Origin of the sequence: Hymenobacter bucti (genome assembly GCF_042681145.1) — a bacterium.
Lineage (GTDB): Bacteria > Bacteroidota > Bacteroidia > Cytophagales > Hymenobacteraceae > Hymenobacter > Hymenobacter bucti.
On record NZ_JBHUFD010000005.1, the window covers coordinates 913,236 to 966,653 of the forward strand.

The 53,418-nt window shown below is 62.3% G+C and carries 44 protein-coding genes and 1 tRNA gene; 23 read left to right on the forward strand and 22 right to left on the reverse strand.

Going from position 1 to position 53,418, the window contains the following annotated elements:
- Nucleotides 1–129 precede the first annotated feature (129 nt).
- Nucleotides 130–3,108: a response regulator gene (locus ACFSDX_RS15970; protein ID WP_382315278.1), complete on the forward strand. Its 2,979-nt coding sequence runs from the start codon at nucleotides 130–132 to the stop codon at nucleotides 3,106–3,108.
- Nucleotides 3,109–3,219: 111 nt separating this feature from the next.
- Nucleotides 3,220–3,651 carry a hypothetical protein gene (locus ACFSDX_RS15975; protein WP_382315280.1) on the forward strand — a complete coding sequence of 144 codons (432 nt, stop codon included), beginning with the start codon at nucleotides 3,220–3,222 and terminating at the stop codon, nucleotides 3,649–3,651.
- Between the two features lie 89 nt (nucleotides 3,652–3,740).
- On the opposite strand, the gene ACFSDX_RS15980 is transcribed toward ACFSDX_RS15975, so the two are convergent.
- Both ACFSDX_RS15980 and ACFSDX_RS15985 read right to left on the reverse strand, forming a co-directional pair.
- Nucleotides 3,741–4,337 carry a Uma2 family endonuclease gene (locus ACFSDX_RS15980; protein ID WP_382315282.1) on the reverse strand — a complete coding sequence of 199 codons (597 nt, stop codon included), beginning with the start codon at nucleotides 4,335–4,337 and terminating at the stop codon, nucleotides 3,741–3,743.
- Between the two features lie 48 nt (nucleotides 4,338–4,385).
- Complete coding sequence (locus ACFSDX_RS15985; protein WP_382315284.1) at nucleotides 4,386–5,831, reverse strand: aldehyde dehydrogenase family protein; 1,446 nt, start codon at nucleotides 5,829–5,831, stop codon at nucleotides 4,386–4,388.
- Between the two features lie 197 nt (nucleotides 5,832–6,028).
- On the opposite strand from ACFSDX_RS15985, the gene ACFSDX_RS15990 reads away from it, so the two are divergent.
- Nucleotides 6,029–7,204, forward strand: a complete 1,176-nt coding sequence (locus ACFSDX_RS15990; protein ID WP_382315285.1) for a phosphatase PAP2 family protein — start codon at nucleotides 6,029–6,031, stop codon at nucleotides 7,202–7,204.
- 80 nt (nucleotides 7,205–7,284) lie between these two features.
- Here ACFSDX_RS15990 and ACFSDX_RS15995 read toward each other — a convergent pair whose 3' ends face one another.
- Complete coding sequence (locus ACFSDX_RS15995) at nucleotides 7,285–7,935, reverse strand: hypothetical protein (protein WP_382315287.1); 651 nt, start codon at nucleotides 7,933–7,935, stop codon at nucleotides 7,285–7,287.
- Between the two features lie 140 nt (nucleotides 7,936–8,075).
- Nucleotides 8,076–8,945, reverse strand: a complete 870-nt coding sequence (locus ACFSDX_RS16000) for an SDR family oxidoreductase (protein ID WP_382315289.1) — start codon at nucleotides 8,943–8,945, stop codon at nucleotides 8,076–8,078.
- A gap of 171 nt (nucleotides 8,946–9,116) precedes the next feature.
- Between ACFSDX_RS16000 and ACFSDX_RS16005 the strand changes: the two genes are divergently transcribed.
- Together ACFSDX_RS16005 and ACFSDX_RS16010 are read left to right on the forward strand one after the other, a co-directional pair.
- The gene (locus tag ACFSDX_RS16005) at nucleotides 9,117–10,295 is read left to right on the forward strand and encodes an MFS transporter (RefSeq protein WP_382315291.1); all 1,179 of its coding nucleotides are present in this window, start codon (nucleotides 9,117–9,119) and stop codon (nucleotides 10,293–10,295) included.
- 24 nt (nucleotides 10,296–10,319) lie between these two features.
- On the forward strand, nucleotides 10,320–11,054 hold the full coding sequence (locus tag ACFSDX_RS16010) for a hypothetical protein (protein ID WP_382315293.1): 735 nt from the start codon (nucleotides 10,320–10,322) through the stop codon (nucleotides 11,052–11,054).
- Here the strand turns inward: ACFSDX_RS16010 and ACFSDX_RS16015 are convergent.
- Complete coding sequence (locus ACFSDX_RS16015) at nucleotides 11,051–12,166, reverse strand: toxin-antitoxin system YwqK family antitoxin (RefSeq protein ID WP_382315295.1); 1,116 nt, start codon at nucleotides 12,164–12,166, stop codon at nucleotides 11,051–11,053. The two genes, ACFSDX_RS16010 and ACFSDX_RS16015, sit on opposite strands and share 4 nt — an antisense overlap.
- A gap of 118 nt (nucleotides 12,167–12,284) precedes the next feature.
- Entirely contained in the window at nucleotides 12,285–13,097 is an 813-nt protein-coding gene (locus tag ACFSDX_RS16020; RefSeq protein WP_382315297.1) for a cyanophycinase, read from the reverse strand.
- A 201-nt stretch (nucleotides 13,098–13,298) separates the two neighbouring features.
- Here ACFSDX_RS16020 and mgtE point away from each other — a divergent pair, with 201 nt between their 5' ends.
- Nucleotides 13,299–14,681 carry a magnesium transporter gene (gene mgtE / locus ACFSDX_RS16025; protein WP_382315298.1) on the forward strand — a complete coding sequence of 461 codons (1,383 nt, stop codon included), beginning with the start codon at nucleotides 13,299–13,301 and terminating at the stop codon, nucleotides 14,679–14,681.
- A 126-nt stretch (nucleotides 14,682–14,807) separates the two neighbouring features.
- Nucleotides 14,808–15,905 (forward strand): exosortase X, encoded by a 1,098-nt coding sequence (gene xrtX / locus ACFSDX_RS16030; RefSeq protein WP_382315299.1) that lies wholly within the window; start codon nucleotides 14,808–14,810, stop codon nucleotides 15,903–15,905.
- Nucleotides 15,906–16,076: 171 nt separating this feature from the next.
- Here the strand turns inward: xrtX and arfB are convergent, their stop codons facing one another.
- Nucleotides 16,077–16,481, reverse strand: a complete 405-nt coding sequence (arfB, locus tag ACFSDX_RS16035; RefSeq protein WP_382315301.1) for an alternative ribosome rescue aminoacyl-tRNA hydrolase ArfB — start codon at nucleotides 16,479–16,481, stop codon at nucleotides 16,077–16,079.
- Between the two features lie 98 nt (nucleotides 16,482–16,579).
- Entirely contained in the window at nucleotides 16,580–17,527 is a 948-nt protein-coding gene (locus tag ACFSDX_RS16040) for a 3-oxoacyl-ACP synthase III family protein (protein WP_382315303.1), read from the reverse strand.
- A 198-nt stretch (nucleotides 17,528–17,725) separates the two neighbouring features.
- Between ACFSDX_RS16040 and ACFSDX_RS16045 the strand changes: the two genes are divergently transcribed.
- Together ACFSDX_RS16045 and ACFSDX_RS16050 are read left to right on the forward strand one after the other, a co-directional pair.
- Nucleotides 17,726–18,211 (forward strand): hypothetical protein, encoded by a 486-nt coding sequence (locus ACFSDX_RS16045; RefSeq protein WP_382315305.1) that lies wholly within the window; start codon nucleotides 17,726–17,728, stop codon nucleotides 18,209–18,211.
- A gap of 268 nt (nucleotides 18,212–18,479) precedes the next feature.
- The gene (locus ACFSDX_RS16050; RefSeq protein ID WP_382315307.1) at nucleotides 18,480–23,372 is read left to right on the forward strand and encodes a reprolysin-like metallopeptidase; all 4,893 of its coding nucleotides are present in this window, start codon (nucleotides 18,480–18,482) and stop codon (nucleotides 23,370–23,372) included.
- A 1,027-nt stretch (nucleotides 23,373–24,399) separates the two neighbouring features.
- Here the strand turns inward: ACFSDX_RS16050 and ACFSDX_RS16055 are convergent.
- Nucleotides 24,400–24,472, reverse strand: a tRNA-Phe gene (locus ACFSDX_RS16055).
- Nucleotides 24,473–24,646: 174 nt separating this feature from the next.
- On the opposite strand from ACFSDX_RS16055, the gene ACFSDX_RS16060 reads away from it, so the two are divergent.
- The 5 genes from ACFSDX_RS16060 to ACFSDX_RS16080 all read left to right on the forward strand — a co-directional run bounded on the left by ACFSDX_RS16060 (nucleotide 24,647) and on the right by ACFSDX_RS16080 (nucleotide 30,874).
- On the forward strand, nucleotides 24,647–26,035 hold the full coding sequence (locus tag ACFSDX_RS16060) for a 4Fe-4S dicluster domain-containing protein (protein WP_382315309.1): 1,389 nt from the start codon (nucleotides 24,647–24,649) through the stop codon (nucleotides 26,033–26,035).
- A gap of 29 nt (nucleotides 26,036–26,064) precedes the next feature.
- A complete protein-coding gene (locus ACFSDX_RS16065; RefSeq protein ID WP_382315311.1) occupies nucleotides 26,065–26,973 on the forward strand; it encodes a (Fe-S)-binding protein in 909 nt (302 codons plus the stop codon).
- A gap of 265 nt (nucleotides 26,974–27,238) precedes the next feature.
- Nucleotides 27,239–27,727: a hypothetical protein gene (locus ACFSDX_RS16070; protein WP_382315313.1), complete on the forward strand. Its 489-nt coding sequence runs from the start codon at nucleotides 27,239–27,241 to the stop codon at nucleotides 27,725–27,727.
- Between the two features lie 108 nt (nucleotides 27,728–27,835).
- Entirely contained in the window at nucleotides 27,836–29,755 is a 1,920-nt protein-coding gene (locus ACFSDX_RS16075) for a CHU_0125 family OmpA-like outer membrane integrity protein (protein ID WP_382315315.1), read from the forward strand.
- A gap of 120 nt (nucleotides 29,756–29,875) precedes the next feature.
- Complete coding sequence (locus ACFSDX_RS16080) at nucleotides 29,876–30,874, forward strand: DUF4476 domain-containing protein (protein ID WP_382315317.1); 999 nt, start codon at nucleotides 29,876–29,878, stop codon at nucleotides 30,872–30,874.
- Nucleotides 30,875–31,023: 149 nt separating this feature from the next.
- Here the strand turns inward: ACFSDX_RS16080 and ACFSDX_RS16085 are convergent, their stop codons facing one another.
- The gene (locus ACFSDX_RS16085) at nucleotides 31,024–31,497 is read right to left on the reverse strand and encodes a DUF4293 domain-containing protein (RefSeq protein ID WP_382315319.1); all 474 of its coding nucleotides are present in this window, start codon (nucleotides 31,495–31,497) and stop codon (nucleotides 31,024–31,026) included.
- Nucleotides 31,498–31,595: 98 nt separating this feature from the next.
- Between ACFSDX_RS16085 and ACFSDX_RS16090 the strand changes: the two genes are divergently transcribed.
- From ACFSDX_RS16090 to ACFSDX_RS16100, 3 genes are all read left to right on the forward strand, one after another.
- Nucleotides 31,596–32,798 carry a thiolase family protein gene (locus ACFSDX_RS16090; RefSeq protein WP_382315321.1) on the forward strand — a complete coding sequence of 401 codons (1,203 nt, stop codon included), beginning with the start codon at nucleotides 31,596–31,598 and terminating at the stop codon, nucleotides 32,796–32,798.
- 73 nt (nucleotides 32,799–32,871) lie between these two features.
- Nucleotides 32,872–34,152 carry a kynureninase gene (gene kynU / locus ACFSDX_RS16095; protein WP_382315323.1) on the forward strand — a complete coding sequence of 427 codons (1,281 nt, stop codon included), beginning with the start codon at nucleotides 32,872–32,874 and terminating at the stop codon, nucleotides 34,150–34,152.
- A 77-nt stretch (nucleotides 34,153–34,229) separates the two neighbouring features.
- Nucleotides 34,230–34,904 carry a hypothetical protein gene (locus ACFSDX_RS16100; RefSeq protein ID WP_382315325.1) on the forward strand — a complete coding sequence of 225 codons (675 nt, stop codon included), beginning with the start codon at nucleotides 34,230–34,232 and terminating at the stop codon, nucleotides 34,902–34,904.
- Nucleotides 34,905–35,003: 99 nt separating this feature from the next.
- On the opposite strand, the gene ACFSDX_RS16105 is transcribed toward ACFSDX_RS16100, so the two are convergent.
- From ACFSDX_RS16105 to ACFSDX_RS16120, 4 genes are all read right to left on the reverse strand, one after another.
- Nucleotides 35,004–35,666 carry a phosphatidylserine decarboxylase family protein gene (locus tag ACFSDX_RS16105; RefSeq protein WP_382315475.1) on the reverse strand — a complete coding sequence of 221 codons (663 nt, stop codon included), beginning with the start codon at nucleotides 35,664–35,666 and terminating at the stop codon, nucleotides 35,004–35,006.
- A 283-nt stretch (nucleotides 35,667–35,949) separates the two neighbouring features.
- Nucleotides 35,950–37,239: a Glu/Leu/Phe/Val family dehydrogenase gene (locus ACFSDX_RS16110; RefSeq protein WP_382315326.1), complete on the reverse strand. Its 1,290-nt coding sequence runs from the start codon at nucleotides 37,237–37,239 to the stop codon at nucleotides 35,950–35,952.
- Between the two features lie 333 nt (nucleotides 37,240–37,572).
- Entirely contained in the window at nucleotides 37,573–38,547 is a 975-nt protein-coding gene (locus ACFSDX_RS16115) for a phosphatidate cytidylyltransferase (protein ID WP_382315328.1), read from the reverse strand.
- A 16-nt stretch (nucleotides 38,548–38,563) separates the two neighbouring features.
- Nucleotides 38,564–39,535 (reverse strand): CPBP family intramembrane glutamic endopeptidase, encoded by a 972-nt coding sequence (locus ACFSDX_RS16120; protein WP_382315330.1) that lies wholly within the window; start codon nucleotides 39,533–39,535, stop codon nucleotides 38,564–38,566.
- Between the two features lie 184 nt (nucleotides 39,536–39,719).
- Here ACFSDX_RS16120 and dusB point away from each other — a divergent pair, with 184 nt between their 5' ends.
- Nucleotides 39,720–40,709 carry a tRNA dihydrouridine synthase DusB gene (gene dusB / locus ACFSDX_RS16125; protein WP_382315332.1) on the forward strand — a complete coding sequence of 330 codons (990 nt, stop codon included), beginning with the start codon at nucleotides 39,720–39,722 and terminating at the stop codon, nucleotides 40,707–40,709.
- 46 nt (nucleotides 40,710–40,755) lie between these two features.
- On the opposite strand, the gene ACFSDX_RS16130 is transcribed toward dusB, so the two are convergent.
- Nucleotides 40,756–41,187 (reverse strand): DUF4174 domain-containing protein, encoded by a 432-nt coding sequence (locus tag ACFSDX_RS16130; protein ID WP_382315334.1) that lies wholly within the window; start codon nucleotides 41,185–41,187, stop codon nucleotides 40,756–40,758.
- A 98-nt stretch (nucleotides 41,188–41,285) separates the two neighbouring features.
- Between ACFSDX_RS16130 and ACFSDX_RS16135 the strand changes: the two genes are divergently transcribed.
- Complete coding sequence (locus ACFSDX_RS16135) at nucleotides 41,286–42,296, forward strand: DMT family transporter (RefSeq protein WP_382315336.1); 1,011 nt, start codon at nucleotides 41,286–41,288, stop codon at nucleotides 42,294–42,296.
- A gap of 49 nt (nucleotides 42,297–42,345) precedes the next feature.
- Here the strand turns inward: ACFSDX_RS16135 and ACFSDX_RS16140 are convergent, their stop codons facing one another.
- Genes ACFSDX_RS16140 through ACFSDX_RS16155 form a run of 4 tightly spaced genes read right to left on the reverse strand, consistent with a single transcriptional unit; the run spans nucleotide 42,346 to nucleotide 45,260 of the window.
- Nucleotides 42,346–42,939 carry a hypothetical protein gene (locus tag ACFSDX_RS16140; protein WP_382315338.1) on the reverse strand — a complete coding sequence of 198 codons (594 nt, stop codon included), beginning with the start codon at nucleotides 42,937–42,939 and terminating at the stop codon, nucleotides 42,346–42,348.
- Between the two features lie 4 nt (nucleotides 42,940–42,943).
- Nucleotides 42,944–43,144: a hypothetical protein gene (locus tag ACFSDX_RS16145; RefSeq protein ID WP_382315340.1), complete on the reverse strand. Its 201-nt coding sequence runs from the start codon at nucleotides 43,142–43,144 to the stop codon at nucleotides 42,944–42,946.
- Nucleotides 43,141–43,491 carry a hypothetical protein gene (locus ACFSDX_RS16150; protein ID WP_382315342.1) on the reverse strand — a complete coding sequence of 117 codons (351 nt, stop codon included), beginning with the start codon at nucleotides 43,489–43,491 and terminating at the stop codon, nucleotides 43,141–43,143. The genes ACFSDX_RS16145 and ACFSDX_RS16150 overlap by 4 nt, the downstream gene beginning before the upstream one ends.
- Nucleotides 43,491–45,260: an amino acid permease gene (locus ACFSDX_RS16155; RefSeq protein ID WP_382315344.1), complete on the reverse strand. Its 1,770-nt coding sequence runs from the start codon at nucleotides 45,258–45,260 to the stop codon at nucleotides 43,491–43,493. The genes ACFSDX_RS16150 and ACFSDX_RS16155 overlap by 1 nt, the downstream gene beginning before the upstream one ends.
- A gap of 115 nt (nucleotides 45,261–45,375) precedes the next feature.
- Between ACFSDX_RS16155 and ACFSDX_RS16160 the strand changes: the two genes are divergently transcribed.
- The 3 genes from ACFSDX_RS16160 to ACFSDX_RS16170 all read left to right on the forward strand — a co-directional run bounded on the left by ACFSDX_RS16160 (nucleotide 45,376) and on the right by ACFSDX_RS16170 (nucleotide 48,071).
- Entirely contained in the window at nucleotides 45,376–46,089 is a 714-nt protein-coding gene (locus ACFSDX_RS16160; RefSeq protein ID WP_382315346.1) for a peptidase associated/transthyretin-like domain-containing protein, read from the forward strand.
- Nucleotides 46,090–46,127: 38 nt separating this feature from the next.
- On the forward strand, nucleotides 46,128–47,201 hold the full coding sequence (locus ACFSDX_RS16165; RefSeq protein ID WP_382315348.1) for a lipocalin family protein: 1,074 nt from the start codon (nucleotides 46,128–46,130) through the stop codon (nucleotides 47,199–47,201).
- 243 nt (nucleotides 47,202–47,444) lie between these two features.
- Nucleotides 47,445–48,071, forward strand: coding sequence for a superoxide dismutase (locus ACFSDX_RS16170; RefSeq protein WP_382315477.1), 627 nt, complete (start codon nucleotides 47,445–47,447; stop codon nucleotides 48,069–48,071).
- 92 nt (nucleotides 48,072–48,163) lie between these two features.
- Here the strand turns inward: ACFSDX_RS16170 and chrA are convergent, their stop codons facing one another.
- The 3 genes from chrA to ACFSDX_RS16185 form a co-directional block, all read right to left on the reverse strand.
- Nucleotides 48,164–49,384 (reverse strand): chromate efflux transporter, encoded by a 1,221-nt coding sequence (gene chrA / locus ACFSDX_RS16175; protein ID WP_382315479.1) that lies wholly within the window; start codon nucleotides 49,382–49,384, stop codon nucleotides 48,164–48,166.
- 253 nt (nucleotides 49,385–49,637) lie between these two features.
- The gene (gene aspA / locus ACFSDX_RS16180; protein WP_382315350.1) at nucleotides 49,638–51,041 is read right to left on the reverse strand and encodes an aspartate ammonia-lyase; all 1,404 of its coding nucleotides are present in this window, start codon (nucleotides 51,039–51,041) and stop codon (nucleotides 49,638–49,640) included.
- 179 nt (nucleotides 51,042–51,220) lie between these two features.
- The gene (locus ACFSDX_RS16185) at nucleotides 51,221–52,195 is read right to left on the reverse strand and encodes an isopenicillin N synthase family dioxygenase (RefSeq protein WP_382315352.1); all 975 of its coding nucleotides are present in this window, start codon (nucleotides 52,193–52,195) and stop codon (nucleotides 51,221–51,223) included.
- A 218-nt stretch (nucleotides 52,196–52,413) separates the two neighbouring features.
- Here ACFSDX_RS16185 and ACFSDX_RS16190 point away from each other — a divergent pair, with 218 nt between their 5' ends.
- Entirely contained in the window at nucleotides 52,414–53,277 is an 864-nt protein-coding gene (locus tag ACFSDX_RS16190; protein ID WP_382315354.1) for a hypothetical protein, read from the forward strand.
- Nucleotides 53,278–53,418: the final 141 nt, after the last annotated feature.

Below are 53,418 nucleotides of genomic sequence, written 5' to 3' on the forward strand. Positions count from 1 at the left end.
CAAACTATTTTATTTAAAATTTTATCGCCAAAGTACAAATTGCATTATTTTTAAACGCTGCATAACCAGTACGTTAACTTTCTAGCTGCTACTTATATTTGCTATTCGTCCGCCTATCCTATTATTTATATGCCGCTTGATTCTAGTCCCGTTACGTCTGCTGCCTCCCTACCCCCACCCGATGAGGAGCACGCCCGGCAAGTGTACGCCGAGCTGCAGCTAGCGGAACTTCAGCAGGCCCTGGCGGCCACGCAGGCGCAGGTCGCCATTCAGCACAATCGCTACCTGGCCCTACTCGAAAAGCTGCCGCCCGGCGCTAGTCTGCCGGGCCCCGCCGGCCAGGTGCGGCACTACCCCGTGTACAGCGCCGAGGCCGAGGCGCTGCCCGCCACGCCAGCGGCCCCGGCCAGCAACGCGCCGCAAATGCCACTGCTCACCCGCCTGCTCGAGCACAACCCCAACCCGGTGCTGCTGCTGACGGCCACCGGCGAAACCCGCTACGCCAACGCCGCGGCCCTGGCTCTGGGGCCAGCCCTGCGGCACGAGTCGCAGCCCAACGGCTACCTGCTGCCGCTGGTGCGCAAGGCCCTGCGCACCGGCGCCACCCAGCAGCAGGAAATAGCCCTGGCCGACCGCTGGTATTTGCTGCAAGCCGTGCCCGGCCCCGGCGAAACCTGCGCTACGCTGTACCTCACTGACTGCACTTCGGTGCACTCGGCCGAGCAGCGGCTAGCCGAGCAGCGCGAGTTCTACGAAACCATTCTGCACGAGCTGCCCATCGAGGTGGCGGCCTTCGATACCGAGCACCGCTATCGCTTCGTGAATGCTAGCGAAGTGCCCGACGCGGTAGTGCGCGACTGGGTGGCCGGCAAAACCAACGAGGCAGCCTGCGCCCACCGCCAACTACCGCCCGAGCTGGCCGCCGAGCGCGACCGCCATTTTGCCCTGGCCGTGCAGCAGCGCACCGAGGTGCAGTGGGAAGAAGTGCTGATGACCCCGGCCGGCCCCCAGCGCATTTTGCGCCAGCTGCGGCCCGTGCACGGCCCCGGCGGCGAGCTGCGCCTGCTGGTGGGCATGGGCCTCAACGTGACCGAGCGCTACCAGGCCGAAAAGCAGCTCGTGGAGCAGCGCGCTTTCTACGAGTTCATCTTCAACCAGCTGCCCTGCGACATCGACATCTTCGACGCGCAGTTCCGCTACCTATTTGTGAATGAGTACGGTATCACCGACCCCGCCCTGCGCGAGTGGGTTATCGGGCGCGATAACTTCGAGTATCTGGCGCGCACCGGCTGGCCCCGCGCCATGGCCGAGGAGCACCACGCCCGCCTCGAGCAGGCCGTGCGCGAGCGCCAGCTCGTGACCTACGCCGAGAGCTTTGCGCGCCCCGAGGGCACGCGCCACTTGCTGCGGTTTTTGCAGCCGGTTTTCCACGCCGATGGCTCGCTCTACCTCGTCCTAGGGTATGGGCACGACATTACGGAGCAGGTGCTGGCCGAGCAGGCACTGACCCAGGCCAAGCTGGTGGCCGAAGAATCGGTGCGGGTGAAGGAAACGTTTTTGGCCAACATGAGCCACGAAATCCGCACGCCCATGAACGCCATCTCGGGCATGAGCCAGCTGCTGGCCAAGACGCCGCTCAGCCCCATGCAGCTCAACTACCAGCAGGCCATCGCTACCTCGGCCGATAACCTGCTGGTTATCATCAACGACGTGCTCGACTTGTCGAAGCTCGAAATGGGTAAGCTGACGCTCGAAACCATTGGCTTTGCGCCCACCGAGCTGCTCTCGCAAGTCGAGCAGACGCTGCACTTCAAGGCCGCTGAGAAGGGTCTGAGCTTGGTGATGGAGCTAGGGGCGCAGGTACCGCCCGTGCTCCTCGGTGACCCCTCCCGCATCCGGCAGGTGCTGCTCAACCTGGCCGGCAACGCGCTCAAATTCACCGAGAAAGGCCACGTCACCATTGCCTGCACGCTGCAAGCGGCCGACTTCGACGGACCGCACGGTACCGTGGCGGTCGAGTTTCGGGTGACGGATACGGGCATCGGCATCGAGCCCGAGTACCTCGATACTATTTTCCACGAGTTCAGCCAGGCCGACTCGTCGGTATCGCGCAAGTTTGGCGGCACGGGCCTGGGCCTAAGCATCTGCCGCAACCTGGTGCAACTGATGGGCAGCGAGGTAAAAGTGGCCAGCCGCAAGCACAAGGGCACCACCACACGCTTTGGGCTGCGCCTGCCCGTGGGCGCCGCCCACGACCTGCCGCAGCCCAAGCACCCCACCGCCGAAGCCACGGTACTGCGCGAGCACCTGCGCAACAAGCAGGTGCTGCTGGTCGAAGACAATTTATTTAACCGGCAGATTGCCAGGTCCTTCCTGGCTCAGGCCGAGGTGCAGGTGACCGAGGCTGAACACGGCGCCCGCGCCGTGGAGCTGGCCCGCCGCCAGGACTTCGACCTAATTCTGATGGACGTGCAGATGCCCGTGATGGATGGCTACGCCGCCACCGCCGTGCTGCGCAAGCAGTTGGGCATTACCACGCCCATTATCGCCCTCACGGCCAACGCCATCAATGGCGAGCGTGAAAAGTGCCTGGCCGCCGGCATGAACGGCTACCTCGCCAAGCCCTTCCAGGAGGCGCAGCTGCTACACGTGCTCAGCGACTGGCTACTGCCCGCCGAGTACACGGGCCCGCTGGCGCTCAGCGCCTTGGCTAGCATCGAGCGCCCGGCGGCGGGCACCGCCAGCCTCTATTGCATCAACGACCTATTGCAGGCCGGGCAGGGCGACCCCGAGTTTGTGGTATTCATGCTGCACACCTTTCTGGAAAGCTGCCACGAAGCCTTGCAGGAGTTGCACCAAGGGCTGCGCGAAGCCAACCTGGCGCAGCTCAAGGGCACGGCCCACATGCTCAAGCCCAGCTTGCAGCACCTCAACGCCTGGCAGGCGCTGCCGCCCGTCGAAAAGCTCAACAAATGGGACGGCGAGTTTCAGCCCGAGCCCTTGCGGGGCATCGTGAAATCAGTGGAAGGGCTCTTGGGGGAAGTGATGGCCCAAATCAACCTCGACTTGCAGGAAGAGCGCGTATTAACCCGAACCATTGCCGCCTAGGTAGGGCTGCGCGCTCAACTACTTAGGGTGCGCGCCCTGGGGAGTACGCAAAAAGCCGGCGCGCCACGCGCCGGCTTTTTGCGTACTAGAGGTTTTTCACCTCGCTCTTCCATGTTTGCACCTCGCCTATTCAGCCGGTTTGGCTACGCGGCCTTGCTGCTGTTCGCCAGCAGCTGCGCCATTTTTCACCGCCACCGCGATGAGGCGCCCGCCCCGCCGCCCGTAGTGGTCGAAGCGGTGCGCACGCCCGACTCGCCCACGCCCCCCAAGGCCGCCCGCGACCTCGCCGACGCCATGACTACCGTGTTGCACTTGCCCGCCGAGCAAACCAGCCAGCTGCGTCAGATTCTAAACTCGACGGTGGAGCAGGCCAACGCCGCCCGCCAGCAGTATCCTGCCCAGTCGCCCCAGCTCACAACGGCGCTCCAGCGCATCAATGCCAAGTCGGGCAGCCAGCTGCGCACGCTGCTCGGCCCCGCCAAGTACAAAGAGCTGCAAACCAAGCAGCCCCAGATTCAGGCCGAGATGCAGCAGCGGCAATAGTTGCCAAGCGTTCCGACGCAACCCAGCGCCAAAAGCTAGTAGCGCGAACTTTGTAGTTCGCGCTACTAGCTTTTGGCGCTGAAACCGTATCAGCTCACCGGCAGCACGCGCAGCGGGGCCACATCGGTATCGTCGTAGAGCTCGCGCAGCGGCAAAACCAGCCCTAGGTCCAAGATTTTCAGTACGCCGTCGAGACCCGTGAGCAGTGTATAAATCCATTGCCCAGCCTCATCGCGTCGAAACCACTCGACTATCCAGGCCGACTGCGAAATCAACAAGTAATGCCGCAGGCTGGGTAGCTTTTGGTAGTGCTCAAACTTAGTGGTGCGGTCGTACTCAGCTGTAGAAGGCGACAAAATTTCGGCAATCAACACCGGCTGGCGCACTAAATAAGGGTCATGGTAGTCAGCGGGGTCACAGCTAACTAGTACATCAGGATAGGTGTAGTAATTATTTTCCTTTACCTCCAGGCGCACATTTTCATCAAAAAGGCGGCAGCCGCGCTGGCGGATGCCTGCACGCAGCCCGGCTATCAAATTACCTTTTATCAGGTTATGCGGCTTAGACGCCCCCGCCATTGCAAACACTTCGCCTTCAAAGTACTCGTGACGCATTTCGCTCTGCGCTTCCAAAGCAAAATATTCGGCTGGCGTGTAACGACGAGTTTGAACTTCGGCTTGTCCCATAGCTGCTGCTTTTCAAGCAAATATACATCTCTACCCATAGGTAGCAGCCTACAAATACGTGAGCAGCCAGCCTATCAGGCGCTTCACGCCGGTGGTGTAAGGCGGGTACATGGTTTTGATGCCGGTGCGGCCGATGCGCTGCTGCAACACCGACTTCTCATTGCTGAACGCCAGGAAACCTGCGTGGCCGTGGGCCTTGCCCAGGCCCGAGTTGCCAACCCCGCCGAAGGGTAGCTCGGGGTGCGCCAGTTGGATGATGGTTTCGTTAACCGCTGCGCCGCCCGCCGCAATGTTGTCGAGCAGGTAGCGGCGGTTTTGCTTGTTGGTCGTGAACACGTACTGCGCCAGCGGCTTGAGGCGGGCATTGACGTAGTCGGCGGCCTCGGCCGGCGTGTCAAAGGCGATAACCGGGAGGATGGGGCCGAAAATCTCTTCTTCCAGTACGGCCGCGCCCGCGGGCACGTCGGTGAGGATGGTGGGCTCGATGTAGCACTGCTGCTCCTCCACGCCGCCGCCGGCGGCTAGGGTGGCGCCGCGCATTTCGGCGTCTTCGAGCAGGCGGGCCAGGCGGGCGTAGTGGTGCTCATTCACGATGCGGGCGTAGGACTCTGATTGCCGTACGCCCTCGCCCTGCGCATTGTAGTACCTGGTAATGGCAGCTTTCATTTCGGCCACCAGGTCGGCCTGGGCGCTGGCTTGCACGAGCACGTAGTCGGGCGCCACGCAGGTTTGGCCGGCGTTGATGAACTTGCCCCACACTATTTTTTCGGCGGCGTCGCGCAGGTTGGCGGTGGCGTCCACGATGGCCGGGCTCTTACCGCCCAGCTCCAGCGTCACGCTGCTGAGGTACTCGGCGGCGGCGCGCATTACCACCTTGCCAATCTGGGGCGAGCCGGTGAAGAAAATATGGTCCCAGGGCAGGCGCAGCAGCTCGGTGGCTACGTCTTTGCCGCCTTCCAGCACCAGCACTTCGCTGGGTAAAAACAAGTCTTCGCACAGCCGGCGCAGCAGGGCCGAGGTGGCGGGCGTTTGCTCGGCGGGCTTGATAACGACCGCATTGCCGGCCGCGATGGCCGATATCAGCGGGTCGATGGCCAGGTAAAACGGGTAGTTCCAGGGTGCGATGATGAGCACCACGCCCTTGGGCTCGACCTGCACCCAGCCTTTGGTGCCCATCAGGGCCAGCGGGGTGCCCACGCGGCGCGGGGCCAGCCACCGCCCTAGGTGGCGGCTGGTGTGCTTGAGCTCGACCAGCGAGGCCCAGATTTCGGTGACGTCGGTTTCGGCCGGCGGCTTGCGAAAATCCTGGTACAGCGCCTGCTGAATGTCGGTGCGGTGCGCCGTGAGCCAGTCGGCTAGCCGTTGCAAGCGCTGGCGGCGGGCGGCGGCGGCCTCGCGGCGCAGGGCGGGCGCTTGCGCCCGCAACGCCTCAAACTGGGCCTGAAAGCGATTGGGCGCGCTGGCGAGGGTAGGAAAATTTGGGGTAGCAGTCATTATCACAAGGCTACCTAACGGCGAATCAGGCTCAGTAGTTGCCTGGCTTTCTGCGCACTACACCCAATATTCATCTTCCTGCCGACGCAGAATATTACGCCTAGGTTACCTTTGTCAAAATATTATACGGTCGAGCTCGTCAGCACCTCGGCCCGGAGCAGCGCGCGGGTGAGCAGTTATTTAGTCTACTAGTTTTGGTGAAGTTTACGTTTTCCCGCCATCCGGGCCGGTGGTTATTGGGAGCTTTTTGGGCACTGGCCCTGTCGGCCAGCGCCGCGCCCCGCCCAGCGGTATATTACCCCGCCGACTCAGGCCAAGTGGCCGCCCCCGACACCACGAGCCGCCCCGCGGCCGACCTAGCAGCCCCTGCCGACTCGGGCAAGCTCAAGGTAAAAATAAAGCCGGGGCACCGCCCCTGGCGCACCGACTACACGGTGGCGCCCGGCGTCACGTACCACTACGAGCGGCCGGGGCAGCTGCGCTGGCTGCTGCACATTCCGCGCGACATCGTGCAGTTTCCGGGCACCTATTTTAAGCGCGATAACGTGCCGGCGTTCGTGGGCATTGCCCTCAGCTCGCTGGCGCTGTACGCGGCCGACGACCAGATTATCAACGGCGCGCAACGCTTTGGGCGCTACGTTGGCCTGGACAAGGCCGACATCCAGAACAATCTGTTTTACATTCCGATACGCCTGGGCAGCACCAAAGTACCGCTGGAGCTGAAGGTGCCGGGCAACCTCAACAGCACGTTTTACTACCTAGGCGACGGCTGGACGCATCTCACCATCGCCACGTCGTTTTTGGCCTACGGGATAATCAAGAAGGACAACCGCGCTTCCCAAACCGCTTCCCAGCTCGGCGAGGCCATCCTGAGCACGGGCGTGGTGGTCCAGGCCCTCAAGCGCACCACCGGCCGCCAAAGCCCGTTTCGCTCGACCCAGGACCGGGGCCGCTGGTTTTTGCTGCCCGCCTACAAGTCGTACCAGAACAACGTCTCCAACTACGATGCCTTCCCGACCGGGCACCTGGCCACGGCCATGGCCACCGTCACGGTCATCGCCGAAAACTACCCCGAGTACAAGTTTATCCGGCCCGTGGGCTACAGCCTGATGGGCGTACTCGGCTACGCTATGCTCAACAATGGCGTGCACTGGGCCAGCGACTACCCCCTAGGCATTGCCATCGGCTACGGCTTCGCCAAAATAGCAGTGCGCAACGGCCGCACCCGCGTGCCCGAGCCCGCGGGGCCGAGCGCGGGCGGCACCGGCTGGCAAGCTCCCGCCCACCCAAAGCCCTGGTACCGGCAGCCCCAACTTAGCCCCTACACCCTAGGGCCATTTCGGGGCCTGAGCGTCAGCTGGCTACCTAGGTAGGCGTTCCCGCTTACTAAACATAAAAGCGCCCCGGCTCAGGTGAGCCGGGGCGCTTTTGCTTTGCAGGACGTCTCTAGGGCTTAGAACAAGCCCTTTTTCACGGTGCGGTTACCGTTCTCGTCGATTTTAATTTTCGTGCCGTCGGCGCGCTTGATTTTTACCGAGCCGTCGCTTTCGCGCTTGATTTTAGCGCCGTTCTCATACTTTACCTTGTGGTCACCGTCGCCTTCGCGCTCTAGCTTTTTGATGGCTGAGCCCTGGCCTACGCGGGTGCCGAGGCTAGGTTTAGCCGCCGTAGCCGCCGTGGCAGCTGCTGCCGTGTAGGGGCCGTTGTAGTAAGTACCCTGGCTGGTAGCGTAGGTGTTGTACTGAGCCGGGTCCACGATGGTTTTTATCTCGCTGGTAGTGCGGTCGTTTACGGCCTTGAGGGCGGCGTAGCGGCCGGTGGTGTCGCTGGCGTACTGGGTATCCAGGTCGCGCAGGGCGCGGCCGCGGGTGTAGTACGCATCCTGAAGGCGGGTTTTGATGGCCGCATCGGTGGTTTTTAGGTCAGTAACTACTTGGGTAGCCAGCGCGTCGGCCGAGGTGCGGTAGGCCGCAGTGTCTACGGTCGTCGTTTGCTCGCCAGCGGGCACGGTGGTCGTTTCGGTAGTTTCGACTTTCTTCTCTTGCGAGCAAGAAGCAGTAGCAAAGGCCGCAGCGGCGGCTACTAACAGGAGTTTGGTGTTCATTGGAAAGAGCTAGTCAGGTCAAACAAAGCGCGGCCCTAGGCCACGAACAGCGGCTAATACGCAACCCCCGGAAACGAGGTTGCCAGCCCTTTATTAAAAGGCTGGCAACTAACAATACATACTAGCTCTAAACCTACTTACTAGGCATTTACCACCGAGCCACCGTTGGGGTGCAGGGTCTGGCCTGAGAAGTAGGAGGCGTCTTCCGAAGCCAGGAACACGTAGGCGGGCGCCACTTCGGAGGGCTGGCCGGCGCGGCCCATGGGCACGTCGTGGCCGAAGAGCGGCAGCTTGAGCAAGCCCACGCCCGTGATGAAGGGCGTCCAGATGGGGCCCGGCGCTACCGAGTTTACCCGGATGCCCTTCTTAATGAGTTGCAGCGACAAGGCCCGCGTGAAGGCCTCGATAGCCCCCTTGGTAGAGGTGTAGTCGAGCAACGCCTCGTTGCCCTTGTAGGCGTTCACCGAGGTGGTGTTGATGATAGCGGCGCCTTCTTTCAAGTGCTTCAAGGCCGTGCGCGTGATGCGGAACATGGCGATGATGTTGAGGTTGAAGATGCTATCGAGCTCATCGTTGGTGATGTCTTCGAGCGAGTCGTGCCAGTTTTGCTCGGCGGCGTTGTTGACGAGCACGTCGAGCTGACCGTATTCGGCCACGGTGCGCTCCACGATTTCTTCGCAGAAGGCGGGCACTTTGAGGTCGCCGGGCAGCAGCAGGCAGTGGCGGCCTTCGGCCTGCACCAGCTGCTGGGTTTTTTCGGCGTCTTCCTGCTCGGTGGGGAAGTAGCAGATGGCCACGTTGGCGCCTTCGCGGGCAAAATGCACGGCCACGGCCCGTCCAATGCCCGAGTCGCCACCCGTGATGAGGGCCGCTTTATTCAATAATTTGTCGGCGCCTTTGTACCCTTCGCGGATAAATTCGGGGGCGGGCGTCATTTTATGTTCGAGGCCGGGGTGGCCGGCGCCGGCATCCTGCTTCTGCGGCGGGAAGATGGTGGGTTTGTCAGACATAGGGGATTGAAACGAGTAGTGTCGAGGTGCTACAACGCAGGAATTCCCAATGGGTTAGCTTATTCAGCAATCGCCATAAAGCGATTTTGCAAGTCATGGCCGCCCTGGGCCCGACCTTTGGGCGGCGCACTGGCGAGCTTAACTAAGCGCTGCCGGGCGCCAGTCAGCTCTATGGAAGCCGTTTTACCAATGCCGCCGGCGGCCGCGCCGGAGCCTACGCCCGGCCAGGCGCGGCGCGCCATTACCTTGTTTTTTTTAGTGTCGGGCTTTGGGTTTGCTACCTGGGCCTCGCGCATTCCTACCATTCAGCACCACCTAGGGCTCAACGAGGCCGAGTTGGGCGGCGTGCTGCTGGCTATGCCGGCCGGGCTCATGCTCACGCTGCCCGTGACGGGCGTGCTGCTGCGGCGCTTCAGCAGCCGGCAAGTGATGCTGGCGGGGGCCATTCTCTACAACCTCGTGCTGGCCCTGCTGGGGCAGGTGGCGCACACCTGGCAGTTGGTGGCGCTGCTATTCTGCTTCGGCTCGTCGCGCAATCTGCTCAACATCTCTATGAATGCGCAGTCGGTAGGCGTGCAGGCGCGCTACGGGCGGTCCATCATCGCCTCGTTTCACGGGGTGTGGAGCGTGGCGGGCTTTGCGGCGGCGGCCCTTGGCACGCTGCTGGTGGGGCGCGCGGTGGGCACGGGGCCGCACTTCGCGGCGGTGGCGGTGGGGCTCACGGGGCTGGCGGCGCTCAGTTACCGGCACAGCCTGGCCCTGCCGCCTAGCCCGCCCACGGCGCGCAAGCCCGGCTTTGCCTGGCCCGACAAAACGCTGCTGGGCTTTGGCCTGGTGGCGTTTGCCAGCATGGCCTGCGAGGGCGCGCTCTACGACTGGAGCTCGATTTACTTTGAAAAGGCCGTGCTACTGCCCAAGACTTCGGCCACCCTAGGCTTTGCTACCTACATGGTAGCCATGACGATAGGCCGCTTTAGCGGCGACTGGCTGGTCAACAGGTGGGGGGTGCGCCGGGTACTGCTTTGCAGCGGCGTTCTCATTGGGATGGGCCTCTTGCTGGCGGCGCTGCTGCCGCTGCCGCTGGTGGCGGGGGCTGGGTTTGTACTGGTGGGCCTAGGGGTGTCGTGCGTCATTCCGCTGCTGTTTGGGATGGCGGGGCGGCTGCCGGGCAGTTCAAGTGCCACGGCGGTGGTGGGCGTTTCGACCGTTGGCTACTTTGGCTTTCTGTTTGTGCCGCCGGTGGTGGGCTTTATTGCCGAGGTAGCCAATCTGCGCTGGTCGTTTGGCTTGATGGCGCTGTTTGGGGCGCTTATCGTGTGGCTGGTGCGCCGCCTGCCGGCAGTAGATTAGCCGCTGCTAACGTTCTTCTGTTCAATGCCCTGCCACATTAGTACAAGATACCGCCTGCTGCTTTGCTGGCTCCTAGGGCTGCTCGCCTGCTCGCCAAAAGCAGCGCCCGACGTGCGCACCGAGCAGCGCAAGACCGCTAAAGGCACGCTCTATTCACTCTTCTATCCTCAAAACCTGGCCGTCCGGGTCGTGACCAGCCGCCCAAACCCGGGCGATAGCCAGTACTGGCTAAGCGTGGCCGCAGCCTACACCGATTTGCAAACCAGCCAGCCCCTGGACCTGCTGGTTTGCGGCGGGCGCGTGCTGCAATCCAAAGCGAAGGTCGGCTTTCTGGACGGGTCCCTGACCATCCTGGGCAACACCCTCACCATCGGCCAGCTACCCAAAGGCCAGTCGCCCCCGAGCGCGCAGCTAGCGCAAGTGCGGGCCGGCCACGGGACGCTGCTTTTGCAGGAGCTGCTGGTCTTTCGGGGTAAGAACCTGAAAGCGGCGGGGGGCAGCGTTTTTCAGCGCCGCGCCTTGGCCGAGTTCGCCAACCACCGGTTCGCGGTAGTGGAGAGCACGTCCAACTACCTCACGATGAAACAATTTGCCGATGACCTGCTGGAGTTAGGCGCCCAAAACGCCTTGTACCTGGACATGGGCGACTGGGACGAGGGCTGGTACAAGCGCCAGGGCCGGGTGGTGGCGCTCGGCAATCGCCGCACCGAAACGGCTCGGCAGTCCAACTGGCTGGTGTTCGCCTCGCCAGCGCCCTAGGGCACCGGCGTGGTGGGCGAGGCCGGCACGGCCGGCGGCGTGGGCACGGGCGTTTTGGGGTGGTAGCCGGGGCGGCGTTCCTGGGCTTTGCGCACGGGTGCGCGGGGCGTAGGAACGCCGTGGCTGCCGGGGCGGCGCGCATCTACCTTGGAGGCGTCGGGGTCGGCATCGCCACGCTTATCGAGGTTCTTTTCCTTGTCGAAGATGGGCGAGCCGCCGTGGCTGTACTCCCGAATCAGCTCGGGCTCGGCTACCTCGGGCTCGTAGCCGGTTTCGCCGTACTGAAATACGTAGTGGCGGTAGCCTTTGTAGTCCCAGTAGTTGGTCCACTCGCCCACGCGGCGGCCGTTTTCGAAGTGGCCGCTCCACTCGCGCTTGCCGTCAGCGGTGTACTTCACGTAGTCACCTTCCAGCTTGCCGTTTACGTAGGGCACCACCTCCTTTATCATGGTGTTGCCGCCGTCGTAGTAGCTGATATTGGCGTCGCGCGGGAAGCCCATTTCGAAGTGCGTTTTGGCCGTGAGGCCGCCCTTGGCGTCGTAGCGCTCCCAGCGCAGATGCTTGGTACCTAGGGCGTAGTAGCCCGACTCAATGACTTGCTTGTTGCGAATTCGCTTGAAGGGGCCGTGCAGCACCTTGTCGGTGCTGGGGTCGAGCTCGCCGTTGGCGGCGAATATTTTTTTCTTGCGCGGGTTGTAATAAAAAGCCGCCGGCGCCATCGCGCTGGGCTGCTTAAACGTCTTGAGGTAGTAGAAGATAACGATTTCCTGGCTCTTGCCGGTGCCCGTTTTGTAGTACCCTTTCTTGGTGCGCTCACCTAGGAATAGTTTTTTCTTCTTCTTGGAATCCTTCGCCTTGCGCTGGTCGGCCTTTTCCGATTCCTTGGCGGCGCGCTCCTCTTCTTTCGTCAGCACGGCTTTGCGGCCGGCGATGCTCAGCTTGGGGTTCTTCTTGCCGGTGGTGGTGAGGCTATCGCCGGGCGCGGGCGCGCCGGCCAGCAGCGGCTGGTCGAGCTTGGAATTGAAAGATACAGTCTTGCGGGTGCAGGCCCCAGCCAGCAGCAGGACAAACAGCACGGCCCAACGCGGCCCAAAACGAAGTAGCGGCATCATCCTAAACTTATTCGGCAGCCCAACGCAAATATATCCCCGTTTGGTGCCCAGCTTTTTTCAATGAGCAATTATCAATGAACAATTATCAGGGAGCTGTTCCTCAGTCGCTGCTCATTGTTCATTGATAATTGCTCATTGAAAGAGTGTCGCCGGCCACTAGCAGGTCCACGGTGAGGCCGCGGGCACCTAGGGGCTGGCCTTTGGGCAGGGCGGCCACGTTGGTGGCCGTTACGCGGCGGGCGTCTACTACCACTACCACTTCGGTGCCGAAGACCTCGGCGGGGCGGCCGGGGCGCAGGAGCAGGCCGGTTTCCTCGCTTAGGCCCAGGCCCAGCAGGTGCGGGTGAGCCAGCACGGCGTGCATGAGGCGCGGGTAGCGCTCACGCTCAATAAAATGTTGGTCAATGAGCAGCTCGGGCAGCAGCCCCAGGCCGGGCACCACCTCGATGCCGCCGCCCAGCAGGCTGCGCCAGCCGCGGCCGCCCACCAGCATTTGCCCGCCCAGGGCCGAGGCGCCGGCACTGGTGCCAGCCAGGAAAAACCCGGCCTCGCGCTGGTAGCGCTGGCGTAGTATTTCCAGGAACTGCGTGCCGGCCAGGCACTCGGTTAGGCGCTCCTGGTTGCCGCCCGTTAGGAAAACTACGGCCGCGGCTTTCAGGCGGGCCAGGGTAGCGGGCGCATCGGCCGGATGCGCCGCATCTACTTGCAGATGAGCCACGTGCGGGCAGCCTAGGCTACCCAGCACGCGGGCGTAGCCGGCGTGCGTAGTGGCGGGCGCATGGGCAGTGGCGGTAGTCAGAATCTCGATGGGCGCGTGGCAGTCGGGCAGCAGGCCCGCCAGCAGGGCCAGCGTGGGGTCGTCGTAGCCACCGCCGAGCAGCACGATGGTGCCTAGGGGCGCAGCCGCAGGGGGCACAGAAACGGGAGTCAAAGCAGCGAAAAGGAGTGTTGCAGAAACGAAGTACGCCAAAAATGCCGCGCAGGCCGTGTCTTACTACGCAGCTAGGCCGTAATTTTGCGGGGCGCCCCCTCTATTGCCTAGCGAAACACTCATCTTTTCTGCCCTTTTTGGTTTCTAAAACCCTATATCGGCTTCCAAAACCTTAAATCGGTTTTTCATACTGCCCTGCCTATGACCTCGCCCGAAACCGTGGACCATATTACGTCGCTAATCCAGGAGGGCGAATTTTTTAAACTCAAAAAGATACTGCGCTCGTTTCAGCCCGCCGAGCTGGTGGAGCTGATTGAGAACGAGGATGAGCGCGAGCAGCTCATTATTTTTCGGTTACTTCCGCTCCAGCTAGCCACCGAGGTGTTTGAGTACCTCGACCTGGAGGTGCAGCGCCACTTCCTCGACAACCTGGCGCAGGACAAGATGACGGAGATTCTCAACGAGATGTCGCCCGATGACCGGACGGCCTTGCTGGAGTTTCTGCCCGCCAACTTTGTGGCCGAGCTGGTGCAAAACCTCTCGGAGCCCGAGCGCCGCGTGACCTTGCAATTGCTGGGCTACCCCGAGTACTCGGTGGGCCGCCTGATGACGCCCGACTACATCGCCATCCGCGAGAACTGGACCGTGGGCCAGAGCCTCGACTACGTGCGCCAGCACGGCGGGCAATCTGAGACGCTGAACGTGCTCTACGTGACCGACGCCCGCGGCGTGCTCATCGACGACATTCGGATTCGGGAATTCTTGCTGGCCAACCCCGCCACCCGGGTGCGCGACCTCATGGACCACCGCTTCGTGCAGCTCACCGTGAACCAGGACCAGGAAGACGCCATCGACGTGTTTCGGCGCAACGACCGCGGCGCGCTGCCCGTGGTGAGCGCCGACCAGGGCATCCTCCTAGGTATCGTGACGCTCGACGATATTCTTAATATTCGGGAAGAGGAAGACACCGAGGACATCCAGAAGTTTGGCGGTTCGGAGGCACTCGACGAGCCCTACATGACCACGCCGCTGATGCGCCTAGTGCAGAAGCGCGCCGGCTGGCTGGTGGTGCTGTTTTTGGGTGAGCTGCTGACGGCCTCAGCCATGCAGTTTTTTGAGGGCGAGCTGCAAAAAGCCATCGTACTGGTGCAGTTTATTCCGCTGATTATCAGCTCGGGCGGCAACTCAGGCTCGCAGGCTACCTCGCTCATCATCCGGGCCATGGCCCTAGGCGAGTTTACGCTGAGCGAGTGGTGGCGCGTGCTGCGCCGCGAGCTGGCGGGCGGCATTATGCTGGGGCTGATTCTGGGCTTGGTGGGCTTCGGGCGCATCGCCATCTGGCAAACCATTTCGCCGATATATGGCCCGCACTGGCTGCTGATAGCTACCACGGTAGGTATAGCGCTGGTGGGCATCGTGCTGTGGGGCAGCATTGCGGGCTCGATGCTGCCGCTGATACTGCGGCGCCTGGGCCTCGACCCAGCCACGTCGTCAGCACCTTTCGTGGCCACGCTGGTCGATGTCACGGGACTGATTATTTACTTCACCGTAGCGTTGGTGATGCTACGCGGCACGCTGCTGTAGATAGCGGCGCCCTAGGTGCTTGCTCATAGCCCCCGCGCCGAGGTTGCCAGTGGCAGCTTCGGCGCGGGGGTTGTAGTTTTAGAGCAGCGCCCATCCCACCATTCCTTCAATTTTAGTGCTTACCGCATGGCTACCCCGTCTACTGCTACTCTCGCTTCTTCTGCCGGCGCGGAGCCGGGCACGCGGCAGTTTTGGCGCTTTGGCCTGGTAAGCTGCGGCGTGCTGCTACTGTGGGCCGTGGGCTCGGCGTATGGCCTAGGGGTGGATAGCCCGCTCGACTACCTGCTGTGCCGGCAGCTGGCGGCGGGCAGCGTGTGGGGCTTGCAGGCCCTGGGCTGGCAGGCCGGCGTAGCCGCCGCTAACCCTAACCTGCTGCTCCTTAATGGCCAGCCAACTGTGGTGGTGGGCGCGGCCTGCGATGGGCTGGTACTGTACGTGCTGCTGGTGGGCTTTGTGCTGGCCTACCCGGGGCCCGGCCAGCGGCGGCTGTGGTTTATTCCGATGGGCATCGCGGGCCTGTGGCTGCTCAACGTCATTCGCATCATCGCGCTGGCCCTCAACCACCGCTACTCGCCCGAAACGTTTGAGTTTGACCACCACTACGCCTTTAGCGCGGTGGCCTACGCCGCCCTAGGTGGCCTGTGGCTGCTCTGGACGCGCCAGTCGGCACCCGCGCCGGCCGTGGCCGAGCGGCCCGCGGCGGCCCGCGGTGCGGCAGTGGCCCCGCCCGCGGCAGGCTCGTGGCTCACAACCCGGGCGGGCGTGGGCCTGGCGCTGCTGGGGGTGCTGGTACTGGTCAGCGTTTTTCAAAGCAATGTGGTGGCGGCGCTCAGCCGGGGCTGGGCGGCGGGGCTGGCCGCGGGGCCGGCCTGGCTGCACCAGGTACCGGGCGCGGTGGCCAGCGACGTGCCGTCCAGCGTCAGCCACTTGGCGCTGCCGGTGGGGGCGGCTTTTTTTGGGTTGTTTTTGGGGCTCAGCCTGCTGAGCTTGCGACTACTGCTGCCCGGCCGGGCCTGGCGGCTGGTGTGGCGCTGCTACGCGGGCATTGGGCTGGCGTGCCTGCTGCTGCTGGCGCTGGGGCGTTCGGGCGGCGGGCCGGGCACCTACCGCCTAGGTCGGCTGCTACTCGATTTTTTGGCTTCGCTGCTGCCAGTGGCAGGCTTGCTGGTGCTGTTGTGGCGGCCCAAGGCGACGGCTGAAGCGGCGGCATCGCTCGCTGAATAGCTTTAGCTGGGTTATCCAGGTTAAGTTGAGACGGCCTTAAAAACGCCTGTCATTGCGAGCGTAGCGAAGCAATCTCTCCTTCACGCCTAGCTAGCGTTAGCAAACGTATAAGGAAAGATTGCTTCGCTACGCTCGCAATGACAGGCGTTTTTAGGTACTTCAAACTGCACTTTAGTCGAGCCGGCGGCGGTTCGCCTTTTTCTCGCCCTGGCGCTTTTTGCCCTCTAGGCGCTGGCGCACGGCGCCAGCGCTGGGGCGGGTGGCGCGGCGCGGTTTAGGGCGGCGCAGGCTCTTTTGCAGCAGTTGGTAAAAGCGGCTGAGCGCGATTTCTTTATTGCGCAGCTGGCTGCGGTCGTCCTGGGCGGTCACGAGCAGGTAACCTTCGGCGGTGAGCTGGTTGGCTAGCTTTTCGAGTATCAATTGCTTCTGCAAGTCGCTCAGCAGCTGCGAGTTTTGCAGGTGCCAACGCAACTCCACCCGGCTTTCTACCTTGTTCACGTTTTGCCCGCCCGGACCGCTCGAGCGGCTGGTTTGGAACGTGATTTCGGGCAGAAAAGCGGCGGCAAGCGGCAGCATGAGTGCAATGAGCAATTAGTAATGAACAATGAGAAGCGAGCAATGAGCGGCCATACAGGACCTGAACGGCGAGCTGCTCATTACTCATTGTCGATTGCTCATTTTTCTAGCAGCATGGCGCCGTAGGAGTAGCCGCCACCGAACACGGTCACGATTATTTTGTCGCCGGCCTTGAGCGTGTGCCACACATCGACGATGCCGATGGCCGAGCCGGCGCAGCCCGTGTTACCTAGGCGCTCGATGTTGTTGACGGCGCGGGCGGGGTCAAGGCCGAGCTGCTTTACCACGTTGGCCGAGATGCGCAGGTTGGCCTGGTGCGGTATCAGGTAGGTGAGCTGCGCGACAGTGAGGTTGTTTTTTTCCAGCAATTGCTGGGTAATGCGCGTCATGTAGGTGCAAGCCTGCTGAAAAACGTCGCGCCCGAAGGGCATTACGATGCCTTTTTCGACGGGCTTGAGCGTCACGGCTTCGTCGGCTTTGCCCACGGGGGCGGCGCCGCCGGTCAGCACCTGCACCACGCTGAGGTCGCCGGGCGCGAGGCGCTCCTTGGTGAAGAGCAGGGCCGCTGCGCCATCACCCCAGAGGTGGCCTGCAATGGTGTCTTCCTCGTTGTTGTAGGCCGTGTTATGCTCGGTCACAACCACCAGCGCTCGGCTGGCCTTGCCCATGGCAAAGTAGCCCTCCACAATCTCCACCGCGTTGAGCAGCGACGAACAGGCCGTGGAGATACTTATCGTCGGTATCTCGTTGATGTTCAGGTAGCGCTGCACGGCGTGCGCGGCGGTATAGATGGTATCGTGGGGCGTGTAGGTGCCCACCACAATGAGGTCGATACCGGCCGCATCGAAGCTGGGCAGCTCGGCCAGCAAGGCACGGGTGGCGGCCACGGCCATGGTATTAGCATTTTCGCCGGGACCTGCTTTTCGGCGCTCCCGGATACCGGTGCGCTCGATTATCCAGTCGGAGGCCAACCCGTTGAGACGGGTAAAATGTTCGTTGGTAACAACGGCCGCCGGCAAGTAGGCAGCCACGTGGTGCAAGTACACGCAGTGGGTAGTGGGTGGTAGAATATCGATACAAAGTTCCGGCTAATGCGCGCTGGGCGCCGAATAAAACCTGCAAAAGCCAGAATCTTATACGTTGGCCGCGCCCCAAACCCGTAGAAACAGACACTAGGGGCAGGCGCTTGGCGTTGGCATCTTACTTGCCAGGCCCCGGCAGGGCAGCTTTTTTTACTTCATTCTATGCACATACGATTTTTAGGGCTCAGCGGGTTGCTGGGCCTGCTGGCGGCCTACCCGGCGGCCGCTCAGAAGTATACGACCGCCGCTGGCGTGCGCCTGGGGGGCGGCAACTACGGCATCACGGTGCAGCAGCGGGTGGCCTCGCGCATCACGATTGAGGGCATCGCTGGTCTGAGCCAGCGCGAGTACAGCGGCACAGTGCTGGGCGAGTACCACTTTGGCATTCTGGGGCCCAGCCTCAACTACTACTTTGGCGCGGGCGGCCACCTAGGCAACAACAAGGACACGGGCGGCTACGGCGGCTTCGATGGGCTGGTGGGCGTGGAGTACAAAGTGGCATTTTTGCCGGTGGTGCTCAGCTTCGACTTTAAGCCCAGCTACGAAATCAACAGCGATGACTACGCCCGCTTTCCCACCGCGTTTTCTATTCGCTACGTGCTGATTAAGCGCAAGAACAACATTTTTGACCGCGTCAGGGGGCGGTAGCAAAAGCAAGGCCGGCGCCGGTGCCGGGCCAGGGCCATACCTGGCAAATAAGCCTCACGGTTCGCACGTTAAGCCCATGTAGACTACTAGTTTACATGGGCTTAACGTGCGAATCTTTTTTTTGACCTAAAATCTCTTAGTCAATTTATATAATTTTTACAGCATGCGGGTACCGTGCACACGCCAGTGGCACTGTACATTTGGTAGCATTCACTTCTTTTTCATCCCCTCAAACTTCTCAAAATTCATCTGTTTCCCCCATCACTTTATGATAAATCATTACCTGCGCTTACTCCTTCATTACATTCGAAGAAGCGTGTGCGCCCTGCGCGGGCCACAACTACTCCTGAGCGCCCTAGGACTGCTGCTGGCCCTGGCGGCCAATGCCCAGCAGGGCCCGGCTGGCTTCTTTAGCGAAGATGCCGGCGCGCGCCGGGCTGCCGCCACCTCGCGCGCCGCCGCGGTCCTCACCGACTCCCGCGCCCTCACCCTGGACGAAGCTGGCCTGCGGGCCGCCCTGGCCGCCGCTCCGCTCGAAAGCAAGGGCAGCGCCGCCAAGCCCCTGGTGCTAACCCTACCCCTGCCTGACGGCACTAACGCCCGCTTTGCGGTGCGCGAGGCGCCCGTGATGGCGCCGGAGCTAGCTGCCAAGTTTCCGGAAATTAAAACCTACGTGGGCGTGGGCCTCGACGACGCCCAGGCCACCGTGCGGCTAGACATGACGCCCCGCGGCTTTCACGCCCAGGTGCTGTCGGCCAAAACGGGCGATTTTTTCCTCGACCCCGCCACCCAAGCCGATACCAAGCACTACCTCAGCTTCTGGAAGCGGGCCATGCCGGGCCGGCAGTTTGAGTGCGGCACCAAAGAATCTGGGGCGCTGCAGCTCGATGCGGGCAAGGATGCCGCCAACCTAGCGGGCCGCACCAGCGGCCCCGTGCTGCGCACCTACCGGCTGGCCATGGCCGCCACGGCCGAGTACACGGCCTACCAGGGCGGCACGGTGGCCCTAGGGCTGGCCGCCATCGTCACCAGCGTCAACCGCGTGGTGGGCGTATACGAGAAGGAGTTGGCCGTACGCTTTGTGTTGGTAAATGGCACTGCCTCCTTGGTCTATACCGATGCGGCTACCGACCCTTTCGACAATGCTAACACCGGCAACGCACTGCTGGCTCAGAACCAGACGAACACGGATGCCCTCATCGGTACGGACAACTACGATATCGGGCACGTGTTTAGCACGGCCAGCGGCGGGGTAGCGGGCCTAGGTGTAGTATGCCGCGCCGGCCAGAAGGCGCGCGGCACCACCGGCACCCGCGCCCCCGTGGGCGATGCCTTTGACATCGACTACGTGGCCCACGAGATAGGCCACCAGTGCGGCGGCAGCCACACCTTTGATAGCACGACCGGTAGCTGCGGCGGCGGCAACCGCAGTGCCAACACGGCCTACGAGGTGGGCTCGGGCACGACCATCATGGCCTATGCCGGCATTTGCGGCGCTACTAACACCCAGCTGAACTCGGACGCTTATTTCCACGTGGGTAGCTACGACCAGATTTTGGCCTACCTAGGGTCTACCAGCTGCGCCGTGACGACCAGCACTGGCAATGCGCCCCCCTCCATCTCGCTGCCCGCCAGCGGGCTGGTGCTGCCCATCGGCACGCCGTTTAAGCTCACGGCCAACGGCTACGACACCGATGGCGACGCCATCACCTACAACTGGGAAGAATACGACAAGACGGCCACGGGTGCCGCCACGCTCGATGCCGCGCAAGTAGACGGCGTCACGATGCCGCTGTTTCGCTCGTTCAGCCCCGTGGCCAGCCCCACCCGCTACTTCCCACGCCTGAGCGATATTATTGGCAATGTGACCAACCTAAGCGAGCGCCTACCCACGGTGTCGCGCGAGCTGCGCTTCCGGGTAACGGTGCGCGACCAGCACAGCGGCCCGCAGGGCGTGATTGGCGGCGTTAACAGCAGCGCTATCGTGAGCCTGAACAGCACCAGCGCGGCCGGGCCCTTTTTAGTATCGGCCCCCAACACGGCCGCCGCCGCCTGGACGGGCGGCAGCACCCAGCCCGTGACCTGGGACGTGGCCGGCACCAACGCCAACGGCGTGAACTGCGCCACCGTCAACATTCGCCTCAGCACCGATGGCGGCCTCACCTACCCCACCCTGCTGCTGGCCGGCGCCCCCAACAACGGCTCGGCGACCGTGACGGTACCTAGCGTGGCGACCACTACGGCCCGCGTAATGGTAGAAGCGGCCGATAATTACTTCTTCGATATCTCGAACGCCAACTTCACCATCACGGCGCCGGCCACGGCTTGCGCCGCGCCTACCGACCTCAGCGTGAGCAGCATCACGGCCGCTACGGCCAGCGTGAGCTTCACGGCCAGCGGCTCGGCTACCTCGTACATCGTGACGACCTCGCCGGCCACTACTACCCAGACCGTAACGGCCTCGCCGGTGAGCCTGACGGGCCTGGCGCCGGGCGTCAACTACACGGTGAACATCGCGGCCAGCTGCGCCGCTGGCTCCACGGCCACCACGGCCACGGTGGCCTTTGCCACCACGGCCCCGCCAGTGTGTGCTGATATCACGAACCTCGCCGTGAGCGTTACGTCGACGACGGCCACGGTCACCTTCACGCCCACCGCGGCCGTCACGTCGTACACCGTAACCACCACGCCGGCCACTACCACCCAAACGATAACCGGCTCCTCTATAAACCTAACGGGCTTGCAGCCAGGCTCGGCTTACACGGTCAACATCGTGAGCAACTGCGCGAGCGGCGGCACCACGACCAGCACCATTGATTTTGGCACTATCCCGGGCAACGACGACTGCGCGGCGGCCGTCGGCCTGATAGTAAGTAACTCCTGCGTCAGCACCAGCGGCACCATCACGGGCGCCACGCAGTCGCAGCCCGCCTCTACGTGCAGCGGCGACCTAAGCGCGTCGGCCAACGACGTGTGGTACAGCTTCGTGGCTACGGGCGCACCGTCGCACGTGGTGCAGCTTGTTAGCACCTTCGATGGCGTACTGGAAGTGATGGCGGGCGACTGCGGCACCCTCACCACCGTCAACTGCTCGGATGCAGCGGGCGCCGGCACCGAAACCGTCCTGCTGCCCGGCCTCACGGCCGGCACCCGCTACTACGTGCGGGTATACCCCTACACCAGCAACGCGGCGACCGTCACCACCGGCACGTTCACCGTCTGCGTCACCGCCCTCAACGACCTAGTGGTGAGCGACACCCGCGCCATCGGGGGCTCGTACCGCAACGTAACCGTCACCGGCACCGGCTCGGTTACGCTCAGCGATGTGCTGACCATCTACGGCACCATGCGGGTGCAAAGCGGCGGGGCCCTGCGCACCAGCACCACGTTCTACATCCAGGGTCCGGGCGTTTTCGCCCTGGACGCTGGCGCTACGCTCACCGAAGTGCGGGCCGCCGGCCTCGCCAACTCTACGGCCGGCAGCTTCCGGTTCACCGCGTTCGTGCCCTCGCTCAGCGTCGATGCCAACTACGTGTATGCGGGCACTGCGGCCCAGGTAACGGGTTCGCTGCTACCGCTTTCGGTACGTAATCTAACCGTCAACAATAGCGCTGGCCTTTCCCTCACCAACCGGGTGAACGTGGCCCAGGTCGTGCGTCTGCAAAGCGGTAACCTTACCCTAGGTACCCGCCGCTTGCTGCTGCGCTCGTCGGCCGCTGGCACCGCCCTCGTCGACAACACGGGCGGCGTGGTAAATGGGACTACGGCCGCCATGCAGCGCGCCCTCACGGGTGGCGTGGCCGGGCCGGCTTACCGCCACTTTAGCTCGCCGGTGGCCGCGATGTCCTTCGACAGCCTGCGCACGGGCGGCATAGTGCCCATCGTGAACGCAGCTTACAACACGAGCGCCACGCCCGGCGCAAGCCTGCCCTTCCCTACGGTGCTCGGCTACGATGAGAGCCGCATTGGCACGGTTACTTCCACTTACGGCGACTTCGACAAGGGCTGGTTCTCGCCCGCCAGCCTCAGCGAAACCATGCAGCGCACCAAAGGCTACTCTGTAAACATCCCGGCCACCAGTGCGCCAGTACGCTTCACGGGCACCTTCAACACGGGCACCCAGAATTCGGGGGCTCTTTCGCGCGGCACGAACGCCGATGCCGGCTGGCAGCTGCTGGGCAATCCCTACCCCTCGCCGCTCGACTGGAGCACCGTGACGGCGGCCCAGCGCCCCGGCGTGGATGCGGCCATGTACGTCTTCCAGAGCACCGGCCAGTACGCAGGCACCTACCGCTCGTTCGTTAACGGCGTGGGTGGCACGGCTGCCCAGATTGAGGCTGGCTCGGGCTACTTTGTGCGCGTAACGGCCGCCGGCACCGCCGGCGCCGTTAACCTGACCAACACCAACCGCGTCACCACTTTCGGCAGCCAAAATCCTTTTGGCCGCACCACCGCCGACGTGCGCCCGCAGCTGCAACTGCGCGTGGCGGGCGCCGGCTTTAGCGACGACGCCTACCTCTACGTGGAGGCCGGCGCTACGGCCGCCGTCGATGCCGAGTACGACGCTGTGAAGATGCCCAACTCCACGGGCCTCAACCTGGCGGTGCTCGCCGGGGCTACGCCGCTGGCCATTCAGGGCCTGCCTACCCTGGCCGGCACCACTGAGGTGGTATTGCCCCTCGCGTTAGTCGTGCCCGCGGCCGGCAGCTTCTCCTTCGAAGTAGCCGACCTCGCCAACTTTGGCAGTGCCACGGTGTACCTGCGCGATGCCGCTACCGGCACCAAGCAGGTGCTCGCGGCAGGCACGCACTATAGCTTCACCGTGGCGGCTGCCACGGCGAGCAGCGCGCGCTTCTCACTGGTACTGCGCCCGGCGGCGGCGCTGGCCACGCAGGGCCCGCTGGCGGCCACGCAAGTCGTGGTTTATCCTAACCCGGCCCGCGTCAGCTTCACGGTAGAAGTACCCGCCGTGCCTGGTGCCAATCGGGTAGAGGCCGAGCTGCTGAACACCCTAGGGCAGGTAGTGCGCCGGCAATCGGCCGCTCTGCCCGCCAACGGTGCTCACTTCACGGTGCCCACCACCGGGCTGGCTACGGGCGTGTATACGCTGCGCCTGCAGGCAGGTGCTTCCACGGTCACCAAGCGCGTGGTCATCGAATAGCCCGGCTTTTCGAGTAATCTCTTGCTTTCAAAAGCGTCCCGGCTATCTAGCCGGGACGCTTTTTTTATGGAGCTGGCGGATAGCGTTATTATGGCAGAAGCAGCAAGGCCTTCCGCGTTTGCAGAGGGCCTTTGCGTGGCAACAGTCGGGACGGCGAAAGCAGCGCCAACCTCTGCCACTGTGCTGGCGAAGGTTGCGTCTTCTTTGTTGAGGTCAGTATTGATGATGGCCGCGGGCAGGCCGTGAGGCGGCGCCGCTTCGTCAGCAGCGGACCGCTTGAGAATTATGCGCAGGAAATACGCAATAGAGTAGTAAGCATAGGCCTGAGCCTACGAGCCAAAACTATGGCCGAGCGTCTTAAGCGTCTTAACTATCCGAGGGCTAAGCGGGGTGCAGTTGATATGCGTAGTAACAATTCCAATAGTTGTTGTGACATTCTACAGCTATCTAACTCGGCCATTCGCTATTGCTGACCATAGATTACCTTGTCAGACAACCTAGCACACCGACCCGTCCGGCGCTAGGCGCACAAAACTGCTGATGATATGAGAGTTGGGGGCGGGCACCTAGGTACTGCAAGGCGGCTATTCGTACCCGCACGCAATGCCAATGGCTTCCGCTTGCGCTCGTAGCTCGCCAGCTATTCTATCGGGTAGCTCTAGCGTTACGGGCTGCTCTGCTAGCACGTGCCGCACTGCTATTCGAGCCTTCCCTACGCCTAAGTCCGCGAGTCGACAGAGCAGCAGCGTAAAGGCCTCCTGGCGTGCGCAGGTCTGCCAGCTGTAAAACGTCAGCTTTTTCATGTGCTAAAGAAACGACCTTATGAGTGAATATAAGTATGCACCAGCACCTTGCTAGAGGACTGCGCGCAGGGAGCACAGCTACCAGGAAAATGAAGAGGTTCCGCTGGTAGGTGGGGCTACAAAGAGGAACACGCTTTCAACTTTTCTGTTCTGACAGTCAGTTGAAATAGATTCGCACACTAAAGCAAAAAGCCCTCTCAGAATATTTTCTGAGAGGGCTTTCGTGGCAACAGTTGGAATCGAACCAACGACACCAGCATTTTCAGTGCTGTGCTCTACCAACTGAGCTATGTTGCCGGGGTTTCCCTTAGACCACCTGAGTGGCTTGGGAGCGCAAAGGTACGATTAGACGTTTACGACGCAAGTTTTTTGCAGAAAAAAGTTGAAAAGCTGCTCGGCCGCCGTGCCAAAGTAGTCGTCATGCCTACTAAATTGCACCCGCATCCCACCCCGCTAGCTTACCTTTACTTCATGTTGCAACCCATCCTTTTCGCGCTGCTGCTGCTGGCAGCGTTTGGCCTGTTTACCTGGCAGGTACGCAAAATCAGGGCGAACATCCTGGTTGGCCGCGACCGCGATATGAGCGGCCACTTCGGCGAGCGCCTCAACAAAACGCTGCTCGTGGCTTTTGGCCAACAAAAAATGTTTAAGCGCCTCACGCCGGCGCTGCTGCACTTGGTCGTTTACGTCGGTTTTCTGGTCATCAATGTCGAAGTCATTGAAATTATCATCGACGGGCTCTTTGGTACGCACCGCTTCCTAAGCTTCCTAGGGCCAGTGTACGATGCCCTGATGGCCACCAATGAAATTCTAGCGGCGCTGGTTATCGTAGCCGTGGTGGCATTTTGGTGGCGCCGCAACCACAACCCGCCGGTGCGCCGCTTCACTGGCCCCGAGCTGCGGATGTGGCCCAAGCTCGACGCCAATATCATTCTCTACATCGAGGTGGTTTTGATGGCGGCGTTGTTCTTCATGAACTCGGCCGACATCCGGCTGCACCAACTTGAGGGCAAGGACTTGCCGGGTGTTTTCCCGGTAAGTAATCTGCTAGCGGGCCTGCTGCCGGCCAGCGGTGTGGGCACCCTAGAAGTGCTGGAGCGCGCCGGTTGGTGGATTCACATCACCGGCATCCTGCTGTTTCTCAATTACCTACCTAGCTCCAAGCACTTCCACATCATCACGGCGTTTCCGAATGTGTGGTACTCGCGCCTGGTGCCGCAGGGGCAGTTCTCCAACGTGGAGAGCATTACCCACGAGGTGAAGGCCATGATGGACCCCACCTACGTGGTGCCCGCCCCGGCCGTCGATGCCGATGGCTCGGCGCTGGCGCCCACGCCTTTCGGGGCTAAGGACGTGGAGGATTTGCCCTGGACCGCCCTCATGAACTCGTACTCGTGCACCGAGTGCGGGCGTTGCACCTCGGTGTGCCCGGCCAACTTGACGGGCAAGCTGCTCTCGCCGCGCAAAATCATCATGGATACCCGCGACCGGGTGGAGGAGAAGTACAACTCGCCGCTCATTTTCCACCCCAACGTGTACGGCGAGGAAGCCAAGCACGAACCCATCACTGACCTGATGAGCGCCACGCTGCTGCGCGGCAAAGTGACGCCCGAGGAGCTTTGGGCCTGCACCACCTGCAACGCCTGCGTGGAAAGCTGCCCGGTGAACATCAACCCGCTGGAAAGCATTATCGAGATGCGCCGCTTCCTGGTGCTGGAAGAATCGGCCGCGCCCAACTCGCTCAACGTCATGTTCTCCAACATCGAGAACAACGGCGCGCCCTGGGCTTTCTCGCCCTCCGACCGCCTCAACTGGGCCGACGAGCTGTTCGTGGCGGAGAAGGCGACCGCAACGGTATAAGTTTGATTTATAAGTAGTATCTCCGCATTATGACGCCTACTATCCCTTCTCCTACCCCCGCCAAGCGCCAACTTACCGTGCCCACCGTGGCCGACCTCGCAGCTGCGGGCAAAGTGCCCGAAATCCTGTTTTGGGTGGGCTGCGCCGGGGCCTTCGACGACCGCTACAAGCGCGTGACGCGCGCCTTTGCCCGCATCTTGGAGCACGTGGGCACCGACTACGCGGTGCTGGGCCTGGAAGAAAGCTGCACCGGCGACCCCGCCAAACGCGCTGGCAACGAGTTCCTATTTCAGATGCAGGCTATGCAGAACATCACGACGATGAACGGCTACGGCATCAAGAAAATCGTGACCGCCTGCCCGCACTGCTTCAACACCATCAAGAACGAGTACCCCGCCCTAGGTGGTGAGTACGAGGTAATTCACCATAGCACCTACCTTCAGCAGCTCATAAACGAGGGCAAGGTAGCCGTGAAGGGCGGCGAGAGCTTCCAGGGTCGCCGCATCACCTTCCACGATAGCTGCTACCTAGGCCGCGCCAACAACATCTACGAAGCCCCGCGCGACGTACTCGCCGCCCTCGACGCCGACCTGGTGGAGATGAAGCGCAGCAAGGCCAACGGCCTCTGCTGCGGCGCTGGCGGCGCCCAGATGTGGAAAGAGCCCGAGCCCGGCAAAAAGGACATCAACATCGAGCGCACCGAGGAGGCTCTGGCCACCCTCAGCGGCCAGGCCGCGGCCCTAGACAACCTGCGCGGCGTCGAAACCGAGCGCACGGCCCCCAGCGAGCACAGCCTGCAAGGCGCCATCATCGCCGTAAGCTGCCCCTTCTGCATGACCATGATGAGCGACGGCGTAAAAAACAAGGAGCAAGAATCCAATGTCCAAGTCTTCGACCTGGCCGAGCTCATCGCCAGCGCCGAAGGCATCAACGCATGACCGCAGATTTAACGGATTAAACGGATTGCGCAGATACGCCCGCCTGCGGCGGGCTGACTAAGCGGGCGCAGGCGGCCTGCGGCTCGCTTTGTTTTCTTTCGTTTCTGAGGTGTTGTAGTAATCGGCTTTGGTAGTAGATAGTAATTGGCTCTAAAGCATGAAAATAAAGTGAATGTAGAGCGAGCCGCAGGCCGCCTGCGCTCGCTTAGTCAGCCCGCCGCAGGCGGGCGTATCTGCGCAATCCGTTTAATCCGTTAAATCTGCGATGAATGTAGCTTTTGACCACTTGCCCCCGCGGGCCCGCGTCTGGATTTATCAGGCCAGCCGCCCGCTCACTGAAGAGGAACTGATGCCGCTGCTGCCGCGCCTCGCCGCCTTTGCCGAGGAATGGACCAGCCACGGCCAGCAGCTGGCGGCCTCGGCGCAGTTTCTGCACCGGCAGTTTCTGGTGATTGGGCTCGATGAGGCAATGGCGGGCGCCAGCGGCTGCTCGATAGATGCCTCCGTGCGTTTTGTGCGCGAGCTGGAACAACACCTAGGCGTGGAGCTGTTGGAAAAATCGCGGATGGCCTTCCTCACCGAGGGCCAATTGTACCTGCTCACGCGGCGCGAACTGCGCGATGCCGTGGCGGCGGGCCAAGTAACTGCCGACACGCCTTATTTTAACAACACCCTGACTACCAAGGCCGAATTAACCACGAGCTGGCCCGCCCCGGCCGGCCAAACCTGGTTGGCCACCTATTTTAAGCCCTAGCCGCCCCGGGCAGACTAGAGGGCTGCTGTAGCGCGTTGTATTATTGTCTATTAAAACTAGACGTTCGCCCTTTCTGGCTGCATGGCTTTTCTACTTACTTACCCGTCAATGAGGAATTTTTCAGCTATTGGGGCGGCGGCCTGTGCGGTAGTCTTGCTGGGCAGCTGCGCCACGGGCAACCTGAGCAAGGCCGATAAGCGCTTTGCCCGCGGCGAGTACGAGCCGGCCATCGCCCTCTACAAAGCCGACGTAGTCAAGGGCAAAGGCGCGGCCAGCGCCAACTTCCGCATCGCCGAATCTTACCGCCTCTCCAACCGCCTCGACCAGGCCGAGCCCTTCTACAAAGCCGCCCTCGACGGCGGCCTGCGCAACGCCGACCTGGCCTACCGCTACGCTGAGGCGCTGAAAGCCAACGGCAAGTTTGACGAAGCCGCCCAGCAGTTTACGACCTACGCCCAGAGCGGCGGCAACCGCACCCTCGGCGCCCGCGCCGAAGCCGCTGCCCGCAGCGCCACGGCCAGCAAGGCCCTGGTGGGCAGCGCCGCCGGCTACGACGTGCAGCCGCTCGACGCGCTGAACACGCCCGACGCCGATTTTTCGGCCTCGCGGCTGCCCAGCAGCGGCGAGTTGGTGTTTGCCTCGGGCCGCGACGGCAAAACCTACCTAGGGAATGGCGAAAAATTCCTGTCGCTCTACGCCCAGAAATTCGACGACCCCGCTGCCATGACCGGCGGCACGGCCCGCAAGCTGGAACCCATCTTCAACAACACCAAGGAGCACCAAGCCAGCGCCACCTACACGCCCGACGGCAAAACGATGGTCTTCGCCCGCTCTAATGATGGCTCGAAAAAGGGCTACCGCAGCGTCGACTTGTGGATTTCGTACTTCCGCGACGGGGCCTGGACCACGCCCATTCTGGCCAACATCAACGACCGCACGGCCGACGACTTTGCCCCGGCGTTCGCGCCCGACGGCACTACGCTGTACTTCTCCTCCGCCCGCAAGACCGGCCTGGGTGGCAATGACCTCTTCAAAGCGACCCTAGGAGCCAACGGCCGCTTCTCGCCCGCCGAGAACCTGGGTGACCAGGTTAACACGGTCGGCAACGACAACTTCCCCGGCGTGGCGCCCGACGGCACGCTGTACTTCTCCTCCGATGGGCACCCCGGTTTCGGCAAGCTCGATATCTTTAAGTACCAGGGCGGCAAGGTGAGTAACCTAGGCGCGGGCATCAACTCGGCGGGCGACGACTTCGCGCCCTACTTTTCGGGGCCCGACCTCGGGCTGTTTTCCTCGAACCGCGCGGGTGGCAAGGGCTCCGACGACCTGTACACGTTCAAGAAAAAGCCGCGCCGGCTGGTGGCCTTCTACGCCGACGTAACGGTGGTGGAGCACGACGACAAAGCCAAAACTACCAAGCCCATAGCCGGCGAAACGGTAACCATCACCGACGGCCGCGGCCAGAAAAGAGACCTACCCACCGGTGCCGATGGCAAGTTCAGCGTCAAGCTCGACTCGGCCCAGAGCTACACCCTGTTTACCGACCGGCCGGGCGATTTCACGGCGCGGGCCTCGCTGAGCACCGTGGGCCGCTACCCCAACCCAGAGTCGCTGACGCAGCCACAGACGGATATCCGGCTACCCATTACCTTGACCCTCAATAAGATTATAGTTAATAAGGCGATTGAGGTCAAGGATATTTTCTACGATTACGACAAGTACAACATCCGGCCCGATGCCGCCGTGCGCCTCGATACGCTGGTGCAAACCTTGCAGGATAACCCCAAGATTAACATCGAGTTGAGCTCGCACACTGACCAGCGCGGCAAAGACGCCTACAACCTCAAGCTTTCGCAGCAGCGGGCCGAGGCGGCCGTGGCCTACATCGTGAGCAAGGGCATTGAGAAGAGCCGCATCACGGCTAAGGGCTACGGCGAAACCCGCCCCATCGTGAAGGATGCCAAAACCGAAGAAGAGTATCAGCGCAACCGCCGCACCGAGTTTAGGGTCACGCGCATCGACAAGTAAATTGGCCCCTGTGCCCTACCTAGGCCCCCGCGTTGCGGGGGCCTTTTTTGTTGGCACGGCATTTGGATTTAGCTTTTGCAGCTCCCGAAACCTCTCGCGGGCGCTTCCTTGACCTAGGCTATGAAAACGCTCTTTACGCTCGCCGCCGCCGCGCTACTGACCTGGGTAGCCAGCGCCCCGGCTGTGGCTGCCCCGCCCGCGCCGCCCGCCGGGGCTACGTTCGTTGCAGAGCGCGGCCAGGTCTTTGGCCTAGCCCTGGATGGCCAGCCCCTTACGCGGCCGGTGGCCCGGCAGGTGCGCGTGGCGCGCCTGGTGCCGGGCCAACACTGGGCCGATTTTAGCGTGCCCACGCGCTACGGGCCGCCGCTGCGCTTTCGCACCGCCGTGTGGCTGGCACCGGGCCTCGAAACCAGCTACGTACTGGTACTGCGCCCCGGCTACGGGCCGCAACTGCGCCAGTTGGGCGCCGTGCCGCTGGGCCGGCCGGGCTACGGCCCGCAAGGCAATTATCCGGGTTACGGCCCGCAGGGTAGCTACCCCAACGGTGGCTATCAGCAAGGCTATCCGGCGCCGCAGGGGCCGGCTCCTTATAATGCCCCAGGCAGCTACGACGAAGATGATGAGGACGGCCCGCCGCCCAGCTCCGGCTATGGCAGTGCGCCCTACGGCAACGACCCACGACCCAACAACGGCTACGGCAACAACGGCACGCCCGCGCCGGGCTACCCCGGCGGCTACCCGCCCAGCAATGCGCCTAATGCGCCCAGCGCCCCTGGCAGCAATGGCAGCTACTACCCCGCCCCCGGCAACAACGGCAGCTACCTCCAGCCTCTGCCCCCCGCCGACGTGCAGAACCTGACCGAGGCCCTGCGCAGCCGCTCCTTCGACGATGCCCGCCTGCCGCTGGCCAAGCAAGCCCTGGCCGAAGGCTCCGTACGCGCCGACGAGCTGGCCCAGCTCATCGGCACGCTGGCCTTCGACAAGTCGCGCATCGAGCTGGCCGAATATGGCTACGCCCACGTCAGCGACCCGCAAAATTTTTACCGCGTCTACGACGTCCTCCGCTACCCGTCTAGCATTCGGGAAGTGCAGCAGGCCCTAGGTCTGCCGCAAAACTAACACTAACTCTGAGCCCTGAAAACAAGCAGGCCCCGGCAGCGCACAGCTACCGGGGCCTTTTTAGTGAGTAGAGGTTAACGGTTAGTGATTAGTTAATTGCCAGCCCCTGACTACTCACTAACCGTTAACCTCTATTCACTAAACCATACTTACCGCAGGCGGTCGGCGCTGCGTACCAGCTGCTCGTCGCGGCGGATGAAGCGGTTGGCGAGCAGGTTCAGCATCATAGCCAGCGTGGGCAGGTAGAAAGCGGGCTGAAACTGGCCCTCCAGCTTGGGGTTGAGCAGGGCTTCGCCTTTATTGGAGAAATAAAACCCGAGGCCGAAAGTAGCCACGATAAAGAGCAGGTTCAGCATGCCCAGCTTAAGCTGGCCGAAGCGGTTGCGGAACATAAAAATCTCGCGCACGGCCGTAGCGGCCGACGCCACGGCCAGCACTGCAATCAGAAAAACTGGCCCTAGGTCCTTAGGCGGCGTCATGCCCACGGCATCAAAGCCGAAGGCGGTTAGGGTGAGTTCTTGGTGCGTGAGGCCATCGGCCTTGTGCCAGAGCGGCAGCGCCAGCATACTCAGCATACACAAGGCCAGCAGGAGTAAAAACACGCTTTGGATTCTTTGTATCATCTTTGTGGTTGTGATAAACGGCCGACGGCAATGCTGCGCGGCCAGGCCAAAATTAGCCCTCAACCGGCGGACTCGCTCTGCCTCAACGATACCTTAGAATGCCCAATGCGTATATCGTGGATGCTGTGCGCACCCCGATTGGAAAATTTGGCGGCTCGCTCAGCAGCGTCCGCCCCGACGATTTAGCCGCCCTCGTGCTGCGCGAGTTGCTCCGCCGCAACCCTAGCCTTGATAAAAACGCCGTCGAAGACGTGATAATGGGCGCGGCCAACCAGTCTGGCGAAGACAACCGCAACGTGGCCCGCATGGCGGCGCTGCTCGCGGGCCTGCCCGTGACGATACCCGGCGTCACGGTCAACCGTTTGTGTGCCAGCGGCCTGCAAAGCATCGTGGACGCCTCCCGCGCCATCAAGGCCGGCGAGGGCGACGTGTACTTGGCCGGCGGCGCCGAAAGCATGACCCGCGCCCCCTTCGTGATGGCCAAGTCGGAAACGGCCTTTGCCCGCGACTTTACGGCCCACGACACCACCCTAGGGTGGCGCTTCGTGAACCAGCGCCTGGCCAAGCAGTTCTTCCCCTACACTATGGGCCACACGGCCGAGAACGTAGCTAAACAGTTCAATATCAGTCGCGAAGACCAGGACGCGTTTGCCTTCGAAAGCCAGCGCAAGTACCACCGCGCTGCCGAAAAAGGCCGTTTCCGCAAGGAGCTGGTGCCGGTGTTCGTGCCCCAGCCCAAGGGCGATGCGGCCCTGTTTGACACCGACGAGCAGCCCCGCGTTTCGACCCTCGAGAAGCTAGCCACCCTCAAGCCCGCCTTCCAGCCCGATGGCGGCACCGTGACGGCGGGCAACGCCGCCGGCATCAACGACGGCGCGGCCGCCGCCCTGCTGGTGAGCGACGATGCGCTGAAGCGCTACAACCTCAAGCCCCTGGCGCGCATTATTTCGTCGGCCGTGGCGGGTGTAGACCCGGCCATCATGGGCATGGGCCCGGTGCCGGCCACGCGCAAGGCGCTGGAACGCGCCGGCCTCACCCTCGCCGACATGGACCTCATCGAGCTCAACGAAGCTTTTGCCTCGCAGAGCGTCGCTGTTATCCGTGAGCTGGGCCTCGACGTGAGCAAGGTGAACGTCAACGGCGGCTCCATCGCCATGGGCCACCCCCTAGGGTCGAGCGGGGCGCGCATCGTGGCCACGCTGGTGCACGAGATGCAGCGCCGCGAAGGCGTGCGCTACGGCCTGGCCACCATGTGCGTGGGCGTGGGCCAAGGCGTGGCCATGGTTTTCGAAAAAATGTAATGTAGTGCGGACTCTGCGAGTCCGCGCAGTGAACGACTTCATGCGCGGACTCACAGAGTCCGCGCTATTTCTTATGACCTACGACGCTTCTCCCGCCTTTGCCGCTGCCCAAGATGCGGCTGACCCGCTCGCCCGCTTCCGGCCGGAATTTCACGTGCCGCCCGGCCCCGATGGGCAGCCCACAGCCTACTTCTGCGGCAACTCCCTAGGGCTGCTGCCCAAGGCGGCCCGCACCGCGGCCGAGCGTGAGTTTAAGGCCTGGGAAGAGCGCGCCGTGGAAGGCCACTTTACCGGCAGCCGGCCCTGGCTGACCTACCACGAAACGCTGGCCGAGGCCACGGCCCACGTAGTAGGTGCCCGCCCCGACGAAGTGGTGGTAATGAACACCTTGACCGTGAACCTGCACTTGCTGTTGGTCACGTTTTACCGCCCCACCGCCACCCGCTACAAGGTGCTGATGGAGGCCGGCGCTTTCCCCAGCGACCAATACGCGCTGGAAAGCCAGGCCCGCCTGCACAACCTCGACCCCGACGAGGTCATCGTGGAAATCGCTCCTAGGGCCGGCGAGCACACGCTGCGCACCGAAGACATCGAGGCCAAGATTGCGGAGCTCGGCGACTCGCTGGCCACGGTGCTGTTTGGGGGCATTAATTACTACACGGGGCAGGTGTTTGACATGGCGGCCATCACGCGGGCGGGGCACGCGGTGGGCGCTACCGTGGGCTTCGACCTGGCCCACGCGGCCGGTAATGTGGTGCTGCACCTGCACGACTGGGACGTGGATTTTGCCTGCTGGTGCAACTACAAGTACCTCAACTCGGGGCCGGGCGGCTCGTCGGGCATCTTCGTGCACGAGCGCTTTGCCAACCGGCCCGACCTGGTGCGGCTGGCCGGCTGGTGGGGACACGACCAGGCCGCGCGCTTTCAGATGAAGAAGGGCTTCCAGCCTATGCCGGGTGCAGCGGGCTGGCAGTTGTCTAATGGCCAGATAATTACCCTGGCTGTTTATGGAGCCAGCGTTGACCTGTTTGAGCAAGCCGGTGGCATGGAGGCGCTACGCGCCAAGAGCGAAAAGCTCACTGGCTACCTGGAGTTTCTTATTCAGCACCTAGGGCTGCCGCAGACCAAGCTAGAGATAATAACGCCCGCTAACCCCGCCGAGCGGGGCTGCCAGTTGTCGCTGCTGGTGCACGAGCGCGGGCGCGAGCTGTTCGACTTCTTGGCGGCCCAAGGCATTATCGCCGACTGGCGCGAGCCGAATGTCATTCGCCTGGCACCCGTTCCACTTTATAATTCGTTTGAGGATGTGCGCCGGGCGGGCGCAGCTTTATCTCAATTCTACAATGAGCAATGAACAAATAGCAGACCTAGAAGCATGGCCTAGTCCCATCCTTCGGCTGCTCATTGCTCATTGTTAATTGCTCATTACCCATGGAAGACTACGCGGCCAAGATGGCCCTCAAACCCGACGCCGCCCTGCGCGAATACGTAGTCGGCTACGCCCAATACCGCGAATCGGCCGTGCTAGCCGCCCTCGATGAGCTGCGGCGGCGGGGCCAGCCCGCGCCCGAAGATGCCACTCTGCGCCCCACCCTCGAAGCGGCCGTGCAGCAGCAGCAGACCGAGGAAAAGGCGCGCCAGCCCACCCCCGCCGCCAATGGCGAGGTGGTGCCCGAGGCCGAGCAGCCGGTGCTTTACACCCCCGGCGTTATCGTCTTGTTTTCGGTGCTGTTCAACACCATCTTAGCCGGCGCTATCCTGCTGGCGCTCAACCTGCGCCGCATGAAACGCGGCAAGGCCATCTGGGGTTTGGCGGCGTTCGTGCTGGGCTATCTGGTTCTGGAGTCAGTAATTATCAACGCAGTAGCCCAGAAGGGCCAGCTAAACCCGCTGCTGCTTTCTTTGCTGAACCTGCCGGCTATTCTGGCCTACGTGCTGTGGTTTTGGCCGCGCTACGTGGGTACGTACCAGTTTCAGCCGCGGGGCTGGCTCATGCCGTTGCTTGTCTGCCTAGTCATCATGATGGGCCTGACTATGCTGGCCCGCTATGTGCTGCAACACGTGCCCGGCGCCGAGCAGATGCTGAAGCAATCGATGCAGCAGTAACCCGGCAATCAATTTCGCCCTAGGTACCGTAGCAAAGCAAAAGGCCCGGCCGCACAATGTGCGGCCGGGCCTTTTGCTTATTCTCAAACGCCAGTGGCTCTAGCCTTTCAGCTGGCACAGCACGGTTTCGCCGCCCTTTACTTTCTGCCCTAGGGTCACTTTAATGTCAGCATCGAGCGGCACGAATACATCGACGCGCGAGCCAAATTTGATGAAGCCGAACTCCTCACCCTGGCTTACTTCGTCGCCCTCGTTCACGTACCACACGATGCGGCGGGCCATAGCCCCAGCTATCTGCCGGAACAGCACGAGCGGGCCGGCATCGCTTTCGACTACCACAGTCGTGCGCTCGTTGTCGGTGCTACTCTTGGGGTGCCAGGCCAGCAAATACTTGCCGGGGTGGTACTTGAAGTAGCGCACGATACCCGACACGGGGTTGCGGGTGATGTGCACGTTGATGGGTGACATGAACACGCTTATCTGGCGCCGCGCATCTTCAAAGTACTCGGACTCAAATACTTCCTCAATTACTACTACCTTGCCATCGGCTGGGGCCAGCAACAGGTCTTCGTGGGTAAGCAGGCGCCGAAAGGGCGAGCGAAAAAACTGGAGCAGCGTGAGAAACGCCACCACCGACACGCCCGCAAAAATGCGGTTGAACACCACGTTAGGACCATTATAGCGGCTCAGGAGCAGGTTGAGGGCCAGCAGCACCAGCAGTGTCACGAACAGGATGCGGCGGCCTTCTTTATGTATCTTAATCACAAATCGCAGATTTAGCGGATTTAACGGATTGCGCGGATGCGCCCGCCTGCGGCGGGCTGACTATCCGGACGGTGGATGATGCTTGCACTTACGTAGGTAAGCTTAGTTAGTAGACAGTTTGCAAAGCTTTACCGTGCCTTGCGGCCTCAAAAATAGAAAGGCGCGGGCCAACCGACCCGCGCCTCCCCCTATTTAGGATAACTATCCTCAAACGAACTGCCAAAACCAGCGCCAGCCTGCCACAGGCAGGCGTATCTGCGCAATCCGTTAAATCTGCGATTTAGTAGCCGCCTCGGTATTTGTAGGTCTGGGCTACTTTGTCGATAGCCACGATGTAAGCCGCGATACGGAGCGAGGTATTGTACTTCTGGCTCACGGCGTACACCTTCTCGAAGGCTTCGGTCATGATGCGGTCGGCGCGCTCGGTCACCATGTCGAGGCTCCATTTAAAGCCCTGCTTATTCTGCACCCACTCGAAGTAGCTCACCGTCACGCCGCCCGAGTTGGCCAGGATGTCGGGCACCACCGAAATGCCTTTGCCGTAGATAATGGGGTCGGCCGAAGCGGCCGTGGGGCCGTTGGCGCCTTCCACAATTAGCTTGGCCTTAATGAAGGGCGCATTGTGCTCCGTAATCACGTCCTCCACGGCGGCGGGCACCAGCACGTCTACCTCCGAGGTCAGCAGGTCGTCGGGGTCCATTGGAGTGGCACCGTCGAAGCCTTCGAGGCGGCCGCCGTGCGCGTTTTTATAGGCAATAGCCTCGTCGATATTGATGCCGTTGTCGTTCCAGTACGCGCCCGAAATATCAGACACACCCTTAATGGTCAAGCCTTTGTCAAACATCAACTTGGCCGTCCAGGAGCCCACGTTGCCGAAGCCCTGAATAGCAACCGAAGTTTCTTCAATCTTCATATCCAGCTTGCCCATAGCAGCTAGACACGATACCATTACGCCGCGGCCGGTGGCCTCGGTGCGGCCCAGTGAGCCACCCATTACGAGGGGCTTGCCCGTGACCACGGCCGAGGAAGTCTGGCCCACGGTTTTGGAGAACTCGTCCATAATCCAGGCCATTTCGCGGGGGCCGGTGCCCATGTCGGGCGCCGGAATGTCGCGGTCGGGGCCGAACACGTCCTTCATCGAATTGGTATAGGCGCGGGTGAGGCGCTCCAATTCGCCGGGGCTCATAGTGCTGGGGTCGCAGATGATACCGCCCTTGGCGCCGCCGTAGGGGATGTCCACCACAGCGCACTTCCAGGTCATCCAGGCGGCCAGGGCTTTTACCTCGTTGAGGTTCACGTTCTTGTCGTAGCGAATACCGCCCTTGCTGGGACCTAAGATGGTGTTGTGCACCACGCGGTAGCCTTCAAACACGCGCACGCGGCCATCGTCCATCGACACGGGCAGGCTCACGATTACCTGCTTGTCGGGCGCTTTCAGCACTTCGTAGGTAGTGTCGTCGAGGCCCAGAATCTCGGCCGCCACATTGAAGCGCGACATCATGGATTCGAGCGGGTTCTCGGTATTCTCGACCCGCGGGGCGGGTTCCTTGTACACAGTGGTGGCTGCCATCTGAGAAAAAAATTGGGTGAGGGTGGGTGGGAAGGGAAGTAAAAGAGCGCTTTACGAAAACGCTCCGCAAAGGTACGGCTGCTTCTACAGGCCGGATTTTTACCGGCTTGCGCGCGGCCTTACTCTTTTTCAACCCCTCCTACCATATTTCCTGCCATTATTTTTCCGCTTACGTCATTTCTATGGCCAACCTTTGGCGCTACAGATATTTCTGAGCTGCTGACCCCTCCGCATCACATGGTTAGGCCCCGCACGCGACCCGCCCCATATTTCGCATTGATTTTGTTAGTTCGAAGAAATCACCTATATACTCCTCAAAATAATGCTACGCCCCTAGCCTACCAGCACTTGCAGCAGCGCCAGCACCGGCAGCACCAGCAAAAAGGCGTCGAAGCGGTCGAGCAGCCCGCCGTGGCCGGGCAAGAACGTGCCCGAATCTTTCACCCCCGCGCTGCGCTTGAGCATCGACTCGGCCAGGTCGCCTAGAGGGCCGAAAATGGCCACCACGCCCGCCGCCACCAGCCGGTGGCTCAGCGGAATGTCGGGCAGAAAGTAGCCCGCCGCCCAACCCGTGGCCAGCGTGAGCAGCGCGCCACCGGCCCAGCCCTCCCAGGTTTTGGCTGGCGAAATACTGGGGGCCAGCTTGTGCTTGCCTAGGTTCTTGCCGGCAAAGTAGGCGCCGGTGTCGGCGGCCCAAATAAGGACGCAGAGGAAAAAGATGCGGCGGGGAGTGTAGCCCTTATCGGTAAACGCAATAACATTGAGGAGCGCCATTGGTAGGCTGACGTACAATAGGCCCATTAGCGTAACCCCGATATTGGCAAAAGGCTGACCGTGATTAGGCCACAGCACTATCTCGCGCAGCAACAGCACCACCAATATTATTAGTCCAAGGCCTATAAACCAAATATTTAGAAAAGAGCCAGCGGCTGAAGCCAATACCTGCACTATGGACTTCGTCTCCATGACAAAGCTCATGGGGGGGTAAATAGTCCAGCCGCTCGGCAAATCGAAGTAGGAGGAACTGCCGTAGGTGAGATGGATAATTGCAAAAGTCAACACCCCCACTACCGCGCCCGCCCAACTAGCCGGCCGGTACCCTTCAGCCCGCATTATCCGGTAAAACTCCTTGAGTATCACGGCCTGTACGGCAGCAAAAAACACCCCGAACGAGATGGGCCCGCCAAAGGTGCAGCTAAAAAGCAGCGCCGCCGCGAGGGCGCCCCAGATAGCCCGCAGGCGCAGGTTGCTAGGTCCCTTTTTGGGCGGCGAGTCGGGTAAAGGAGCAGAGTCGAGGGCTGGGTTCAACGGTGGAAGGGGAATGTTAGCGCAAAGGAGCGGCCGGGTCGGCGGCCACCGCTAGCGGCGGCGCGTCGGCCGCCATGCGCTGGTGCAAGGTGTAGAGAAGCGCGGCGCTGAGCACGGTCGATAGCAGCACCGAAGGCCAAGGCAGCGCTTGGTTAGCGTCGGGGTCGAAGGAGGCGGACAGGTGGCGGTGCTGAGCCAGGTACAGGAGAATGAGTTGAAAGGCATTCTGGGTGAAGTGCGCGGCCATCGGCACCAGGATATTGCCGCTCCACTCGTACAAATACCCTAGGACCAGACCTAGCAAAAAGCGCGGCACAAATCCGAAAAACTGCATGTGCACGGCCGAAAAAAGCGCGGCCGCCAGCCACACACCCACGTGCCGCGAGCCGAACCACCGCACGAGGTTGCGCTGAATGACGCCCCGAAACACCAGCTCCTCGGCCACGGCGGGCGTCACGGCAATCACGAGCAGGCCCACCAGCAGGCGGGCGGGCGACGTGAATTCGGTGAGAAACTTGGTGAGCCCGGCCGCCTGGTCCTCTTTGCTGCGGGCCCACTGCTCGAAGTCGTGCAGGAAAGCCGGGAAGTGCGCGTTCGCATTCCAGGCCACCAGGGCCGACTGCACCGGCACCGACACGATTATCAGCAGCGCCGCGGCGCCCAGCCACCACGCCTGCCCCAGCGGCCGCGGGGCAAAGTAGCGCTCGGCCGGCCGGTTCGCCGCGCGCAGCACCAGCGGCAGCACGGCGGCCCCCAGCCCCAGGCCCGCCAGCGACAGCCCTTGCAGCAGCATCGACACGGCCCAGCCGTGGGGCACGCGCTCGGGGGCCGCCGCCAGCTGGCCAAACTGCGCCACCGACAGCCCAAATACCGAGCTGGCAAGCACCAGGGCCAGTAAACTAGCCAGGCACAGCCCCGCCACGGCCAGCCCCACCAGCAGCAAAATTTGCAAAAGGGGGTGCAGCGAGCGGGTAGGCAAACCTTTCATTAGGGTGAGGGTGTTCAGGAAGGCGTAAATTTGCGCAATAAATTCTCGGTGGGCACTGCCTACCCCGTTCGTCATTACGAGCGCAGCGAAGCAATCGCCCTGAGCGGCTCGTCCTGATGCGATTGCTTCGCTACGCTCGCAATGACAAACGGCTCTATCACCTGCTAAAAACCGACCTATCCCCGTGCCCAACATCCGCAATATCATCCTGCCCGACTTTCCGCTCCTCCTCGCCCCCATGGAGGACGTGAGCGACCCGCCCTTCCGGGCCGTGTGCAAGGCCAATGGCGCCGACCTCATGTACACCGAATTTATTTCGAGTGAGGGCCTGATACGGGCGGCGGCCAAAAGCCGGCAGAAGCTGGATGTATTTGATTACGAGCGCCCCATCGGTATTCAGCTCTTCGGCTCCGACGTGCATACGATGGGCGAGTGCGCGGCCATCAGCACTGAGGCGGGGCCCGATTTGATTGATATCAACTACGGCTGCCCAGTGAAGCAGGTGGCGATGCGCGGCGCGGGCGCGGCCCTGCTGCGCGACATTCCGAAGATGGTGGCCATGACCGCCGCCGTGGTCAAAAACACCCACCTGCCCGTGACCGTGAAAACCCGCCTAGGGTGGGACAACGACACCCTAAACGTGGAAGAGGTGGCCGAGCGCCTGCAAGACGTGGGCATCGAGGCCCTGACCGTGCACGGCCGCACCCGCGTGCAGCTCTACAAGGGCGAAGCCGATTGGCGCCTGATTGCCAAAATCAAGGAAAACCCGCGCATCAAAATCCCGATTTTCGGCAATGGCGACATCGACTCGCCCGAAAAAGCGCTCGAATACAAAACCCGCTACGGCGTGGACGGCGTCATGATTGGCCGCGCCGCCATCGGCTACCCCTGGATTTTTCGGGAGGTGAAGCACTTCGTGGCCACCGGCCAAAAGCTGGCCCCGCCCACCCTAGAAGAGCGCATTGCCATGTGCAAGATGCACTTCGACAAAAGCCTGGAGTGGAAAGGCCCGAAAGCCGGCATCTTTGAGATGCGCCGCCACTACGCGCATTATTTCCGCGGCCTCGAAGGCGCCAAGCAGTGGCGCACCCGCCTGGTAGATGCAGAAAACGGCCCAGACGTGTACGCGATTTTGGAAGAAATTGCGGCCAGCGACGCCGTATTAGTGGGCTAGCCCGCTCGGCTGGTACCTAGGCCGAAAGCCGCCCCTCGGGGCGGCTTTATTTTTTAGGGCGCCGCGCTTCTTGCCGCCGCATGGGCATTTTGTCAACCGTGCCGAAGAGGTCGGCCACGGGTAGCGGCTGGGTTTCGGTGCGCTTCACGCCGCCGTCTTTGCCAATGAGCACCACCGAAAACCCGGTGAGCGACTGCTTCAACTCCCGCGTCCAGTACTGGCGGTCGGCGGCCGAAAGCTGGTCGTAGGGCAGCTCCAGCACCACTAAGTCGCGCTCCTGAAGCTGGCCAGGCACGGCGGCGAGCAGTTTTTGCTGCCGCTGAAAATCGGCCTGCCCGGCCGTGGGCGCACCGATGAGCAGGACGCGTTTTTGCCAGTGGCTGGCGCGCAGTTGCTGCGCCAGGCCAGGGCGCGGCGTCTGGGCCACACCTAGGGCGGCCGCTAGCACCAATCCGACTAGCGGCAATAGTTTGGTCATGTTCATATACTCGCTTCCTACTCGGGTTGCGGGCGCCGAGTTGCCGGGGGCGGCGAGCGGCCGGGCGGCAGCCTCTTAGGGCGGCGTAATTTTGCCGCATGCCTCCCTTCGCCTCGCCTGCCTTACCTACTCAGCCTACCCCGGTCCCGCTCGATGCTACGGCCCCGCCCGCCGTGGCCGCCACGCCCGAGGTACTGCCCGCGCCGGCCGCGCCTAGCATACCGCCCTCGGCCTGGGGGCTACTAGTGGTACTCTCGCTAATTTGGGGCACGTCGTTCATCCTGATGAAGAAGGGATTGGTCGTGTTTTCGGCCATGGAGCTGGGCGCCACGCGGGTGAGCGTGGCGGCGCTGCTACTGCTGCCGTTTGCGGTGCGCGAGCTGGGCCGCGTCGAGCGCAGCCGCCTCAAGTGGCTGGCCCTGAGCGGCACGGTGGGCACGCTCATTCCGGCTTTCTTGTTTGCCTACGCCGAAACGCGGCTGGCCTCGGGGCTGGCGGGCGTGCTCAATGCCCTCACGACGGTATTTGTGCTGCTGATGGGCGCGCTGCTGTTTGGGCAGCGCCTCACGGGGCCGCGGGTGCTGGGCATCGCCCTAGGGCTGCTGGGCACGGTGGTGCTGATGCTGCTGGGCGGCAGCGGCGAGGCCGCCGCCACGCCGGCCGGCGGCGCGAGCAATGCCTGGTACGGCCTCTACATTGTGGCGGCCACGGTGGGCTACGGCCTCAGCGTCAATGTTATCAAGCACCGCCTGCACGCCATGACGCCGGTGGCCGTCACGTCTTTGCTGCTGCTGCTAATTGGGGGGCCGGCGCTGGCTTACCTGCTCCTAGGTACTGGTTTTGTGCACAAGCTGGCCACGGTGCCGGGCGCCTGGGCGGCGTTTGGCTACATTGCGCTGCTGGCTACGCTAAGCACGGCCGTGGCTACGGTGCTCTTCAACATGCTGATTCAGCGCTCTACCGCGCTGTTTGCCTCGTCCAGCACCTACCTCATCCCCATCGTGGCCCTAGGTTGGGGCGCGCTCGACGGCGAGGCCTTTAACCTCTGGCACGCGCTGGGCATGGCCATTATTCTGGCGGGCGTATTTGTCATCCACCGGGCACGATAATCAATTATCAAGGAGCAATTAACAAGTAGCAGCCGCAATGAACGAGCTGCTACTTGTTAATTGCTCCTTGATAATTGAAAAAATATGGCCACTGCTGAAAGCGTTGCGCCAGGCCCGCCTGCCGGGCCTGGCCGCCCACGTAGGCCAGAATGCGGCCTAGCTCAGCGGCGTCGGCCACGGGATAGTCAAACCAGCCGACCTGCCAGAACGGGGCTTCGGGCGGTAGCCTAGGGCGCACCAGGCGGCGGCACAGCTGCTCGGTGCGCTGGTGCAGCAGGTCGATGGCCGGCGCAAAGGAGAGCCGACTACCGGCCGGCAAATGCAGCACCAGGTGCGCGTGGTTGGGCAAGATGGCGAAGCCGTGGACCACGAAGCCGGTTTCCTCCAGCATCATGATTTCGCCGGCCAGCGCGTCGGCCATTTGCTCGCTTTCGAAGTAGCACTGGCCGATGGGCATGCGGTCGAGCACGGCGTCGAACCTAGCGAAGAAGCTTTTTTGGGCGCGGCGGTGGTCGAGGCCCGCCGCGCGGGCCTCACCTAGGTCAGCTTTGAGCTCGCGGGCGGTGGCGGCTGGGATGGTGCCGTGCAGCCGGAAGGTAAGAAAAGCGGTTTCGCCGGGGGCAGCATGAGCGAAATGTACCACCCAGCTACCGCCGCAGCCGAAACCACTGCGCTACTCGCACCCCGATGAGCAGCGCCAGCAACCCCGGCACCAGTACCAGCAGCACCCAGGTATTGGCCTCATTATAAGACGTGTGGGTGAGGTTGCTGAGATTCACCATAAAATCGCAGCAGTACCAGTAGGCTAGGTGCACGAGCCGCGCCAGCCAGTGAAGCAGCGTGCTCATAAGTGGCTTTTGAGCTGCCGGATGCGGGCCGCATCGCGCAAGACGCCGTACGTCAGCCACATCAGTAAACCCGGAATAAACCCTAGGTAAACGGCCACGTTGACGTCTGCGTACCGCGCCCGGCCGCCCAGCATCAGCCCCCGCACGGTGGCCGCGTACAGTGGCCGCAGCCGGAAGTAAGCCGGGCTATTGGCGCGTGTGGCGTGGCGGCAGCCGTGGGCCGCGCAGTAGCGAGTGCAGCGGGTGGCTACGTAGGCGCGGGTGGGCGGCGGGGAGGTGGCGTTTACCCAGATGCCGAACAGCAGCGGGAGGGTGGCGAGGAAGAGAGTGAGCAGGAAGGGCTTCACTACCCTACCACCGCCTTGTTCAGTTTCGAGTGCTTATGGCCGTAGGTGAAGTAAATACCCAGCCCAATGAGCAGCCAAATCAGGAACATCGTCCAGTTATTAATACCTAGCTGGGTCATCAAATACATGTTCGTCAAAAGCCCTAGCACGGGCAGCAGCGAGAGCTTTTTTCGGAACGTGACGACCATAAGTGCCAGCGAAGCCAGGATGAAGACGAGGTACGGAATCTGGTGGCGAAACACGCCGTAGTAGCCGGCCTGGGTGCGGCGGGCGGTGGTACCATCCACGTCCTCGATGAGGCGGGTCAGCATATCGTGGTCGTAGTGCCAGAGCAGGTAGCCGGCCCCTACCAGCAGCAGCGGCACCAGCCAGCGCCCGCTGATGTAGGGCACCGTGAAGCGGGCGTCCGACTTGCCGTAGGGGTCGATGATGAGGATGCCGCCGCAGACGAGCGCAAAGGCGAACAGCGTGCCGATGCTGGTGAGGTCAACCACCAAATCCATGTTCAGAAACAAGGCCGGCACGCCCACGAAAATGCCCGTGACGATGGTGCTAAACGAAGGCGTGTGAAACTTGGGGTGCACCTTGGCAAACACGGGCGGCAGCAGACCATCGCGGCTCATGGTGAGCCAGATGCGCGGCTGGCCCAGCTGAAACACCAGCAGCACCGAGGCCATGGCAAACACCGCGCTCACGGCCACCAGGGCCGAGAGCTTGGGCAGGCCCACCTTGGCGAATACGAAGGAGAGCGGGTCGCCCACGCCCAGCTCCTTGTAGCTCACCATCCCGGTGAGGACCAGCGTGATAATAACGTAGAGCACCGTGCAAATGATGAGCGCGTACATCATGGCCTTGGGTAGGTCGCGCTGGGGGTTTTTGCACTCCTCGGCGGTAGTCGAGATGGCGTCGAAGCCAATGTAGGCGAAAAACACGGCCGACACGCCCTTGAGCACCCCGCCAATGCCGTGCGGCGCGAAGGGCGACCAGTTGGCGGGCTTCACGTAGAACGCGCCCACCACAATCACCACGCCCACAATTATCAACTTCAACACCACCAGTAGGTTACTGGCATTTTTGCTTTCCTTGATGCCCACGTACACCAACGCCGTGATGGCCACCGTGATGAGAAAGGCCGGTAAATCGACCACCAGCCGCCAACCGCCAAACAGCTCGGGGGCCTGGGCCCAGGCGGTGTAGGCTTCGAGCTGGGCGGGCGTGGCGGCGGCCAGCGGCTGGCCGGTTTGCATGAGGGCCATCACGGCCTCGTAGCCGGCGTGGGCGCTTTGGGTGCCCATGATGAGCCAGCGCGGCATGTGCAGCCCTACGCTGTCGAGCAGTCCGGTGAAATAGTCACTCCACGAAATGGCTACTACGATGTTGCCCACCGCGTATTCCATGATGAGCGCCCAGCCGATAATCCAGGCCGCGAGCTCGCCAAACGAGGTGTAGGCGTAGGTATAGGCCGAGCCGCTGACCGGAATGGTAGCCGCGAACTGCGCGTAGCACAGCGCCGAAAACGCGCAGGCAATCGCCGTAAACACGAACAGCAGCGACACCGCCGGCCCGCCGTTCAGGCTAGCCTGGCCAATGGTGCTGAAGATACCGGCCCCGATGATGGCCGCAATGCCCAGCCCGGTGAGGTCGCGCACGGTGAGGTGGCGGGCCAGGCCGCCGCCAGAGCCGCCGTGGCCCTCGGCATCGGCGGGCGGGTTGGCAAGGATGGCCGCGATGGTTTTGCGGCGAAAGAGCGAGGAATTAGTGGGGGGCATTCGGCCAGCGAGAAATTAGGCGCGCAAAATAGCAAACGGCCAAGTTACGGCGGGGCCGTGTGCAATCGGGCGCGGGCCGGCATCGGAGGAAAAAGCAGTTGTTATATTTCGCTCTATGGCTCAGCATTCTGCTTCCGTTCATATTCCTAGCCCCTGCGCCGCAAGCTGGGCCGCCATGACGCCCACCGCCGCCGGCCGCCACTGCGCCGCCTGCCGCACCGAAGTGGTTGATTTCACAGCGATGAGCGAAGCTGAGCTACTAGCTTATCTGACAGCCCGCACCGGCCAGCAACTATGCGGGCGCATGGCGGCACCCGCAGCGGCCTCCGGCCCCAGCAAGTGGCAGGCGAAACCCTTGCGCTGGCTGCTGGCGGTAGCGGCATTATGCGGCTGGCAGGCCGCGCCCGCCGCGGGGCTACCGCCGCAAATAATACCCGGTGGAAGCTCCTTGCTAAAGCCCGCCATAAAAGCTACCATCACTACGCGGGGCGTAGTGATGGACGACCTGTACAACATACCGGTGGAAGGAGCCTACGTGTTCATTAAGGGCACAAAATATGGTGCGGTGACGGATGCGGGCGGAAATTTTACCTTACTACTGCTAGCCGACTGGCCCCCAATCAAAGGAGGCGTGCTAACGTTACTTATAACAAGCAACCCGTTTAGCTTTCTGGCTAAGACAGTAAAGGTCAACCTTCGGAATAATGCCGGCCCGGCGCGGCTTACTATTCGCCTGCTCTCGCCGCCCGAGCGCGGCACAGTGATGGGTAAACCGGTGCTGGTTAGCCCGCCAGCTACCCTTCCTACCCCTCGGAAAACCTACCGGTAGCCCAAACTTTTCTGCCCTCAAATCCCTTTTCCAGGGGTATGATGCGATTATCCTTTGCGCTGCTGCTAACGCTGCTTTTTACCGCTTGCTCCACTTTTAAGCCGGTCCCGACCACCCGCTTCAACCCCACTGCCACCCGCGCCGAGCTGCCCCATGAGGAAGCTGTGCACCCCAAAAACTCGCTCGAGTGGTGGTACCTCACCGGCCACCTGCGCGACCAGGCCACCGGCGAGGACTTCGGCATCGAGTACGTCTTTTTTCACTTCAATCTGAAGGACGGCAAGGACGACTACCAGATGGTAAACGTGGCCATTACCGACCCCAAGGGCCAGAAATTCAACTACGACTACAAGCTGGGCAAGCTGCCGCGCCTGCTCACCGACTCGCTGCCCGTGCGCCTGCGCGAGCACAAGGATGGCCAGGTCTGGACCTTCAACGGCCAGGAGGGCAAGTACCAGTTTGCAGCCGCCCTCACCGGCAAAAACAACGCTGGCTACGCCCTCAACCTTAGCACCACGCCCACCAAGCCCGTGCTGCTACACGGCGGCACCGGCTACGAAAACTACGGCCAGGGCATCACGGCGGGCTACTACAGCTACCCGCGCCTGGCCACCACTGGCACGCTCACCGTGGGCGGCAAAACCCACCAGGTAACCGGCGAGCTCTGGTACGACCGCCAGTGGAACTGCACCAGCATCGTGAGCAAGGGCGTGGGCTGGGACTGGCTCAGCATTCAGCTCGACCAGCCCCGCGAGGAGCTGATGCTGAACACGCTGCGCAACAGCGAAACCGGCCAGAGCCTCAACAACGGCTCATTTTTCAGCGCCAGCAATGAGAATATCCACCTAGGCGGCCCCGACTTCACGCTGACGCCCCTCACCTACTGGACCAGCCCTAAGTCGAAGAAAAAGTACCCCGCCAAGTGGCGCGTGCAGGTGCCCGCCCAGGGCTACGACCTGGTGGTGGAGCCCCTGGTGCCGCAGCAAGAGCTGGCGCTGAATTTTTTCCACGCCTTCACCATGTACTACTGGGAAGGCATGTGCAAGGTCACGGGCACCCACAATGGCCAGCCCGTGACGGGCAAGGCCTACGTGGAGATTACCAATAAGTAGGCTGGCCAGTAGCCTGGGATTTTAGTCCGGCGCCCCAGCGCGGTAGCGGGTAGCTAGCTTCGCGTACCAAACGCCCGCGCTACGGCGGGCCAAACCATTCTCTTGCCTTTTAGTATATAAACCATGCTTAAACGCGATTTTATCAAGAACGCCGCGGCGTTCGCGCTCAGCGCCCTCGTTAGCCCCGCCGTGCTGGCCCGGGCCCAGGAAGACCGTTTTCTGCGCGATGCCCGCGCGATGCCCATGGCCGACGGCCCCTTTACGCTGCCGCCGCTGCCCTACGCCTTCAATGCGCTGGAGCCGCACATCGACGCCCGCACGATGGAAATCCACCACGATGCGCACCACAAAACCTACGTCTCGAAGCTGAACGAGGCCGTAGCCGGCAAGCCCGAGGAAAAGCTGCCGCTGGCCGACCTGCTGGCCACCGCCAGCAAGCAGCCCGACGCCATCCGCAACAACGCGGGCGGCCACTACAACCACTCGATGTTCTGGACGCTGCTGGCCCAGAAGGGCGGCGGGCAGCCTACCGGCGCGCTGGCCGCGGCCATCACCAAGGACTTCGGCTCGTTCGATAAGTTCAAGGAAGAATTTGCCAAAGCCGCCACCACGCGCTTCGGCTCGGGCTGGGCCTGGCTGAGCGCGGACAAAGCCGGCAAGCTCTTCATTTCGAGCACCCCCAACCAGGACAACCCGCTCATGGACCTGCCCGGCATCCAGCGCGGCACGCCCGTGCTGGGCCTCGACGTGTGGGAGCACGCCTACTACCTCAAGTACCAAAACAAGCGCCCTGACTACGTAGCCGCCTTCTGGAACGTGGTGAACTGGCCCGAGGCCGACCGCCGCTTCGCCACGGCGAAGAAAAGCTAACCTAGGTGAGAAAGTAAGAAGCTGAGGGGGTGAGAAAGTAAGCCGTTGAGCCACTTTCTCACCCCCTCAGCTTTTTGCCTTCTCACCCAAAGCTACCCCACCAGCCACCCGGCCGCCAGCGCCGCGCCAATGATGACCACGCCCGGCACACGCTCCCAAAGCAGCACCAAAAAGGTGAGGCCCACCAGCAGCGGGTTAAGGGGCAAGGGCCAGCCGGGCGGGCAGCCGGGCAGGTCGAGCAGGCGGTCGGGCAGCGGGTGGTAGAGCAATAGCGCGGCCGCGCACACTAGGCCAGCGCTCACGGCGTTTACGCCTTCCAGCGAGGCTTTTACCACGCGGTACTGGCGCAGGCCATCCCAGAAGCGGATGGCGAAGAATATCAGAAACAAACCGGGCAGGAAGATACCTAGGGCCCCTACCAGCGCCCCCACCAGCTGCCCACCCACGCCGAGGCCAGTGGGCCGCATGGCCAGCACGCCGATGTAGGAGGCGAAGGCAAAATTGGGCCCCGGCAGCGCCTGCACCATCCCGAGGCCCGAGAGAAACTCGGCGCTCGTGAGGTAGTGCTTAAACTCGACAAACTCGGCAAACAAGAGCGGCGCCAGCACCTGCCCGCCGCCGAAAACCAGCGAGCCGTTGCGGTAGAAATTCTCGAACAGGCGCACCGGCAGCCAATCGGTGTAGTGGCCCAGCAGCGCCGCCCCCAGGAAGATGCCCAGCCAGAGCCCAAAATTGGCCCACTCCACGCGCAGGGGCTTTTTATCCTGCACCACGGCGTGCTTGCGGTAGCGCAGCGTAGTCACGCTGCCGCCCGCCAGCAGCAGCACCGGCAGCACCCACGGCAGCTGAAAAAAGTAGGCCACCATGGCAGCGGCCACCATCAGGGCCACTGAGGTTTTGGTGTGAATAACCTTCTCGGCAATGCGGTAGGCCGAAAACGCCACGAAGCCCACCGCCACCGGCTGCACAAACTGCACCACTTGCGCCGTGCGCCCGCCATCGACGTGGCTGAGCAGCAGGCCCGCCACAGTCATAATCAACACCGCCGGCAAGCACCAGATAATCAGGGTCAGATACGCCAGGTTGGGCCCGCCCAGCCGCAGGCCGATGGCCGTAATAGTTTGGGTAGACGTGGGGCCGGGCAGCAGGGCGCACAGGGCTTGCAGCTCTAGCAGCTCGGCGGCGGTGAGGTAGCGACGCTTGGCCACGAGCAGGCGCAGCATCATGGCCAAGTGGGCCTGCGGGCCGCCAAAGGCGGTGCAGGCCAGCCCGGCCACGTCTTTAAGAAAGATGAAGTTGCGCGTGCGGCGCATTCGGCGGCCCGCCCGCCGCAGCGGGGCTAGGGGCACGGGCGAAGTAGCACGAACGGAAGAATCAGAAAGCACGAATCGGTGGGAGTTACCTACGCCGAAGATAGGGCAGGCGGCCCTTTAATTCCGTCAGGCTGAACGCAGTGAAGCATCTCGCGGGCTGCAGTAATCAGTGTGAAGAGGCTTACTGTACTCCGCGAGATGCTTGACTGCGCTCAGCCTGACGAAAAATTGCTAGCAATTGACCAGTAGATAATTATTGGATAAACACCGGCCGAATCAGATTTTCAAACGTAAAAATCTCGTCCCACTTGGCCTGGGTGAGCAAGCCGCGCTCGGTAACGGCGATGTCGTGGACCGACTTGCCGGTTTGCAGCGCCTCCTTGGCTATGCTGGCCGAGGCCTCGTAGCCCAGCACGGGGTTAAGCTGCGTTACGATACCGATGCTGTTGTAGACCATGTTGGCCGCGTGCGCGGCATTGGCCGTGATGCCGAGCACGCACTTGTCGCGCAGGGTGTGGCAGGCATTAGTGAGGTAGGTGATGCTGGTGAAGAGCGCGAACGAGATAACCGGCTCCATCACGTTGAGCTGGAGCTGGCCGGCCTCGGCGGCCATCGTCACCGTCAGGTCGGCGCCGGCCACGTAGAAGGCCGTTTGGTTGACCACCTCCGGAATTACAGGGTTCACCTTGCCGGGCATAATGCTGGAGCCAGGCTGCAAGGCGGGCAGGTTTATCTCGTTGAGGCCGGTGCGGGGGCCGCTGCTGAGCAGGCGTAGGTCGTTGCAGATTTTGCTCAGCTTCACGGCCGTGCGCTTAAGCACGCCCGAGAGCTGCACGTAGGCACCAGTGTCGTAGGTGGCTTCGATGAGGTCGCCGGCCAGCAGCAGGTCTAGGCCGGTGACCTGGCGCAGGTGCTGGGTCACGAGGCCAGCGTAGCCGGGCGGCGTGTTTACGCCGGTGCCGATGGCGGTGGCGCCCATGTTGATTTCGGAGATGAGCCGGCGCGAGTCGTCGATGCGCAGCAGCTCCTCGCGCAGGTTGGTGGCAAAGGCGTGAAACTCGTCGCCCATGCTCATGGGCACGGCGTCTTGCAGCTGGGTGCGGCCCATTTTGAGCACGTTTTTGAACTCCTCGCCCTTCTGGGCAAACGCGTCGGCGAGGGCACCTAGGGCCTGGCGGTAGCCCACGAGCTTGTTATTGAGCGCGATGCGGAAGGCCGTGGGGTAGGCATCGTTCGTTGATTGCGAACAATTTACGTGGTTGTTGGGGTGGCAGTAGTCGTACTCGCCTTTTTGGTGACCTAGGATTTCCAGCGCCACGTTGGCAATCACCTCATTGGCATTCATGTTCACGGATGTGCCCGCGCCGCCCTGTATCATGTCGGTCAGAAACTGGCCGTCGAACTCGCCGCTCGCCACCCGGTCGCAGGCCGCTACTATGGCATCGGCAATGTCAGTGGGCAGCACGCCCAGCTCTTTATTGGCCAGGGCCGCGCCCTTTTTCACGTAAGCCAGCGCCTGCACAAACAGCGGCTCAGACTTTATCGGGATGCCCGTGATGGCGAAGTTTTCCATCGCCCGCAGGGTCTGAATACCGTAATAAACGTCGGCGGGAATTAGGCGCTCGCCTAGGAAATCGTGTTCGGGGCGGGTGGTCATAAGGTGGATAATGTTGCGCGAACTTTGTAGTCCGCGAATGAACGGAACCAGTATCTACGTCGCTCAGGCGCATTTTGACGAGGTTGTTCGCTACAGTCGCACGCGGACTGCAAAGTCCGCGCAACAAAAAAGCGGCTGACCCAATTAGGCCAGCCGCTTTTTTCATAACTCCTAGGTGCTTACTTCTTCTTCAACCCCAGCTCGATGAGCCGCTCGTTCAAGAACTCGCCGGCCGTGATATCGGCTTCCTTCTTGGGGTTGTCAGCCGTAACCAAATGAGGGAGAGCCGCCAGGCTCATTTCCGAGCGCGGGTGCATGAAGAACGGGATGCTGTAGCGCGAGGTGTTCATCTTCTCGCGGGCGGGGTTCACCACACGGTGGATGGTGCTGCGCAGCACGCCGTTGGTGAGGCGCTGGAGCATGTCGCCCACGTTCACCACAATCTGGTCGGGCAGGGCCGTAATGGCAATCCACTGGCCGTCGCGGCGCTTCACTTGCAGGCCATCGGCGCTGGCGCCCATCAGCAGCGTGATGAGGTTGATGTCGCCGTGCTCGGCGGCGCGCACCGCGTCGGCGGGCACGGCGTCGGGGTCTTCGATGGGGAAGTAGTGGATGGGGCGCAGGATGCTGTTACCATTCACGACTTTGTCGTCAAAGTAATTTTCGGGCAGCTCGAGATACAGCGCAATGGCGCGCAGCACGTCCTTGCCGGCACTCTCTAGGGTGCGGTAGGCCTTCATGGTGCTCTGCGCAAAGCGGGGCACCTCGTTGGGCCAGATGTTGGCGGGGTATTGGTCCTTCACCGGGTCGTCGCCCTCGACCTCCTGGCCCACGTGAAAAAACTCTTTCAGGTCGCCGGTATTGCGGCCCTTGGCGTGCTCCTTACCCTTGCTGATGTAGCCGCGCTGGCCAGCCAGCTCGGGCACTTCGTAGGCTTGCTTGGCCTGGTCGGGCAGCTGGAAAAACTCCTGCACGTCGCCGTACAGGGCCTTAGTTTGCTCCTCGTTGAGGCCGTGGTTTTTGAGGGCGATGAAGCCGATGCTCTGGTAAGCTTCGCCTAGCTCCTTGACGAACTGGGCTTTGCGCGCGGGGTCGCCCGAACGGAAGTCGGCGAGGTCGAGCGAGGGAATGTGGTCAGGCAGGTTATCAGCCATAACGTTGGGAATGGTTAGGGGTTAATTGCTGATTGATGACTGCCACTACTGGTAGCGGGGGCCTCGGCAGCCGAAACTGCGTGCGTATTTGGCCATGAGGCCACCCAGCTAGCAGCAACCAGTAGTTGCTTGATACAAAGTTACGGCAAAACCCTAAGGCGGGTTAGTGCCGTACTGTGCGGGTTACATCTATCCGTTTTCACCTACGCTTTCACCTCATGAAGTTCGTTCTAAACCCGTTTGGCGGCACGCTGGCCGTGGCCGCCGCCCTGGCCCTAGGTAGCTGCAGCGCCTCCCAACAGACCGAATCGGCCACCACCAGCCCCGCCGACCGCCCCACCGCCCTGGGCGCCCAAACGACCACCAACTCAGTAGCTGGCGAGGCGCAGTCGAAAAACGGCATCACACTCACGCCCTACAACGACTCGCCCAGGTTTCCGGACGCGCAACTGCGGCTCAATACGCCGGTGGCGGGCTCCACGGTGCCCAATCCGGTGCCGTTTTCCTACGACCTAACCAATTTTCAGCTGACCAAGATGACGGGCGGCGAGCACGCCACGCACATGGCCAACTCGATGAAAGGCCAGCACCTTCACCTCATCATCGACAACCAGCCCTACATCGCCAAGTACGAAACCAAGTTTACGCAGGACATGGCACCCGGCTCCCACGTGGTGCTGTCGTTCTTGTCGCGCTCGTACCACGAAAGCCTCAAGCACCTAGGCGCCTACGATTTGCGCGTGGTCACGGCCGGCACCGCCACCGATACCACGCAGCAGAAGTTCGACCTGAAGGCCCCTACCCTCTTCTACAGCCGCCCCAAGGACACCTACGCGGGCGCCGATGCCAAGAAGATAATGTTGGACTTCTACCTCGTCAACACTACGCTTTCGGCCAACGGCAACAAGGTGCGCGCCACCATCAACGGCACCGAATTTATGCTCGACCAGTGGATGCCTTACATGATGGAGGGCCTGCCCGCTGGCCAAGCCACCATCAAACTGGAGCTGGTAGACAGCGGCGGCACGCTGATTCCCGGACCCTATAACTCGGTGACGCGCACGATTACGGTGCAGCCATAAAGTCCTGGTTATCCCTCAGCAAGGATGCCAGCTAACAACGTCCGTCATGCTCATCTGGCGGCCACGCAGTGAAGCATCTCTACCGCACTTTTCAACGAGGTGGTAGAGATGCTTCACTGCGTGGCCGCCAGATGAGCATGA

Bases quoted from the DNA above. Each gene is read 5' to 3' on its own strand.
- ACFSDX_RS16000 (WP_382315289.1), bottom strand. From the start codon at position 8,945: ATGTCTGACAAACCCACCATCTTCCCGCCGCAGAAGCAGGATGCCGGC.
- ACFSDX_RS15995 (WP_382315287.1), bottom strand. From the start codon at position 7,935: ATGAACACCAAACTCCTGTTAGTAGCCGCCGCTGCGGCCTTTGCTACT.
- ACFSDX_RS16145 (WP_382315340.1), bottom strand. From the start codon at position 43,144: ATGAGCACGCTGCTTCACTGGCTGGCGCGGCTCGTGCACCTAGCCTAC.
- xrtX (WP_382315299.1), top strand. From the start codon at position 14,808: ATGGCTACCCCGTCTACTGCTACTCTCGCTTCTTCTGCCGGCGCGGAG.
- ACFSDX_RS16100 (WP_382315325.1), top strand. From the start codon at position 34,230: ATGGAAGACTACGCGGCCAAGATGGCCCTCAAACCCGACGCCGCCCTG.
- ACFSDX_RS16010 (WP_382315293.1), top strand. From the start codon at position 10,320: ATGCCCTGCCACATTAGTACAAGATACCGCCTGCTGCTTTGCTGGCTC.
- ACFSDX_RS16185 (WP_382315352.1), bottom strand. From the start codon at position 52,195: ATGGCTGATAACCTGCCTGACCACATTCCCTCGCTCGACCTCGCCGAC.
- ACFSDX_RS16165 (WP_382315348.1), top strand. From the start codon at position 46,128: ATGATGCGATTATCCTTTGCGCTGCTGCTAACGCTGCTTTTTACCGCT.
- ACFSDX_RS16170 (WP_382315477.1), top strand. From the start codon at position 47,445: ATGGCCGACGGCCCCTTTACGCTGCCGCCGCTGCCCTACGCCTTCAAT.
- ACFSDX_RS16130 (WP_382315334.1), bottom strand. From the start codon at position 41,187: ATGACCAAACTATTGCCGCTAGTCGGATTGGTGCTAGCGGCCGCCCTA.
- kynU (WP_382315323.1), top strand. From the start codon at position 32,872: ATGACCTACGACGCTTCTCCCGCCTTTGCCGCTGCCCAAGATGCGGCT.
- ACFSDX_RS16075 (WP_382315315.1), top strand. From the start codon at position 27,836: ATGAGGAATTTTTCAGCTATTGGGGCGGCGGCCTGTGCGGTAGTCTTG.
- ACFSDX_RS16080 (WP_382315317.1), top strand. From the start codon at position 29,876: ATGAAAACGCTCTTTACGCTCGCCGCCGCCGCGCTACTGACCTGGGTA.
- ACFSDX_RS16120 (WP_382315330.1), bottom strand. From the start codon at position 39,535: ATGAAAGGTTTGCCTACCCGCTCGCTGCACCCCCTTTTGCAAATTTTG.
- ACFSDX_RS16045 (WP_382315305.1), top strand. From the start codon at position 17,726: ATGCACATACGATTTTTAGGGCTCAGCGGGTTGCTGGGCCTGCTGGCG.
- ACFSDX_RS16065 (WP_382315311.1), top strand. From the start codon at position 26,065: ATGACGCCTACTATCCCTTCTCCTACCCCCGCCAAGCGCCAACTTACC.
- ACFSDX_RS16005 (WP_382315291.1), top strand. From the start codon at position 9,117: ATGGAAGCCGTTTTACCAATGCCGCCGGCGGCCGCGCCGGAGCCTACG.
- arfB (WP_382315301.1), bottom strand. From the start codon at position 16,481: ATGCTGCCGCTTGCCGCCGCTTTTCTGCCCGAAATCACGTTCCAAACC.
- ACFSDX_RS16060 (WP_382315309.1), top strand. From the start codon at position 24,647: ATGTTGCAACCCATCCTTTTCGCGCTGCTGCTGCTGGCAGCGTTTGGC.
- ACFSDX_RS16155 (WP_382315344.1), bottom strand. From the start codon at position 45,260: ATGCCCCCCACTAATTCCTCGCTCTTTCGCCGCAAAACCATCGCGGCC.
- ACFSDX_RS15970 (WP_382315278.1), top strand. From the start codon at position 130: ATGCCGCTTGATTCTAGTCCCGTTACGTCTGCTGCCTCCCTACCCCCA.
- ACFSDX_RS16050 (WP_382315307.1), top strand. From the start codon at position 18,480: ATGATAAATCATTACCTGCGCTTACTCCTTCATTACATTCGAAGAAGC.
- mgtE (WP_382315298.1), top strand. From the start codon at position 13,299: ATGACCTCGCCCGAAACCGTGGACCATATTACGTCGCTAATCCAGGAG.
- ACFSDX_RS16070 (WP_382315313.1), top strand. From the start codon at position 27,239: ATGAATGTAGCTTTTGACCACTTGCCCCCGCGGGCCCGCGTCTGGATT.
- chrA (WP_382315479.1), bottom strand. From the start codon at position 49,384: ATGCGCCGCACGCGCAACTTCATCTTTCTTAAAGACGTGGCCGGGCTG.
- ACFSDX_RS15980 (WP_382315282.1), bottom strand. From the start codon at position 4,337: ATGGGACAAGCCGAAGTTCAAACTCGTCGTTACACGCCAGCCGAATAT.
- ACFSDX_RS16015 (WP_382315295.1), bottom strand. From the start codon at position 12,166: ATGATGCCGCTACTTCGTTTTGGGCCGCGTTGGGCCGTGCTGTTTGTC.
- ACFSDX_RS15985 (WP_382315284.1), bottom strand. From the start codon at position 5,831: ATGACTGCTACCCCAAATTTTCCTACCCTCGCCAGCGCGCCCAATCGC.
- aspA (WP_382315350.1), bottom strand. From the start codon at position 51,041: ATGACCACCCGCCCCGAACACGATTTCCTAGGCGAGCGCCTAATTCCC.
- ACFSDX_RS16135 (WP_382315336.1), top strand. From the start codon at position 41,286: ATGCCTCCCTTCGCCTCGCCTGCCTTACCTACTCAGCCTACCCCGGTC.
- ACFSDX_RS16160 (WP_382315346.1), top strand. From the start codon at position 45,376: ATGGCTCAGCATTCTGCTTCCGTTCATATTCCTAGCCCCTGCGCCGCA.
- ACFSDX_RS16085 (WP_382315319.1), bottom strand. From the start codon at position 31,497: ATGATACAAAGAATCCAAAGCGTGTTTTTACTCCTGCTGGCCTTGTGT.
- ACFSDX_RS16190 (WP_382315354.1), top strand. From the start codon at position 52,414: ATGAAGTTCGTTCTAAACCCGTTTGGCGGCACGCTGGCCGTGGCCGCC.
- ACFSDX_RS16110 (WP_382315326.1), bottom strand. From the start codon at position 37,239: ATGGCAGCCACCACTGTGTACAAGGAACCCGCCCCGCGGGTCGAGAAT.
- ACFSDX_RS15975 (WP_382315280.1), top strand. From the start codon at position 3,220: ATGTTTGCACCTCGCCTATTCAGCCGGTTTGGCTACGCGGCCTTGCTG.
- ACFSDX_RS16090 (WP_382315321.1), top strand. From the start codon at position 31,596: ATGCCCAATGCGTATATCGTGGATGCTGTGCGCACCCCGATTGGAAAA.